Here is a 57,671-nt window from a genome sequence, read left to right as displayed (position 1 = left end):
TTCAATATCGTTTGTAGGTTTAAAATTTGTAACTTCAATAATGTCAGCCTGCTTTTTAGGGAAATTTGTCCAGTAAATTAAGCCAGCAAGAAAAAAAACAGATGCCGCAACAGCCACCCGAAACCAAGCACGTTTATATATTGGAGTAACCCGTAAATATGAAATTTTGTGCAATACTTTCGCATAAATTCTTTCTTCAAAATCTTGTAATCTGTTGGGATGATTCTCAGCAATCCACTGGCTTACCTGTTCATCATTTTGCAGTACTTCAAAGAACCGCTGATTAGCTTCAGATTGCATCCTCCAAGTTTCAAGAACAAAGGTTTCTGTTTCTGTAAGCGATCCTTGCAGATATTTATATAAAAGTGAAGCGATTTGCTGCTGTTCTGTCACGATAAAATCATTACTAAGGATAAAATTTCCGGACGAAAACCTATCGCCCAACATATACTACAACATGAAAAGTAAATCCAACTAAAAAATGTAACAGAAAATTAAGAAAAGGTTAAATGGTGGTCGCTAAAAAAATTCGTGTAAGGCTAATTCTAACCAAAACAAAGTTGCTGAAAAAAGGAGTTTATCAGCTAAAGCACTTTTCAAAAAGCGTATAGCATTGGCTTTTTGGTTTTGGATAGTTTGAGTATTGAGATTTAGCCGAACGGCTATTTCAGAAGGCTTTAGCCCTTCTACATACGACAACATAAAGATTTCTTTCATTTTAGGAGGCATCTGTTCCACCTCACCATATATCAGTTTCAGTAACTCTTCCTGAACTTCTTCTAAAATAAAATAGGGTTCAGCATCTTTATATAACAAATCATCTAATTCTTTCTGCCGAACATTTTTAACTTTAAGCTGCTTTAGAAAGTTAATACAGGAATTTTTTGCTGCTACATGTAAAAAAGCCCTGATATAGTCCAATGTTTCAAATCTATCCCGATTATTCCACAATTTAAAAAAAATATCAGCAGTTAATTCTTCCGCATCTTCGGTACTTCCAATCCATTTTTGAACAAACCGGAAAATAGGGAGGTGAAGTTGTTTGTATATAATGAAAAACGCATCAGAATCTCCCTTCGCAAAACGCTGGATTAATTCAAGCTGGTTATGATATGTAGATTTTGGTTTCAAAGCACTAATGCTTTAAAAATAAAAAAAAATCAAATTTTGTTCTTAAAATATTTTACTGTTGAGGAACAACTTCTGATCATCAATATTTAGCTACTATTTTTGTTTTAAAAGACTCGCAGTATAACCCACTAATAAACCTATATAGGAAACAAATAATGAAAACTTATACTACAAGATTTTCTGTATCTTACATTTCTTGATAGAAAGTTAATACTGGAGTTTACACTAAATGAAATTGCGTCTACTTTAAGTATCACCACACATACGGTCCGAAATCACCTGGGATCGTACACTTAAAGTGTAAAAGCTAATATTTAATCTAATCTGACATCCAAGAAGAGTTATAGTTAATATTACAAATTCTCACTAAAATATTTTTTCCTGCAATCCACTCCCACACGCTACAGAGTGGGTTGCAGGAAAAATATAAACTGTCTGACAACAAGTAGCTAAACTCAACGGAGTTGTGGATTCAAATACTGGTCAATACACTTAAAGTTATCATCAATAATATGAAAACTAATTCATTTTTGTTTTGGATTATTATGGGATTGGTTATTCCAATTTAAAGAAGATGTTCATAAAAATGAAGATGCCCATCAAATATCAAGTTTTATCAAATTTAAATTTCGTTATTGTTTTTCTCTTTAAACTAATAAAATCATTTAATAATACTAAAATTTTTTACCTTCGAAGAGCTCTTCAAATAATCGGTGCGTAATTCGGTGAGAGTGATTTTATAGAGACTTCAAGAGATTGAAAATGAATTAATTATAGAAGACTTTCGAATCCTGTCCTCCCGACTTGACGGGACAAAGTAGAAAAATCTACTTTTGTCCCGTTTTTTATTGCTCCTAACTCCTTATTTATCACATTTATATATTTGTATAAATTCATTACGACGGGCTTTACTATTAAAGCCTTAAAATAAAAAGAGACAGATATATCATCCATCTCTTTTAATGCCTGTCCCTACAGACTTTTATTGATTTTCAATTCTTTAACGGTTCAAAATATTCCATCACTAACTCTGGAACATTACCCATGCCTAACGCTACCAAACCAGCGCCAGCTTACACTACCTTGTTTCCACATAATATAGAAAATCATCTTCATAACCAGGTAATTTGCCTATAACGTGATTTCTTATAAACATATTAAACTGCTTTTCTATAAAATCATTATCTGATTGGTTAATTTTGAATCTTGTATTAGTTTCTAAAAATTTTTTTATTCTGTATAGATCAAATCCGTCAAATCTACCTTTAGGACCAAAATCAATATCTATCTCGCCTCCATCATACTTAAAAAAACAACCACGCCCATGAAATCGAAAATATATATTCTCAACAAATCCTTCTTTAGGAATAGTTTCAAGAACACGTGCCCGCATCAAAGTTTCATTTACTTGGTAGTAATCAATTAATAATCCACAAACATATTTTGCGCAGGATAAATAATCTTTTATTACATCCATTAAATCAAAATCATTATTATTCTCCATTTGCCACCTTATTAATTAATCTATTATCCAACCTACTGCCCATAAATGATTCAGAATATTTATTTAATATCTCTACTTCATTCTTGTATCCATATGTATCCATTGCTTGTTGTAATGTCAGCTCTTTATATTTAACGGGCATATTTAATCTTGATGCAGCCTCGACGCGGTGATGACCATTTAAAATATACTTGTTTCCATTATTAACATACACTTCGATCGGATCAATATCAACACCCTCTTTCATTAACTTCATAATTTTCCCAACATCCCTTGAATCTGCTTTTCCACGTAATGATTCAAGAGCTCGGAACTCTGATGCGTTCGCGCTTTTAAAGACTGCTGACGATTTTATAGTTACATTCTCTAATTCAGCAAAATCCCTTACTCCTTCATTAAACAACCTGGCAGCTTCATCTCCATTATTACTCACTGTTTTAAGCACACCATTTACATATGCCCGTTCCGAGAAAGTCAACGCTTTCAACCATGTACCTCCAGCTCCACCAACTATGTTTACCGTACCACTAACGTAATCACCCTCATATATTTGATACATTCCATTCAAAACCGCAGCTTCAGGAAAAACTACAGACGCTGCTTCATTGGTGATTTTATATGGCCGCGTAAAATAATCAACAGTATTCGTTAAATCGTTTACTTTTTGATTTGCAACAATGGTACTTCTTGCATGGCCTTGTATTTGTTGAGGAACGCTTGCTTCTCCAGATTGACCGGATGCCAATCTTCCTACAGACGCTACTTCATTTTGCAATTTTGAAGTAGCCATCCATTTTATAACAGGAACCATAAACCACAGGTCTTCTTTTCCATCCAAGTCTATATTAGTAATCGGACTATTTCCCGCATATTGGTATGGACTATACCAGGGGAATGATTTTGTCAGCGGGTCCACACTCAAAAACCTCCCCAGCCTGTCATCATATATCCTCATACCATAATCATACTGGTGGTATTTACCGTTTATCTCGTATATCCGCTCCTTGCCGTTAAACTTATATTTGTATGACTCTCCCGTGCCCGTATATATCCTGCCAGGCATCTGCATTCCAAACGGCGTGTAATCCGCTGCAGTACCCATTACAGACTGGTAGTACCACACATTGCCGCCTGAGTTTACAGGCAAATGCCTGTCTGCCAGCGTTGCATTTACGCTGCCAAGATGATTCGCTAATTCAAAGAACTTGTTTCCTCTTGTAAATGTAATCAAATATCCTGTTCCAAGATTGGTATAGCTGTCTGCCTGGTAATTCGGTCTCGGCTGATCCATATCCTGCTCACGGCTTACCTGCCCCAAACGGCTGCTGCCCTGCCTACCGGCAGGCAGGCGTACATATAATGCTCCGCAAGTATCAGCGGCGTGCTGTTAATATTACTGCCCGTGGTTTTGTAGGTAGCCATCAGATTGCCCTGCGCGTCTCTTACATACCAGTAGTAAAAGTCATACGCCGATGTTGTAGTGGGGTTATACAATATTATTTTTGCTACCTTTTCCCCTGAAGGATCGTAGTAAAAATGCATCCGCCGCATGTTGGAGCCTACTCCAAGCCTCCCCCAACCCCTCCAAAGGAGGGGAGTTGTAACACGCTGCGGTATTTGCAGCTTACTTTAGTGAGTAATTATTTTTATGTACTTGGCTGTAGTGCTGCTATTGAGCTACAGTGGCCACGCTCGCTTGTGCTGTAGTAATACTATTCAGCTTTTTATTACTGAACTGCTGGTTGGCAATTAAAATGTTGCTAACGCTAAACCGGAAAAACCTTACTTTTGAACTGTTATAAAACACGGCAAGCATGCAAAATAAAATACACGAAGGAAGGAACGTAAAACGCTTTAGGGAGATGCTCGGCATTAAGCAGGAGGCTCTCGCCAACGACCTCGGCGATGACTGGAACCAACGTAAAATTTCTTTACTCGAACAAAAAGAGATTATTGAAGAACCACTCCTGCAGCAGATTGCTGCCGCCCTTAAAATACCCGTTGACGCTATTAAAAACTTCGATGAAGAACAGGCAATTAATATAATTTCTAATACAGTTAACAATAATGATAATGCTTCTGGCAACGCCCTGTTTAACTATTATCCCACTTTTAACCCCATTGATAAAATAGTTGAACTCTACGAAAAACTCCTTGCCAGCGAAAAAGAAAAAACTGAACTGCTCAAAAAAATGATGGATAAGTAATACAAAATATCTTGCATTGTAATGTAAAAGCCGCTGATCTCTCAGCGGCTTTTGCGTTTTATTACACGGTACAAGCGGACGCTTGCACCTGGCGTTGCCAGCTTACACTACCTTGTTTCCACATAATATAAAAAATCATCTTCATAACCAGGCAATTTGTCTATAACGTGATTTCTTATAAACATGTTAAACTGCTTTTCTATAAAATCATCATCTGATTGGTTAATTTTGAATCTTGTATTAGTTTCTAAAAATTTTTTTATTCTGTATAGATCAAATCCGTCAAATCTACCTTTAGGACCAAAATCAATATCTATCTCGCCTCCATCATACTTAAAAAAACAACCACGCCCATGAAATCGAAAATATATATTCTCAACAAATCCTTCTTTAGGAATAGTTTCAAGAACACGTGCCCGCATCAAAGTTTCATTTACTTGGTAGTAATCAATTAATAATCCACAAACATATTTTGCGCAGGATAAATAATCTTTTATTACATCCATTAAATCAAAATCATTATTATTCTCCATTTGCCACCTTATTAATTAATCTATTATCCAACCTACTGCCCATAAATGATTCAGAATATTTATTTAATATCTCTACTTCATTCTTGTATCCATATGTATCCATTGCTTGTTGTAATGTCAGCTCTTTATATTTAACGGGCATATTTAATCTTGATGCAGCCTCGACGCGGTGATGACCATTTAAAATATACTTGTTTCCATTATTAACATACACTTCGATCGGATCAATATCAACACCCTCTTTCATTAACTTCATAATTTTCCCAACATCCCTTGAATCTGCTTTTCCACGTAATGATTCAAGAGCTCGGAACTCTGATGCGTTCGCGCTTTTAAAGACTGCTGACGATTTTATAGTTACATTCTCTAATTCAGCAAAATCCCTTACTCCTTCATTAAACAACCTGGCAGCTTCATCTCCATTATTACTCACTGTTTTAAGCACACCATTTACATATGCCCGTTCCGAGAAAGTCAACGCTTTCAACCATGTACCTCCAGCTCCACCAACTATGTTTACCGTACCACTAACGTAATCACCCTCATATATTTGATACATTCCATTCAAAACCGCAGCTTCAGGAAAAACTACAGACGCTGCTTCATTGGTGATTTTATATGGCCGCGTAAAATAATCAACAGTATTCGTTAAATCGTTTACTTTTTGATTTGCAACAATGGTACTTCTTGCATGGCCTTGTATTTGTTGAGGAACGCTTGCTTCTCCAGATTGACCGGATGCCAATCTTCCTACAGACGCTACTTCATTTTGCAATTTTGAAGTAGCCATCCATTTTATAACAGGAACCATAAACCACAGGTCTTCTTTTCCATCCAAGTCTATATTAGTAATCGGACTATTTCCCGCATATTGGTATGGACTATACCAGGGGAATGATTTTGTCAGCGGGTCAACACTCAAAAACCTCCCCAGCCTGTCATCATAGATCCTCATACCATAATCATACTGGTGGTATTTACCGTTTATCTCGTATATCCGCTCCTTGCCGTTAAACTTAAACTTGTATGACTCACCGGTGCCCGTATATATCCTGCCCTGCATCTGCATACCAAACGGCGTGTAATCCGCTGCCGTACCCATTACAGACTGGTAGTACCACACATTGCCGCCTGAGTTTACCGGCAAATGCCTGTCTGCCAGCGTTGCATTTACGCTGCCAAGATGATTCGCTAATTCAAAGAACTTGTTTCCCCTGGTAAATGTAATCAAATATCCTGTTCCAAGGTTAGTATAGCTGTCTTCCTGGTAATTCGGTCTTGGCTGATCCATATCCTGCTCGCGGCTTACCTGACCCAAACGGCTGCTGCCCTGCCTACCGGCAGGCAGGCGTACATATAATGCTCCGCAAGCAGCAGCGGCGTGCTGCTTATATTGCTGCCCGTGGTTTTGTAGGTGGCCATCAGATTGCCCTGTGCGTCTCTTACATACCAGTAGTAAAAGTCATACGCTGATGTTGTGGTGGGGTTATACAATATTACTTTTGCTACCTTTTCCCCTGAAGGATCGTAGTAAAAATGCATCCGCCGCATGTTGGAGCCAACACCTGCCTGCTTGTATATGGTCTGCATCTTGCCATACACGTTCCAGTGTATGCTGTCTATACCGCTGAAACGGTCGTATACCATATTACCGATGGCATCATAATTGTAATTGCCTGCGCTCTGGTCTTTAATGTCTACATCTGAGCCGTAGTTGTTGCTGTGAGAGGTTACACCTGCGCCCGTGGTATCTCTTACATGGTCTAACTGGTTGGTGCCGGGCTTATATGCATAGCTAAGGTTATCCATCAGCGGGTTTGCCGTAAGATTACTGTTGCGCATCAGCTTCTGCATATTGCCGTTGGCATCGTAGCTATAGCGCTCCTTAAAGGTTTGAAGCGCAAACAGCGCTGTCCAGTTATTATTGCTTTCATTAAAGCCCTGGTACGCATCCATGGATACCAAACGGTTGAGTTGGTCGTATTTATAGTTATACAGCAGGGTATAAAACCTTGAAGGCATGCCCATGATATAGCTGCTGATATTGCCGTTATACAATGCTTTGTACTCACCTGCCGGCATATAGCTGTAGTGAGAAGGGAAAATATTATTGGTGGTGTAATTGACCTGGCTGTAGTCGCCCTGGTAGTAATTTAAGGTTATGCTGTACATATCCTGGGCAATATACTGGTTGGCGCCGCCGATCAGCCTGTCCCTGCCGGGATCGTAGGTGGGGCTGGGGCTGGTGCTGTTGATGCCCTTTAACCAGCCCTGCAGCGTATAGGTATAATCAAGCCCTGTTATTTTTAGCTGCCCAAGCAGTGTGCGGGCAAGCGGCCCATGCTGGTAATAGTTATATACTGCTTCTCTTTCTTCCAGGTCTTCCAAACCAACAAAGGCTTTGTGCTCCGTAGTATATACTTCCGTAAGCCGGTTTTCAGCATCATATACATAGCGGTGGTAAAACTCATCTTTCTGCCCGGGGTTATAATGCACCTGGTTTACCTTGCCGCTGATGAGGTCATAAAGCCTCCCCCAACCCCTCCAAAGGAGGGAAGTTGTAACACGCTGCGGTATATGCAGCTTACCGTAGTTCGTCATTATTGTTATGTACTTAGCTGTAGTGCTACTATTGAACTGCAGTGGCCACGCTCGCTTGTGCTGTAGTAATACTATTGGGCAACGACGATGCCGGAACACCAACAGCTTAAAAAAATGCCTCCTCACAACCGTTGACCATTTTATTAAAGCAAGTAAAATCTCCCTGATATAAAAAAAACCGCTGCGGATGCAGCGGCTCTTACTTTTTATTACCGGTTACTTTTCTTTGCTTTTATTACCCGGCTTTTTCTTTACCGGCTCTTTGTTCGTATATGCATTGGGGTTAGGTGCTGCGTTTTGCTTTGGTTCTGGTGGTATGTAGCGGCCTATTCGCGGGTCATATATACGCATGCCATAGTCCTGCATCATCTTCGATTTACCCGTTGTGTCCATCATCTGTTTGTAAGTTATCCTGCCGCCGTATGCATCCAATAACGCTTTATATGAACTGTCTGCCGGTTTACCTGCCGTAAGGCATGGCTGCCTCGTTGTATCGGTTTTAGTTTGCTGTGCTGCGGCTGTTATACTTATCAGCAATACACTCATTAGGATAAGCTTTTGCATATAGGTTGATGGTTGGTTTTATTGTTATTACCTTTTAACTTTTATCGGTACAAGCGGGACGCTTGCACCTGGTTCTTGACTATTTTTAACTTTGCTTATATCTGTAGTTCATATGCTTGGACTATCAGGAGCTTGCACCTGGCGTTTGACTATTTCTAACTTTGCTTATATCATTAGTTCTTATGCTTGCGCTATATGGAGGCATTAAGTCTTCAACGATCTATTTCTTATTTGGTAAGTTGTTGTTCGTTGAAAGGAAATATATTGAGGCGTTAGAGACTTTTCAAAGGCTTTAGTTTTAGCTTACAATAAGGATTCAAACTGCATCACACTTGTAATTTTTGATGTTCTACTATAAATTATCTCCAATATATTTCCGTGATATGCTTTCTGTAGTTTATGCTTATAACTTTTTTACAGGAATAACAGATTTAAGCCGGGATTATATTCTGATTCTTATTTTACCTGGATGTGAGCATGTGCCGAAAATATTTGTCTTTAACGCTTGTGTGAAACGGCTTCAACCCTAAACTGTTCATCATGATCTGCGCAGGATATTTTTTGAAGATTAAACCCTTTGGAAAAATCAATAGAGGAAACGTTATTAAAAACAATCTTTCCGTTTTGTTCCTGTATATCACCATATCCCTCAACTGCTGAGCCGTCTTTAATAAGAAAAGCCACCTGCCTTACAGACTGCCTTCCTTCCGAATAAAAGCTGTAGTCAGCAATAAGGGTGTCTCCATAAAGTTTACCGTAAAATGTTCCCGTGTTTTTGTCTTTGCCTGAAATATTATACTTCAACACACCGGTAACCACGTTGGGGAATACTTCCACTTTTAGCCAAATGCTGTCACCACCGGTAAGTGAAGCATAGCAACCACTTTCAGGGATCATCACTTTTGCTATCTCATCGCTGCCCCGTGTCTGATGTTGTGACTTCTTTGCGCCACAGCTTAATAAAAACAGTATAAATGCACCCAATGCAACACACCAAAAAATATGCTTCATAAATTCATGGTTTATTTAAATATATTTAATAAAGTATTATTGCTTTCTGCTAAAAAACTACTTTCTAATCCATCAATTAAAATATTAAAAGCATTAATGTCAACCTGTTCCTGGTTTGTGGATATATACCTGCCTGTGTATACCTCTACTGTATCAAAAGCAATTACAAATGTGTTGCTATCCAAAAAATTCAGGGTAATGCATTGATGCAATAATTTTTGCCGGTCATATTTTGCATCAGTATTTTCAGTTGTAATATTAATGGACTCAGTGGAATGTGTTGATCCAGATGCCAATGTATATGGCACCTCTACGTGACCGACTGTTGATAATATTATACAACAAAGAAACATAATTATTAAAAAGCGGGAAGATTTTCCTCTCATTAATGTTAATTATTTTGACTTTACCATTCTATCAGCGCAACACTCACTCCTATAGTAGTTTGCTTGTGATTATAATCTACAAGTGTTTCTCCATAACCATCTGCCAGTTGAAGGTTGATTTTTAAATTGCTTACTACGGGGAATGTCCAGTCAAATTGAATACGCCCTCTTCCCCTGTTGTTAAACTTCAGCGGGTGGTTACCGCTTAGTGCTAACTGGTGTCCTTTGATATTATATATAACAACGGCTTCGGCTCTGCCCACATAATCAGCAATGGCAGGATTTTCATCTTCTTTGTCAGGCAGGCGGTACCACGGACGAAGAAAAATATTCCAACGCCTGTTCTCAAATCCGGCCTGCAGCATAACCCTGTTCCAGCTTCTTGAAAGCGGTAAACTACGTCCATTGCTCTGGTGATTAAAAATCAGCCCGAACATTCTTGTCCTAAAGCCTAACAGGTTAAAGTTTGTGGCAAAATTTAAAATAACTTCAGGTTCGTAATTTGTTTCTCTGAAAGGGCGTGAAAAATTTTTGTTGTATATCTGCCAGTGTGATTTCTGCGTATAAGCTACCCACAGGTCTCCATGATTGAAAAAAACACCCCTGATGACTTTGGTTTTAAAACTCAGTTGAAACTTTGCTTCATAATTTCCATAATCAACTTTAAAAGGAAGGCTGTAGTTGGGGTTTTCACTTACAGGCTGTTCATTGGGATTATTTGACCACCTGCCTGCTGTAATGTAAACTGGTTTATATGGAGTGATCAAAAAAGTTTTCTTTCTTGTATTGGTATCAAGTTCCCATCGCTCTGCCATGCTTGTACTTCTCACCTCGCCGGAGAACAATTGTGTTTGTGCCGCGCACTGGTATGTTATCAAAAAAAGTCCGGTATTTAAAATACAGGTAAAAAAATTTCTTCTCATAATTGTAATGAAAAAGTATGACAACACAGTAGCGTTATATGCTGCCACTGAATTTCTCTGAGGTTTGGTTCAAGCCGCTAATAAATCTGAATAGATATTAATAAAAATATACAGCTTCAAATCTTGCAAGCGGAGCCATCCTTGCTTTATTGAGCGTTAATTGCGTTCCATTCAAATTATAGTTGTCAGCCATTTTTAATACTTCTTTTAATCTATTTTCTGTTTCCAGTTGATCGCAGGCTATCATCGTGCCAATTAAATCAGATATCCGGATCCTGTCTCCTTTTTCCAAGACGTAAGTGCCGCCCAAACCGTTACACCCTCCAAAGGCTTCGATCTTATTGCCTTCCTTTCTGAATTTTATATGTATTTCCTTTTTGTCTGCCGGGGTTGGGCCAACAGCTTTACCCATTATTTCAGTAAGTTTCCAATATGTTTCTTCCAAAGTATACGTATTGCCGGGTTGTTCTGGGGGCAGTGGGGTTTTGGCGGTTTTGCAACCACAAGAAAAAACAAGCAGGAGGAGTATACCAATATTGTAAATCTGTTTCATGTGTATATTTTTTATTGTTTTTTGGCAACATGGAATTTTGCATAAAAATTTTCATCGCTTTGGGTATGAATTTGCTCGAAAATTTTTATGGTCATTTTGTGGTCTGACGTTTATGCATTTGTTTTATGATTTATTAAAGCGGATATTTTTCGCAGGTGTACATTAATATAATAAAATAGGGTACGACAATGCTTTCAAAGGATAAAATTAACCACCCGTATTAGTCCAATATTTTGTGGTTGCCTCTATAATGTTAGCAACGGCTGACAATAGTTAGTGAAAAGGTTGAGGCATTATTATTTACTGCCCGGATATTAGTGTAACATTAGCTGTAAAAGTATAAGTAACCGGACTTTTTTATTAAGTACCGGATATTTTATATGTTTCATTTTTAAATTAGAAACATTGGAATTCATATTTTTTATTTATACAGGCAATTGCTATATTGTTTATGTGTTTAGATACAAATTTCTACTTAGTTCAAGGCATTTCACCTCATGCCGGTGTAACATCGTATCTCCCGCACGTGCAGGACTGACTTTTACTTTGAGGGAGACCCGTGAGCTGTATATCGCTATTGAAAATTTCCTTTAATCAGCCACATTGCATATCCCGCGTAAAAGTAGGCGCCTAATGTGGATACTGGTATAAAGTAAATTGCAGACTATGAACAGGAGTTTCTAAAAACTTATTCATGAATGTGTAAGTTTTATATAATCAGCATCTCAAAATATTAATTAGCCCGTTTTCAACTTTGAATCAGTATTACATGAGTTTTCTGTAAAATAGCACTATAGTTTAACGCCTATTAAAAGTTGCAGGTACTGTCCCTGTGTATTTATCGCGGGTCCTCCCTGTAGTGCATGACTATTGGTATACCATTTTGTTTCGCGCTTAAAAGGCTCGGCATATCCTGCACGAACACCCACCAACAAATTTTTAGCGAGCGGTTTGTTACGAAAAGGCTGGGTAGCTATATGAATGCCAAAGTTCCATGTCCATCCTTTTGTAGATATATGATGTTGGTTCTGCGGGGAGGCGAGATATTCGCTGAATGGTCTTCCGCTTACATTATCGGAAGATAACCTTACGCCCCACCAGGAATATATACCGCCTGCATAAGGTATAAGTTGAATGCGCTCATTATTTATTGCAACAAATCCAATGGAAGAACCTATGGTTGTTCCCCGGAGTTCATTATTAAGCATGCCGGATGTTTTTTTACCGCTGTAAGTACTATAACTGAAGAGGGTAGCGATCTTTATTTGAGGGAAAACAGTATATAATCCGCCACCCCGCAAAAAATATATTTTATCAAGGGGGAGAAAGCCATTGGCAGAAAGTTCAGTATTGAGCGCTTTAAGATCCGGAGCCTGCAAGCCAATATGGGAATGAACAAATACACCTGTTTTAGGCTCTTTTTTTAAATAATTTTTAGCCCGCTGCAGTTCCGCTTCTGACGAAATATACCGGAGATTTCCTGTTTCGTAGTTAATAAGCTGTTCGGGTAACCTGCTGATGAGCGCCAGGTAGGGCGCATGAAAATGATGCGGGAAAATTTTAGACTTGTCATCAGGGTAATCTTTAAAGTATGCCTCATCAGGTAAAAGAACAATGGTAACGCCAACCCTTACATAGTTGGTGCTGCTATAATATTCGGGAGGCTCATAGCCCGGCAAGTTTTTTTTGATGATTTGAGAGGTCAGCTCCCCCAGGTATTTTTCATATTTTCTCTGAGCCTTTTTTGTTGAACCATCCAGTTGCTTATATATGTGTTTTAAAACCAGGTTGCCCGGAAATTTTTGTTTCTTAATAATGGCTTCCGCATTTAAAAAAGGATTTACATTATTGAAATCATCCAGTGTTTGAATGGAAACGGGCAGTTCTGGCACCCAATCTGCGGCATTTACCACGTTGAAAGACCATCCGCCTTGTGTCATGGCTTCGTATTCGTAGGCAAAATATAAATTTCCGGGTTTGGGAGAAGCGCTGCAATATGTTTTTAATCTCAGCGCTGCGGGCAGTATGTTGTTCTTCTGAAGACTATTAAGGTGAGCTGTCAGTAAACAGGCGATGGCCCCTCCCTGGCTATGTCCAAGAATGATGTAGTTCCTAACGCCTGCCTGGTGTAGTTCCCTGATTTTAGGAATGATCTCCTTTTCAAGATAAGCCATGCTTAAAAGCCAGCCAACATGAACCGCAGCTTTGGGATTAACAGCCAGCTCATATTTAAAAACATCTTGTTTGTTCAACGTAATTTCTCCCTTTGCGGGAACCATTGCTGCATAGAAATTTGCCAGCCAGCTCTCTGATTTTTCCGTTGTACCCCGTATACTGATCACGGCCGTAGTTGTATCACCGGCAAGCCATAATTCCCATAAATTGTCAAGGCCGGAAGGTTGCGATTGGTATGCAAGCTGGTATCCTACGGGGGCGGGAAACTGGTTGTAATAAGCGGAATCTGCAGTGGTATGTGCTGAAATGTACATCAATTGCTGGTATTCCAACTTATCAAACCCTGGTTTAAGTGTTTGGGCGAACAGAGCGACAGGAGAAAATACCGTTATTATGAAAATAATACGTTTCATCTCAACTCAATTTTAATGTGATACAACAAATCCTGGAATTTTTGGAAGTTTCTTCATGAGGGGGGGGTGAACAATATAAAAACACGCAACCCGTATCAAATTTAAAACAGGCACATTCAAATATTATGCAGGGGCAGGCAGAATATGTTTCATTTTTAAATAAGAAACAGCTAACAGGCTTACTGTTAAGCTAATTTCTTCTCAATAATGCAGATGGAGAAAGCCCGGTTACCTTCTTTACTGCCTTAAAAAAAGTAATCCTGGAACTGAATCCTGCCTGCCAGGCAATGCCTTCGAGTGAAAGATTGCTCCAGGCAGGATCATTTATATTGCCAATGATATAATTAACCCTGCATTTATTCAGGTAGTCATTAAACCTCATTCCCCAGTATTTATTGAAAAGTATTGTAAGATGGTGTTGGGGTATATTCGTTAGAGCTGAAAGATCTTTGAGTGCGAAGCCACGTTTCAAAAAAATTTTTTCCTCTGAAAAACAGCGTTCTACTATTTCGGCATACTCAAGGAAATGTTCAGACTTTGAAATATCGTTAACCTGCCTATCTCCGGAAAAATCTTCTTCAGGATATTCTTCTTCGTCTGCTGCTTCTGCTACTGTTATTCCGCTTGATTCTTTTCCGGATGCTATAAAAAGTACAGGCGGTTCAACTTTTGAGTTGGGGGAGTAGCTGCCCGGGTTAGTGTTTTCCGGACCGATATTAAGCGATAGTCCATATAATATCTGTGGTCGTATAAAAAGAAAAACAAGCAGGCTGCTTAATAAAAAAGACTGAACAAACAGTATGGGGATGTATCGCACCTGCATGGGAGGACTTATGACAAGCATAAGGAAATAAAGAAAGGGCATGATCAGGTGCGTAAATGTTAATGCGGTTATCCAGGAAAGGATAATGGGTCTTTCCCTGCTTTCTTCAAGCAGGTAAAAATTGTTTTGCCGTGCTTCTTTGAATATGCGTATCGCGAATACCATATAAATTAATCCTATAGCATACACTATTATACTGATTGTGCCCGAAGGTAACCATCCTTCATTCAGCAAAGTCAGTTTTCCAGGGTGGGTAAATAGCATCTGCAGGTATTGCCTTTTTTCTTCTGTACCCATAGCATAAAAAGGTAAGAACTGCAGTGCTATCACAATTGCAGGTACAAGGTGAAGAGAATCTTTGAGCGTTAAATATTTTTTTTCGGTAAAAATTGCACGGATATACAGGTAGTAAAGCGGGTAGATCAATAAATTAAAGGGATAGAATGCCCTGTAGAAATGCGGATGATGAAGAAAAAAATCAGACTGTGATAATGCTCCCGCACACATATATAATGTGGTGCATGCAATATTACCTGCAAGCAGCCTGTTTGCAAATTTGTTTTCTTTATTGGTTAATACCAGGAGCCCGATTGAAAGTAATCCGAGGATTATTGTTATCAGCTCAAAAACCAGGAGAATTTCATTTTTCATACAACTGCATAAAACTACTATTTAATATCTATTTCGGAAACTCATGAGTTGGTATAATAGCAGTTTAAGATACCCCCAAGAGTGTGTACGTATCAATGCTCAACTTTATAATCCGGCTGAACCTGCTGTCCATTCCATATTTTTTGGGAAGTCCACGGAGAAGGAGCTTCTGCCCAAAATGCATTGTGCGCAGGTAATCCAAGAGGTAAAAATATAAGAGAAGATAGATATAAACTCCCTGTTGATATATATGATTCGGCTATAGCAGGTTGGTGACCGTTAAATCCTAAAACCAACCAACCATTCCGGTCAAAATTTTGATCCCCCTTAAAAAAATTAGCTATCATTACAGATAAAGCGCAACGCACTTGTCCTGGTTTTATATTGTAGGGTAATTTTTCCATTAGTACCGTTTGTGCTAATGCATGGAAAGCACCTGTACGATAAGATGCAGATCTTCCAATAACAGGAAAGGTACCATCAGGCGCTATTAATCTTTCCTGATATTGTGCGTAACGCGCCATGCGTTTTACACAAATTTCATATTCTGCCTGGGATGTAAGATTATTTGTTTTTAGTACCTTCATCAATTCAACCATAAAAGGATGAATTACAAAAGCATTGTAGTAATCCATGCTAAAGGTAGATCCATCGCTGTACCAGCCATCTCCTATATACCACTCATTTATTTTTTTTACGGCAAACATAATTCTCGCGGGATCATATTTTTCTCCGATTTTAAGTAAAAAAGCTTCATTAATTGCTGCAAATAATAACCAATTATTATAACCAGGAGATCTGTCTCTTAGTGATTTAAAGGCTGCGATAAACCTCTTTTTTGTTTGCATGTTCAGCGGATGCCAAAGTACATCCGGCGCTCTTAAAAATGCAAGTGCAAGAAATGCACCATCAACAATAGGTTGACGATCTGCAATGTCAAAATGGATAAAATCAGGACAAGACGAATCCATCATGTTTTGCAATCCCTTTAATACTTCTATCCTGCATTTCTGCCTTAATAATCCTTCTGAAGTATTATCGTCTTTTAATGAAAGCCAGGGTGCCAATCCTGCCAATGTTCTACCAATAGCTTCAAGATGTGATATGTCTTCCGCTTTGCTGTAATAGCCCGCTCCTTTTTCAAGCGGCATATTTGCCTTAAGTGTACCATTGGCAAGGTTATGTATTACCGGTTGCGAAATACGATATAACGCATTCACCCAAATATTTCGGTGGTTTTCACTTTTACGGGCCTCTTGCTCTAATACCTTTTGCCCATTTAAGGTTAATGGGGTAAAAAACAATACTTGAAACAATAACAATAGAATACTCTTAGTTTCCCCAAACTTATAAGTCATTTGTAAATTTTAATTATTTAAAAGCATCTGTTACTGCTTTTCCACGCCATGGTTGAGGCGTTTTTAACCCCAAAATATATGCAATAGTAGCCGCGGTATCGTAGGTTATTATTATATCATTGATCTTATGACCTCTTTTTATTCCGACTCCGCTGATGATCCATGGAATCTGTATTTCATCCAGAGATTTTCCTCCATGTCCTTTTCCTTTTCCCCCATGATCGGATGTTACAATTATTATTGTCTCATTCTCTATTCCCGCTTCTTTTATTGCGTTAACAACTCTGCCTATCCTCCGATCCACTCTTTTAAGTTCTTCATAATAAGCTTCAGTTCCATGACCTATATTATGTCCTACACCATCCGGCTCACTCAGGTGTAAAAATGTTAAAGTTGGCTTTTGTGTTTTAATAATAATGGCTGCGGTATCAGCAAAAAAATCTCCCCCCGATTGATTATTATGAACGATAATATCTACTGCTGCCCTTTCAAACAAGTATCCAATACCTCCCCAATTATAAATAACGGCAGAACGTTCACCGGCTTTTTGTTGCTTTAATATCCCAAATATTCCTGGAAAAATATTATAAGGTCCTTTAACTGCAGACGGAATTTCCGGTGTTTTGCTATCCCATTCCGTATAGCCTGTTACTGTCGGTCCTGCACCCATTAGCATAGACGCCCAATTAACTGCACTTGATGATGGCAGAACACTTCGTGCCTGGAGACTCCATGCTCCATTTAACATCAGCTTTTTTAATTCCGGCATATCTGCATCAGGCAACGCATAAGCTCCTAAGCCATCACACCCAATCAGGACAACATGTTTGACCTTTTGGTGCTGCGCATTTAGTTGAAGGTTCAACACAATAAAAAATAGTAATAATGATAGCAGTTTTTTCATTTCAATAATATTTAAATGCAGAAACAAAAACGATAAAACAGGTCAATAAGAATAAAGACCTGGATAAAACCAACTGTTTATGAGACTTTGGAATTTGACTTGAAAGGCTGGTTGTTCCCCAATATAGTTTCTCAATTTCAACTGTATTATTTGTGTAATCATACTTTTATTTTAGTATAGACTCAATAGCATTTGCAACAGGATGATTGGCTGTAAAATGTAGTCCCATGATGTTGGCTATTGTTTGTGCTACCTGATCCATGTAAAGTTGCTGTGCTGCGGTTATTTCTCCTTTCGGACTTGTATCTGGTCCTAAAATCATAATGTAAGATTCTCCGGAGTGTGGAGTATTTGTACCGTGACTGGTCCACTGCTCAGCTTCACCACGACCGTGGTCAGGATAAATGATTATAGTGGTCTGGTTTCTGTAAAAGGGCTCCTGTTGTACATAGTGCCATATATCGGCAATCATTGCATCCGCATAATGCGCCGCATCAAGATAGTAGTCATATTTTCCTCCATGACCAAATACATCAGTATCGGCCAAATCAATATACATGACGCGCGGATGACCGGCTTCGATATAGGCTCTTGCAAGCATATAAGTTAAGCCATCCAGCCGCTCTCCTTTGCCAAAAAAATCGGGTAAAAAATATTGCATTTTGTTCGCCAGTTCTTGCGTAGAGGTTAGTTTCTGGTCTTTAACATCTTCACCATATATATTAACCATCATTCTATTTCTGTTACGGTTAACGATTTTGGCCACAACATCCCATGATGCGAATACTACGGATTTTCCTCTATATCCCTTTTGTTTTTCAATAAATTCTAAAATATTTTCATTAGGATTATCAGAATAGTTGTTAGAATTAATCGCCGGATCAAAATATCCGGTCAGCACCTCACTTCTCCCAGGATAAGAGAACCAATAAGTATTTCTGAAATCTACATTATTCCCTAACGAACGATTACCGTATATCTGCCCATTGGCGGCAATTTCCTTCCAAACAAAAGGCATTAGCTTTGCCCTTCGCTCTTTTTCTGTGAAAGCCCAATATTTTGCAAACCGTTGGCTTGAATCCTGTGAATTATATTTTTTTGCATTAAGCAATATTGAGTCTGCCCCGCCAAATAATTCTTGCCACCTGTAACCATCCATAGATATCAGAATTACATTCTTAGTTTTATTTTGAGCATAACTCTCGCCGGAAATCATGAGCAGCAAATACATCATTAAAACAATTCTCATAATGTAATATTTAAATTTAAGTTTCACTCTTACATTCTTTCTATTTCCATAATGAACGAGAACATACATGCGATGACTTAAATGATAAACGGGCTGGAATTACCCGCTTAATTTCTTCGATCTGGACATCGCGCATCTTTCAAGCCAGCTTGTGCTAAAAGGGTCTATCTTACCAAATCTTGACACATCAAAATCAGAAAGATCAAAAGTAGAAGGATTGCCCGACGCCAACTCTGCGAGTGCCAGTCCAACGCCACCGCTTACTGCTATACCAGCTCCGCAACATCCGGAAGCCAATAGAAAGTTTTCAACTCCAGGTACTTTGCCCATTACCAGTTGCCCATCCGGTGTGTATCCGGAAAATCCGGCCATGTAATATTTTATTCCGGTGTCATAAAAGTGCGGAAAAAATCTTGCCAGCCGATCTCCATTTTCTGCCAGGTCACTCATACCCTTGTCATCACTAAACATAAAATTACTGATGTCATCTGGCAATTTATCAGGCGAAGCATAGAGCGATTGATGCTCCCGTACGCCAAATAACAGCGCCCCACCTTCTGGCCTGGCATAGGCTTGAGCATCTGGTAACAACACCATTGGACCATCTACAGGAAAAATATCTGCCTTTTCTGTTATCCAGTACTGACTTCTTACAGGTGCCATAGGTATGGCTGTACCTGTTTGCATGGATAATACATTTGCCCATGCGCCGGCGGCATCTATAACAATATCTGCTTCTATTGTTCCCTGTGATGTTTTTACTCCGTACACAGCGCCCGCTCTATATATTAATTCCTTCACTGCACAACTTTGAAGAATCTCTGCACCCTGTTGCCGGGCACAGCGGGAAAAAAAAGTTCCAAGCAGATAGGGATCACAGTAAGCTTCGCCGGGAAAAAATACAATACGCATTGCTTCATCTGCTTTTAGCCAGGGAGACATGCTATGTGCTCGTTCGCTGCTAAGGTATTCATAAGGTTGACGGAACTGGTCAGCAATTTCCAGCAATACATTTAAATCTTCCACTCTTGCATCGCTTGCCGCAAGATGCATCATTCCGGACATTCTCATGTCAAGGGATTCACCAAGTTGTTTTTCCATTTGCACTACTGCCTGGTAAGTTTCCAGTGATAATGGTATGTATGACTTTTTTGAGCGAACTATAGTCATAAGAGCAGCCGCCCTGCTGGTGGCTGCATTGCATATTTCGTTGCGTTCCAGTACAAGAACTTTTTTGCCCGGATAATTACGTGTGTAATAATAGGCAATGGCACATCCAAATATGCCTCCTCCTACTATAACTATATTTGCTTTTTGAGATATAACAAACACGGCTTTAAATTTTTATTTGAGCAACCACATTATATCATTACGTGTATCAGATCCAGAAAACTGACGTTGAAGCGAAGCTTTTAAATTTATCTCGTTAGTTGTATATTCAGATGTTGGATAGGCCCATCTCATGGGTATTATATTATTATTCTCATTACCAGGTCCCACATCAAATACGGGGATGCCTGTTCTTCTATAATTGTAATACGCCTCTCTACCTGAATTTTGAAAAAAGGCAACATACTTTTGTTTAAGTATTTGTTCTAAACCCTGAGTATTATTTCCTTGATAATTATTTAAAGGATTATCAGTAAAATATTTTTCGATATCATTATTAGAAATACCGTATGTTTTCATTGAAAGAGAAACTCCTCTGCGAAAATAGTCGTTCGCATCACCTGATATCCATTCTCGGTTTATGGCTTCAGCGATGGAAAAAGCGGTTTCTGCAGCACCGAACATAATGTATGGAACACCGGAAGGGGAGCTAACCCAGTAATCAAAGTTAATTGTCGAAAGTTTACCTGCAACTGCCTGATCTTTGAGTGTTGTCTGGAGTTCTCCAGACTTTCCGCCGCGGTATGAGGTGAATTTAGTTGCATAATCCGGGTCTCCGGAAAGTTTTGCCGAATCTGTAGGACTGGCAACCACAAAGAGCCTCGGATCTTTATTTGCAGCTAGAATGCTTAGGTAGGTATCACCCAAATTATTCCGTAGATCTTGTTTGATGACAATACCGTCTGCTGGCCATAATGGATAATTATTATCGCGGGTGCTGCTGTTATATTCAAGTTTAAAATTATCGGTATTGTCAAGTATTATAGGGTACTTTGCCGGATTGCCCATAATATCTGCAAATTGCTGTTGTATGTTCAATCCCGGTGAATCATTGCTTCTTTTACTAAGTCCGATTAAGATGCGAAGACGATATGAATTGATTAATTTCTGCCACTGGGTCAAATTACCATCATAGTAAAAATCACCCCCCACGGTTGCCCCGCTTTGAACCAGGGGAGTGATATCGTTATTAGCTGTTTCCAGCAGTTCTAGTATTTGTTTATAAATGTCCTCTTGGGTATCGTATTCAGGTTGAAATATATTTTCAGTTGTTCCTTTCAAGGCCTGTTGAAAGGGGATTTCGCCCAGCATTACAGTCATCTCGGAAAAAAAATATGCCTTCAGGAATTTCGCGAGAGCCAGATAAGGTTTTCCTTCCTCACCTTTTTTTTCCGCTTCAATTTCAAGCCTTAAAATATTTCTCAGTTGATCAAATCCAGACGTACTCCCCGTTCCCCATGCATAAGCCTGGTTGCCATAGTATGTTTCATTAATAACCATGAATTGATTGTTGCGCTGATCGGACCCCCAGGGGCTGGTACGCATATCCAGTAGCAAACCCGTTAGTATAAGCTGAGGGTGAGGATTTGTTATGGCGTTCGGATTCTCCTGAAGTTTATCTGTTTTCTCACAAGATGTAATTACAGATACAATTATCACCAATGTATATATGATGAGCTTTGTCATTTTCATGATAAACGTTTTGTATGTTAGAATGTGAGGTTTAGATTTAGTCCAAAACTTTTTACGGAAGGTGTCTGAAAATCAGATACATTTCCGGTATACTGATCCAGATCCATATTTTGAGTACCCTTTTTGGTGAAGTACAATAAATTTCTGCCGACCAAAGCAATACTAACCTGTTGTATTCCGCCCAGTCTGTTTAATACACCCTGGGGAAAATTGTAAGACAAAATTATTTCGCGCAGCTTCGCATAAGTACGATTACGTGCTAGCTGATATCCAGACTGATAATAATTGCGAGCCCAGGTTTGCCATAAAACCGGCACATCGTTCTTCCCAAACGTTCTTGTATCGGTAATTATATTTCCATCCTGATCTGTACTTAACAATCCACTTACGATTTTCTGGCCATCTGTCATAACAGATCCTTTCCAGTCTGGATTGTCTCTATTAATCCAGTCCAGATAGCGATATTCACTTGCTGACTCTACATGAGTACCTGCACTCCATTGATATCCATCCAGATAATTCCTGATTAGTCCGCCAAAACGTCCGTCAAACTGGAAGGATAAAGAGAATGATTTAAAACGAAGGCTGTTATTTACACCCGCTATGAACCTGTTATCTGAATGCCCAATTTTAGTGACATAAGGATTATATGCAGGTCTTCCGTTGCTGGCAACGATCATCTGACCATTCTCATCCCTTTGAAAATCATTGATAAAATAGCCATCGGCACGCTCACCCAGGCGCACATTGCCATCTCGTTCAAGTATTCCATCAATTTCTTTGAGCCATCTGTGATTATACGACCAGTTGGCAAGTATGCTCCAACTGAAATTTTTTGAGGAAACAGGAGTGGCATTTACAACAATCTCAAGCCCGCGACGTACATAAGTAAATGCGTTTTTTTGAGTGGAGGTCACACCTGATGAATTGGATACAGAAACGTTAACAATACCAGGACCTTCGATGTTTCTAAACCAGGCTACATCTATCCCCAGCCTGTTTTTAAAGAAGCGGGCTTCTATGCCGGTTTCAATAGTTTTTACACGTGACGGCAGGATATCAGGATTATATAATACTCCCGAATAACCAACACCAACATTATTATCCCACCTTGTACTATACACTGAATATGTAGGGTAAAGATTGTAAATATCGTATGGTTCTGTTCCGAGATCCCCTGCTACATTGGCATACGATACCCGCAGTTTTAAATAAGATAATGGCTTAGGAAGGGAAACAATATCAGACAGGATCGTGCTAATCGAAGCGGAAGGGTAAAAATAAGTATTATTCTTTTGGGGAAGTGTGGAAGAACGGTCGAATCTACCTGTCATATTAAGAAATATATATCCTTTATAATCAAGGTCAATAAAGCTGTATATGCTTCCAACCTGCTTCTTAGCACTGCTGTTTACCGGAGAATTTGGTTCTTTGGTATTACTTAATGTATAAACTCCCGGAACAATTAAACCTCCTTTTGTAGCACTGCTGATTTGGCGGGCAGAAATAGTACGAAGATTGGCATAAACTGCTCCCGAAAAATTAAGATCATCCCAAAAAGTATTAGCATATGAAAAAGAGGTTTCTGTATTATTTTCCCATAATTTGCTCCAATCTTCTGTATAGCCGCCAATCTTGTTATAGGGACTATAAAACGTGCCGCCATAAGGATAGCGTGTTGTGCGGGTGAGATCATAGGTGCTTACATTGGTACGAATATTATATTTTAAATGATCTGTGATCTTGTAATCCATCTTGACATATCCATAGATATCATTTTTGTAATATCCCCGAAGATTTTCGTAGGCTACAAGCCAGGGGTTGTTGTATAAAGTATACTCCCTATTATAAGGCTCTATCCCTTCTTTGCCTGGCTTCCAGTAGTTGCGCAAATCTTTTATATCATAATCTGTACCTCCCCATACGGTAATCAAATAAATAAGACTCTGGGGCCCATAACCTAAGGTGGGATAATTGTCGGTATATTGCTTATTGTAGTTTATATTAGTTTCAAAACGTAATTTTTTACCTACGTTCAATCCTCCGTTAACATTGAAATTGGTTGAAGCAACCTGAGAATTCGGCACTGTACCTTTTTGATATGTTTGAGATACAGACATGCGAATATCACCTTTATCATTATTAGCTGAAATAGAAATATTGTTTGTACTTAGCAAACCATTGCGGAGGAAATTCTTAAGATTATCTTTACCTCTTGCCAACCATGGTAAAGGTTCAAGTTCACCTGTAACGGGATCTACCGGGCTATTATATTGCGTGATGGGTTGTCCTTCAAACCGGGGACCCCAAATAAAATAATCATAGTCATTAATTCCACTACCCATCCCGTCCTTAAAAGCATATTCAAATCCGTCACCCGCTCCATATTCCGTCTGATATTTGGGAATGGCATTATATCCGGTTTGGAGTTGTGTGCTGGAATTGAAATCTACAGAAAATCCACGTTTGTTTTTGGAACCGCGTTTGGTGGTTATTATGATAGCGCCATTAACCCCAAGCGCACCATATAAGGCAGCGGCATTAGCGCCTTTCAGTATTGAAAATGATTCAATGTCATCTGGTGCGAGGTTCCATGAATCGGATTTTACGATCACGTTGTCCACAACAATCAATACACCCGTTCTGCCTCTTAGCATTATGCCCGGATCTCCAAACAGATTTGAGCTGGGCGAAATGGTCAATCCTGCAACTTTGCCTGTTAGCGAGTTCAGTGCATTTGGTTCCCGTGCCTTAACCAAATCTGATCCCTTAACGTCCTGCACCCCGTAACCAACTGCCTTTTTCTCCTTTTTTATTCCAAGAGCTGTTACTACAATCTGGCTCATTTCGTTTTCTGATCGTTCGAGAATAATTGATATTGGGTTTTTATCAATTTTAGTTTCCTGAGTTACAAAGCCAACAAGAGACACAACCAGAATATCTCCTGTATTTGCTTCAATATGGAAGTCTCCGTTATCATCACTTATTACTCCCTTTACTCCATTTTTTACTGTTATACTTGCACCTGGCAAAGGTTCTCCTGTAGGTGACAGAACACGTCCTTTAATGACGGCGTACATTCTCTTTTCCTTCTGAACTTCAGGGATTTTAACAGAACGCTCGCTTACTATAATTGTTTTATCTACAATTTTGTAATAAAGTGGTTGATTATTGAAGCATATTTCCAGCACATTATTCAAGGAAGCTTTTGTAACACTCAGGCTAACTTTATTAGCTTTACGTATCATTTGAACATTGTACAGAAATTCATAATCTGTCTGTTTCCTAACTTCCTTAAAAACAGTTGTAAGGGGAACATCTTTAAGATATAAACTTACAGTTTGTGCATTAGCTCCTGCATTAACTTTTAAACATGTAAGAAGCAGAAGAAAAGCAGTTAATTTCATGATCAAAAGCGTTTTGAACGAAAAAATTGCCCGTAACTCCCGGGTTAAAATTCTCTTGAGCAAATTTTCAGTACGGATAACAGGAATAAATTGCCCATAGTACGTTTGCAAAATCATACTTTTGTGCTTGTTTGGGATTTAAAATAAATGTGTCTTAGCTGATGGTTTATTACCCAAAAACTATTGAGCCTTCAATCTCCAGTTGAGGGTTCATTTTTTTCAGGTAGTCAGAAGGTTTATACGTAAAACATATTTTATAGTTTTGTGATAAAGGTTTATTTCGATACAAATACTTTTTTATTTTCAATCCTGAATTTCAATGTCCCTGTTAATTCCAGCATTTTCAATACGTCAGATACATTGGTGTACATTGTAATACCGCCAGAAAAATCATAGTTCATTACATTCTCTGCATATTCAACCTCAATATCATACCAACGACATAATTGTCGCATTACCTGTTGAATGTTGGTTTCTTCAAACATGAATTTTCCTTTTTTCCATGCCATAACTTTTTCAATATCAGGAGATGAATTAATCTTTATTCCCTCACTATTGCTGGCAGCCTGTTGTCCGGGCTTTAAAACATTTTCCTTTTTACCATTGACGACCTTTACCTTGCCTTCTAATAAAGTAGTTTCGATAACGCCTTCGTTTTTGTAAGCCATAATATTAAAATGTGTACCGAGAACTTCTATTTTCGTTCTATTAATATTTACAATAAAAGGCACTTTCTTTCTTTGATCATATACAGGCGCTATTTCAAAATATCCTTCTCCTATAAATTCAATTTCCCTGACACTTTTGTTAAATTCCACAGGAAATTTTACACTGCTTTCTGCATTCATCCATATGGCAGATCCATCGGGAAGTACAAGATTGAACTGCCTTGATCTTGGTGTAACAACAGTATTGAAAAGCCTGCTGTCAGACATTCCTGCTCCTTTCTTATAAGTAAGCCCCTCCCGCGTTCTTAGCACTTTAGTATTTCCCTGATTTGCTATATTCTCGCTCTTACTGCTATCTAATAATACCCGGCTTCCATCTGCTAATATCAGTACAGCGCCGTGTATACCTGGGGCAGCATCATTAGTCATTTGCTCCTGAACAACAGCTGTTACCTGGTCAGATGTTTTACGGCTGAATAAATGCAATCCTGTGATTGTTGCAATAGCAAGTATAGAAGCTGCGACAGATAATTTCAATGTCTTCTTTTTCCATATCTGATTTCCTATACCCCCTTTAATTTTGATACGATTGAATATTCTTCTTTTTAGTTCGTCGGCGTCTGATGCAAAAACAGGCGAAATATCCAGTGGGATGGTTTCATTAATATCATTGTACCAATCGGCATATTCTTTTTTTTCGGCATCGGATATTATACCTTTCAGCCACTTTTCTTCAAGTTCAGCCAGCCGTTTATCTCTTTCTGTATTAAACATCTCAAATTTCTTTCAGAAAAGTAAAAGTGATCGAAATAGCAATTTTCGTTTTCAGCTAATTTTACCAGCCTGATATAACCTTATCAATCACGTACTGATTATCCCCACATTAAAAACGAAAAAAAATAAAAAATCAAAAAAATGATGTAGTTGTAAGGAACTGGCGGAGGCTCGTACGTAAAGTTTTGAGTGCCCTTGAGATATTATGCTCTACCGCTTTTTCTGATATATTCATGAGTTGTGCTATCTCTTTTTGTTTTAATCCTTCTTCCCTGCTAAGCCTAAAACTAAGTTGACACCGTTCTGGAAGTTTGGCAACTGTTTCGCTTAACTGGTTTTGCAGTGCTTCAAAACTCATTGTTCCCTCTACTGTATTATCGGCTAAGGACGACTGAACTTTCACAAAATGTAAATATTTTAGTTCACGCTGTCGCTTAATTCTGATGTTGATAACCTTGTATTTTAGTGCCGCTGCAAGGTAAATTGAAAATCCTGAGGGTATTATAATGTGTTCTCTGCGAAACCAGATATCAGAGAATATATCCTGAACAACTTCTTCTGCAATAGCGAAATCATTCAATTTTTTCCCGGCTACAAAAAAAAGTCTATCCCAGTACCTGTTATATATTTCAGTAAAAGCAAGACTATCTCCCCGCCTTAGCAGTATTAAAAGGTCAACTTCATCATATGTAGAATAGGGGGTCATGATGACAAAAGTAAGTTTATCTAATATAACCTTTGTTTATAAATACTAAATTAATGAAAAGATAATATATTAGTAGAAAATGTGGATAAGAGAGTCCATGGGTTCGGCAATCCGTAGTTCAACTGGTAAATTAAGGTCGATTAAATATTTCCTTGTGTAAGGCGATGGAAACTCAAATACTATGGGTTAGAAACCCATAGGTTGGTTTGTGACTGAAAGTCATTTGAATTTGCTGTAAACAGCATTCAAAATCTTAAACTGAAAGTTCATTGAAACTATTCCAGAATAAAATTCTGATTATTATTTGGACCCTCATTATGATGATTCAAATATTCCTGTATCATCTCATCTGTTATATTTCCTGTGCTCCATGCTCCATAACCTATACCCCACAAATGACCGCCCCAATATCGTTTCTTTTATTCTCCATACTCTTCCAATAACATTTTTGCACTTCGTCCTTTTAATCGCTTTACTAATTCACTTATACTCAGTTTTGGGGTATAGCTTAAATGAAGATGAATATGATCCTTACTAACTACGCCTTTGAGTATTTGAACATCCAATGTATCGCAAGTCTGACGTAATAAATCCCTACATCTTACCTGGATATCTCCACGCAATACTTCGTAACGATATTTCGTACTCCATACAATATGTACATGTAACTGATGTACACTATGACTGCCCTTACGTAAATTCTGCATCTCCAAATTTAGTTAGATTTGTAGAAGCTAAAGCCTTGCCCTAAAGGGCATAGCTTGAACTAACGGTTTGAGACCAGTCAATTTACTAAAGGTATCAACTTGCTGGCAGCAGCTTTTATTTGTATCCAGTCTTTTTCAATTTCCGCATCAGAAAGAAGGTCAAAAGAAATAAAATTATTTCTTGTAATCCTGTCGAGTCCTCTGAATGGTTGTCCTGCCTTCCACGTGGCATTGGCAAACCGTTCAAATATTCTTTTATCTTCTGCGCTTATCTTATCATCTGTAATATTTTTTAGCAACGTTGATGGAATGGTATTTTTTGCAGTAGCAAAATAACTCAACCCACACTCAAGTGCATAAAAGCCTGCGATGTTTATGGCTATCTTTTCATAAAGAGCGCTTTTTCTTTGGGTTGCAGTGTCTTCCGAAGAATTTAGGAATGGAGGAGGAACTGTATGACGTTGTGATCTGTAGAAAGATGCTTCTGAATTTGATGCCATTTCCAGTGCAAACTGCCTATCCTGCAGGAGTTCGGTTATGCGTTTCAGTTGTTCTTTTACAGATCCGCCTTTAACATCAATCATTCTTTCTGTCAGTTTGGTTGCTGCAGCCATAATATGATCATAATCTTTCTTAATTTCTTCAGCGGGTAAAAAATATGCAGAGATAAAAACATGTCTCGTAATACGATCAAGCGACCTGAATGGCTGCCCTACTTTCCAGGTAGCATTAGCAAACCTGTTCAGGATTAGTTCTTGTGCGCTATCCAGTTTGGAGGAAGTTATTTTTTGTAACCATTCAAAAGGCGTACCCTCATACTTATCCATTATTACACCAATGCCGCACTCTAAAGCATAAAAAGGGGCAATACTTGTTGCAATCTTTTCTTCCCTGATACTTTTATTTATGAGTAAAGTGTCTAACTCCGGACTTGAGAAAGCAGGGACTGGTTTATTCTCAGCGATATAATACGAGGATTCCATCGCTTCTGCCATTTGTCGGGCAAAACTGGTATCGCGTAGTAATGTATTGATGACAGAGAGCTGCTCAGTTAGTAAATCGTTGTCAGACTTTTTTTTCTCTTTATTTCCCGAGCAGGAAGAAAGACATACAACAACGATAAACCAAAAACAATTCAAATACTTCATGTAATGGAATTAGTAATTATAAAAGGCGAATATTAAACTATTGTTATATTAAGGATATTACGCCTTATATGTAGAGATATGAAACGTAAGACGTTTCATGTTTATGGTTTGACATTTCATGAATAACTTAACACTATATTATTCAAGGTGTGAAATATTTGAGTCTTATTTCAGCCCGGCTTTTTACCGGTTGCTGCCAGAAAACCCTCTCGATATTTTCTTCTCCCCTTTTAATATTCCCTTTTTGTCAAAATCGGCCCGAATAATAAACACCCCTTTGTGCCATTTGTACCGGTATGTTTCCATGTCTAATGGTCGACTTTTGTATCCTTCACCTAATACTTTAATGAATTCGTCCCTTCTCTTCATATTTAATTTTTTTTTCATTTTTTTTAACTGAAAGTAATAATAGATTACTACACAACTTAAAACACAAGTAATGCCTGTTACAATAACGGCGATAGAAAAGATCATTTATGTATAATTTTATGGGTAACTCAAATAGAAAGTATGCTTGTATACGAGTAAAAATATCTAATGCTATTATAAAATATTCCTTTTGTCGGGCGTCAACATGTTTCATTTTCTCAAATGAAACATGTTACGTTTATTACGAGGTATTGCATTAAGTGTTTTTATTTAAGCAAGCCGGTTTAACTGCTTAGTTATTCTCCAACAATTTATTGTACCGCAGTTAAGAAATACCGATGGAAACATGGCTTTAGTATGTTTCCTTTTTTTAAATGAAACAGGAGAGATGTACCGGCAATAATATTCAGAAATGATTTTATATATTTTCGTTAGCGTGAATTTTGAGCAACCCTTCTTGCTCAGAGCCCTGAAGTAGTGAAATATGTCACGCGCATTCATATAAATAGCTCCAAATAGTTCAAATGAAAAAACTTCTGTTCCTGTTAGCCCTGGTCGCAGTGATCAGCCCGGTTTTTGCTCAGAATAACAGGGTAATGCTGGCTGAAGATTGCATGTATCTAGGCAGAAAAAGTTATTTGGCCACCGGAAATTATAATACTCAGCAGTTAGGTATTGGTGATAACAGGCTGGCTTCATTTCATATTCCTGACGATATGGTTATGCAGGTTTATGCATTACCGGGATTTAAGGGGCGTTCTGAAAGTTTTTATTCTTCGGTTCCCTGTCTTCCCTCCTCATGGAGATCAAAAGTTTCTTCTGTAAAAATTTTCAGGAGAGGAGAAGGCCCTATTGCAGAACTTCCTGCACAAGGTGATAAAGTTATATTCTACCGGGATATAAAATATTCCGGCGTAGCTAAAGAAATTCCGGCAGGAAGTTTTGGTGCAGCTAACCTGGGATATCTCTCCGGGCAGATTTCATCTGTTTATATACCGGAGGGAATGACAATAGTAGTACGGGATAATGCAAACAAAACGTTTACATTTTCTTCCAGCCGGTCTTCACTAAGTCAGTATGGATGGGATAATCGTATTGTAGCGGGCATTGTTTATTCCGGCAATCCGGGCGGTGGAGGCACACTCCCCCAGGGCGATAGAGTAATCTTTTACAGGGATGCGAAATATTCTGGCATAGAGCGTGATTTTGGTAACGGGACTTTCAATATTGCTGATCTTGGCCTTTTAGCGGCGCAGGTATCTTCCATATATATACCCCGGGGAAAATCCGTAAAAGTATATGATGGCCGTAACAATTCACGAACATTCACAGCCAGTATTCCTGATCTTGCTCGCTATGGCTGGAATGATAAAATTTCTACGGGCATCATCAGCGGGGGTAATAATGGTACAATTCCTCCACAGGGCAATAAAGTGATCCTTTATCGCGACATGAAATACTCCGGCATTGCGAAGCAAATGAATACAGGAAATTTTAATGCTGCTAACCTCGGATCGCTTCAAAACAATATTTCATCCATTTATATACCACATGGATGGGTGGTTCAGATATACGACCGTAATGGCCGAACGCAGCGCTTAACCAGCAGTATTTCAAACCTGGCACAATATGGCTGGGACAACAGAATTTCTGCGGGTAATATCTATGCGTCTGACGGTGGACATCATGGAGATAATGGGGGCGGCGGCAATAATCAGCAGGTGATCCTCTATACCGATCTCAACTACCAGGGGCGTGCTATTGCCTGTGCAGAAGGTACGACAAACAGCCTGGGATTTGGCGCAGGTATTTCATCCATTCGTATACCTCCGGGCTTTGCCGTTGTGGTATATAAAGGACCCAATCTTACGGGTGAAAGCAAAACTTTTACCAGTTCAGTAAGCAATCTTTCTGCTTTGCCAGGCAGATGGAATGATGCTATTAACGCTGTATATATTTATAGGTATTAATCTGAAGCCGGGTATAAATGTTAAATCAAATTATCAATAACATCAAAAACTTTCTGCGCGAAAAAGTGGCTTGTTATTTATCAGGTGCAATACTTTTGACAGGTTGCATGCAACCTGTTAGCGGGGATGCAGAAAAAGAAACGGGTATTCCCTCAAATATCGGGGATACATCACATTTAAACACGGACACTTCACGTGTTAATGACCGTTTCAAAAAACAACAACCCCGGCAGGAAATTGATTTTGTAGGAACAGGTAATGAACCTTTCTGGGCTATTGAAACAGATTTCGATAGATACCTGCATTTTAAAACGCCTGTGGGCATTGATATACACTGCTCAGCTATTTAAAAGGCCAGAAATACTGATGCCCACGTAAACAGCTATCATGCCCACTCCGGAAATGAAACACTGATCGTAGAAATAAGAAAACAGGAATGTATCAATGATATGTCAGGTGAAAAATTAGAATACAGCGTAACAGTAAAAATAAAAAAAGCCGATCCTAAAGATAATATCACTTATACTGGTTGCGGCAGGTATACCTCTGAACATCATTAATACCATGGCCCCTGGTAAGAATGATTAAGAAAGAAGTTGGTTAAAATATTATTAAAAGAACACCATGTATAAATATATAATTATAGTCATTGCTTTTATAGTTTCCTGTGGAGAAAGCAAGCGGTCAGGGCCTGAGCCTGTCAGGCAGTTAATAGATTCTGTAACCTCAGAAACCGATTCCTTAATACCCCAAAAAACAGGAGAGGATACAGATGATCAAGGATGTAAATCATCTGCCGGATATCAATGGTCTGTCATAAAAAATAATTGTATCAGGATTTTTGAGGAGGGCGTTAAATTAAATCCGCTTGGGGCAGCGGAGAATAAGACCGCCGCAGTTTACATAATATTCAGTAAAGACAATAGCAAAGTTGAATTGTTTCTTCCTTCGGAAAAAGCATCCGTCATTTTAGAGCGGAAAGCAGAAGGTCAGTCATGGCATAAAGATATATGGGAATTGATACCATGGAAGGGGTATGTTTTAAAGAAAAATGATATACCGGTTTATGGAGGAATGTAGTTAATGCAAGAAGGGATAAAAAGAGATAAGCATCTATCCGCGACCTTCAGTTGCGGCGGAAAAGACTGAGCCAATAGTGCATTTACAAGTTTTCGTAATTAAAACCAATAAATATGCAACAGTTAATTATCAATCTAATTTCGGGTTTGGCAGGCGGTAATGCGGCCGGAGGTTTATTGAAAAAATTAAGCATGGGGCCTGTGCTAAATTCCATTGTGGGTTTAGTAGGCGGCTGGCTCGGAGGAAGCGGGCTTAGCGCTTTAACAAATGCAGCAGCTTCTACCGATTCAGGTAATCTGCTCAGCAGTATTTTGGGAGGAGCTGGCGGAGGAGCTGTTTTAACAGCTATTGTTGGATTTATTAAAAACAAAATGGCATAACAGCAAACATCTTCTATGGCCACATGAAAATTACACAGGGTAATATAATCCTGTGTAATTTTATCAAATAAAGAACAGGTCTTAAAAATTCCGGTTAACTATTCCCTGCCTGCTTAAACTATCCAACAATACGTTAGTATTAATACAATCTGTACTGCACAAAATTTCCGGCATAAAACTGCTCAAAAACTCAAGCGAAAACACGCAACTGCCTACTCTACAACAAGACCAGAATAATATCAAAAAAAGTATTGACCTGTTTTTAGTAGTTCCACTCAATACATTCATTGCATAATCTATGAGTATTCAACATAGCTGATTTAAACTTGTATAGCTTTTTGCTTTTGATTAATTTACATGCAGGTTCTTTCATTAAAATTTATGTTTGAGTTATTCCGTGAGTAGAATGAAATTAGATTAGCAAACAGATTGATTTTCATTAAGATAATAGGTCGGTTCGAATCCTGTCCTCCCGACTTGACGGGACAAAGTAGAAAAATCTACTTTTGTCCCGTTTTTTATTGCCCCTAACTCCTTATTTATCACATTTATATACTGTATAAATTCATTACGACGGGCGGTTCGAACCTGATTGTCTTCAAACGATTTTTTCTGGGTAGTATAGCTGCCTACCTGTGGGGGTGTACCTGATTTTGGAGCAGGTATCCTGGCATCGGTTACCGTTACCGGCACATTGCCCAAATGGTTCGTTAATTCAAAGAGCTTGTTGCCCCGCGTAAAAATAGCTAAATATGCCGTCCCCAAATGTGCATTGCTGTTGTCTGCCGTCAGCCTCGGCTGATCACATCCATATCACGGTTTATGATGCCCAGCCTGCTGCTGCCCTGCCTACCGGCAGGCAGGCGTACATGTGATGCTCTGTCAGCTTCAGGGTAGTGGTGCTGATATCGCTGCCCGTGGTTTTATATACCGCCAGCACATTGCCCTGTGCATCTCTTACATACCAGGTATAGCTGTTGTACTTCGTATTCCTAAACCTTCTTTGGTCAAATCAACAATCAGGCAGTCGATAGCAGGAAGGTAGGCTCTGTAGGTATAATAATCTATGCTTCTTTTACCGCAGGACTTACAGTAGTATTATTGCTTGCCGGTTTTCGTTCTGCCATTTTTTACAATGGGGGTTGCTTTACAATGAGGACATTTTCCCGTATCACTAACTTTGGAACACGATACTGTGGCGTTCAGCATATTTTTACTATTAAAGCCTTAAAATAAAAAGAGACAGATATATCATCCATCTCTTTTAATGCCTGTCCCAAAAGACTTTTATTGATTTTCAATTCTTTAACGGTTCAAAATATTCCATCACTAACTCTGGAACATTACCGAAGCAGCGCAGGTACTGCAGGAATAAAACGGAGAACAGGTGCCTGTTTCTTTATGTGAATGGTTATCCGGCCGCGTAATTTCCCGGGCGCAATCATCATCTGTACAGCATGGAGTAATGGTTGCCGTTACAGATATCAATAATAATATAAAAGTCAGCCACAGTTTCACGGTAGCAAAATTATGAATATTGAATTTAAAATGCGGAGCATTCCTATACTAATCTTTTACCTGCCGGATACTGAACTTATTGAAGCTGTTATTGAAACCACAGGATTTTTTGCAGCCATTGTATAATCTGATCTTTAACCCGGAAGAAGTAAAACGTATAATGCTGTTTTTTGTATTGCTGATATATACATAGGTGCATCCGGCAATGGTGTTAGCTACAGCAATATTCAGGCGCAGGCGTCTCTCTTATGTCACTCATGCTACTCCAAAACTGATAAAATAAAACTCATCATTATCATCAAACTTATATTTATGCCTCATGATTAAATGTAAAAACTATTAACCGGCTTCTGAAATTAAATACAGGTATTAACAGCTAACGGCACAAAGGCTGGTTTGGGTATAGTAATTACCGAGGAAAAACTTAAATCGATAATGCCACATAAAAAAGCCCGGTAAATTTACCGGGCGATTCTTTAACAGGTATTCATAAGAAAATACTTTTTACCAGCCTGCAGCATCAGGGTTAAATTAATTATAACCCGGATTTTGTTTAAGAGATTCGTTGCTGTTATCAATTTCCTGCTGCGGGTAAGGCAACAGGTTATGCGTAGCGGGAACAAAAGTTCTTTTAGGCTTGTATGTACCTTCGGCAGGCAGGGCATTATATACTTCAGCAGCCAGACCCCATCTTACCAGGTCAAAATGCCTGTCGCCACCTTCAAATGCCAGTTCCATTTTCCTTTCGTACATCAGGTCGTTAAATGTTGGTGCGGCAATAGGATCAAGTCCTGCCCTTTCTCTTACCAGGTTGAAAGATGTAGCTGCAGCAGCAACACCGGTTGTTCTGTTTTCAGGTCCACCGCCGTTAAGGTTCATAATGGCTTCTGCATGCAGCAGCAATATATCAGCATATCTCAATGCGGGCACATTTAAACCTGCAGCCCAGCCTGTATAACTCTGTGCATAAGGCTGCATGAATTTTGTACAAACTACTTCCGATTGATTATTGGGAGCTATCAGCGTAGCAGTGATGCCATTATAGGTAACCTGGTCTACATTACGTTTGGCAACCGTAGCTTTTTTTCTTTTGTCTCCCGGTTGATAGGTATTATAAAAAGCATTGGTAGCGCTTACCAGGCGCCAACCCTCTCCCACCGGCTCATCATTGTCTGGTTGTGTACCACCCCATACATTGTTAGGCAAATACAGGATCGGGGTAATAGGATAAGAATTAAGCCTGGCTCCAAGCACCCAAAGCATTTCGCTTTCGTTATCGTGCTCTAAAGTAAACAGATCACTATATACAGGATACAGGTTGTGCTTACCAGAGCTGATCACTTTTTCAGCAGCGTCTTTACAATCCTGCCATCGTCCAAGGTATGCATATACTTTTGCCAGCAATCCCCAGGCAGCTCCCTGACCAGGTCGGCCTTCTTCATGGTTAAACGCCAGCTGGGTAGTAGCGCTTTTTAAACTTGTTTCAATAACGGTCCAAACCTGGTCTGCAGTTGCACGTACTAAAGCAGATTCCGTATTAGCCGGATCATAGATGGGCACACCGCCATACCTTATCACTTCCTGGAAATAGGCAAAAGCCAGCAGGAAATTTGCTTCGCCTAAAATGCGCGTTTTCTGCGATTCATCCATTTCAATATCCGGCACATTATATAATACGTCATTAGCTCTTTTAATTACCTGGTAATACGATTTGTAACTATTAAGACTAAGATCATTTTCGGTATTCTGTACAGCCCTGAATTCTGTCATTGCAATAAAGTCCGAATAATTGTCATTCATATAGCCGATATCGCTGAATGCTTCCATACCGCACCATTCTTCACCTCCCAATGCTTCCTCACCCTGCAGCGGAGTATAAACGCCACCCAGTGCGGATTCTGCCTGTTCTGCTGTTTTCCAGAATACCGCATCTGTAAATTCGTGCGGTTCTTTATTGAGAAAATCTTTTGAGCAAGCCGTTAAAAGACTTACCATCAATATATATACTGTATACTTTTTCATAGCAAAAAATTAAAAATTAAAGTTTATTCCCAGGATATATGCTTTTGCCTGCGGATATGCGCCCCTGTCTACGCCATACATATTGGCATTCACGCCTACGTCAGAGCCAATTTCAGGATCAAAGCCTGAATATTTGGTGATAGTGATGAGGTTCTGGAAAGTAAGAAACACTCTCAGCTTTGAAATGTTGGGGCCCAGCAGGCTGTTATTAAACGTATATCCAAAGGATAAATATTTCATACGTAAAAAACTTCCGTCTTCTATATAAAAAGTACTGTACGTATGATTATTATTGAGATCTTTAATAGAAACACGTGGAATATCCGTATTGGTATGATCCGGCGTCCATCTGTCTAATATATCCACACTGTTATTATAACCGGTTCCCTGCATTAGTTTACCGCCAAGTGTTAACCCGTTGAATATTTTATTACCCTGGCTTCCGCTCCACATCATATTCATATCAAACCCGCCATAATTCAAAGAGGCATTTAATGAATACGTAAACTGAGGAAAACTGTTGCCGGCATTAACACGGTCATCAGCGCTTATCACACCATCCTTATTTGTATCCTGGAATTTTAAATCTCCGGGAACAGCGGCAGGCTGAATTTTATTACCATCCTTATCTACGTAACTATCAATTTCACTTTGTGTTTGAAATATCCCCATTGATTGCAGCACATAGAAATGTCCTAACGCTTCACCTTCTGCCATTCTGCCTACCTGTGTATTCTTGTAATCAGAAGTAAATATTTGGTTAGCGCCGGTTACACCAAGTGTCTCCAGCTTGTTTTTAACAGTAGCTACATTGGCTGTAATTTCATAGCCCAGTTTGCCCTTGCCTGCATCCCTGAAAGTAGCGCTGAACTCAAATCCTTTATTAGACACCACACCTGCATTTTGAAAAGGTGCTGTATTCACACCATATGATGACAGCAGGGGCACCCGCACAAGGATATCGGTGGTTTTTTTGTTGTAATAATCTACACTTGCGATTAACCTGTTGTGCATAAAACCCAGATCAATACCTATATCGGTTTGTGTAGTTACTTCCCATTTGATAGTCGTATTGGCCATACGGCTCTGGGCTAAAGCAGTAAAGGCTTCACCATTTAAAGTAGGAGATTCGACACTGCCCACGGTGCTATAGAATTGATAGTTGGGTATTTTATCGTTACCTAACTGCCCCCAGCTTCCCCTGATTTTAAGATCAGATATAATATTGTCGAGTGACTTGAAAAAATTTTCTTTCGAAACTCTCCAACCAGCGGAAACAGAAGGGAAAGTACCCCAACGATATTCAGGAGCGAATTTTGAAGAGCCGTCGCGGCGGATATTACCAGCAAGCAAATACTTATCTTCAAATGCATAACTGACTCTTCCAAAATATCCTACTAATGAATAATCATCTGCACTGCCGGTTACATGATTAGGAAATGATCCGGCGTTATTAAAGTACCTGAGCGCTGCATCCTGGTTGCTGAAATCATTAGCTGTTCCACTCGATGTCCAGTCATTATACCCGGCTTCAGACGACATTCCTATAAGAGCTGACACATGGTGCTGCTCAAAGTTCCTGTCAAAAGTTAGCGTATTGTTCCATATCCATGTATTATTGGTAGCAAAGTATTCTGACAACGAATTCTTTTGGTTAAGGCCTCTGCCTCCGCCTTGTGCAATAGCAACAAAGTTTTTGTTTTTGCCATAACCAAGGCTATAGGCAAAATCTGTTTTAGCGGTAAACATACCAAGGAACTTATATTCGAGGTATGCATTTCCGCTTATACCTATGCCTTTGTTCCTGTTATCCCTGCTATTAAGCGATGCCACAGGATTAGGAAAATCACCGGAAGGTGTGCCATAAATATCGTTTGCTTTATCTGTGTATACCGGTATATTTCTAAAGTTGAACAGCGCTGAACTTAACACCCCATCATACGCACCGCGAAACTCTCCAGCTTTTTGATTGGTTATTACAGCATAGATATTTTCACCGAATGTTAAATTTTTAAACAACTCGTGCTGGCTGTTAATCCGCACATTATACCGTTTAAAATTGGTGCCCATCACAATACCATTATTATCCAGGTATCCTAAACTAAATGAATAATTGGAACGGCTGGAGCCTCCTCTTATCGCCAGGTCATGGCTGGAAATATAAGCAGGCTTTAATATTTCTTTAAACCAGTCTGTTCTGGTAACAGCATTATCAGGATCATTATAATAATTCCATACAGCATCTCCGGGGTCTGTGCCATCATTGGTCAACGCTTCTTTATGAATAAGATTTCTTTCCTCTGCATTCAAGGCTTTTGGCATTCTCCATGCCTGTTGTATACCATGACTGGTATTATAAGAAATGGATGTTTTCTGATCCCTTCTACCCTTTTTTGTTGTTACTATCACTACGCCATTAGCCCCACGAGATCCATATATAGCAGCAGAAGCAGCATCTTTTAATACAGAAATACTTTCTATATCTGCAGGATTTAGACCATTGATATCGCCCGAGATGATACCATCTACTACATACAGCGGGCTATTATCGTTAATAGAATTGGACCCCCTTACACGTATTTCAACCCCTTCTCCCGGTGCACCGGAATTTTGCATAACAGTTACACCGGCTGCACGCCCCTGTAATGCATGTGATGCGGATTGATTAATGCCCTGGTTTACATCAGCAGCTTTAATGGTAGAAATTGCGCCGGTAACATCTACTTTCTTTTGTGTACCATAACCGATCACCACTATTTCTTCTGCCGTGGTTTCTTTGGGAGAGAGCACAATATTTACAGGACTGTCACCTGTAACTGTTACCTCTTTTGTTTCGTATCCCACAGATGATATAACAAGCGTAACCCTGTTCTGCGAAGTCTGCAACCTGAAATTACCGGATGCATCAGAGCTTGCGCCTGTATTGGTTCCTTTAATTACAATAGAAGCGCCGGATACCGGCTCGCCTTTATCATTCACGATCCGCCCGGTAATATCTATAGCTTTCGGTTCTTCGGGAACTTTCTGCTGAACAACTGTTTTTCTTCTCAGGATGATTGTTTTGTCATCAATAACAAAATCAAGTCCTTCAGGAGTAATACATTTTTCAAGTGCCTCGCGAATGGTTGCATCCTTCAATGAAACATCAATACGTTTATCTCCACGCAATATTTCATCTGAATACAAAAACTGGTAGCCTGATTGTTTCTGAATTTCTTTTAGTACTCTTGCTATAGGAACATTTTTTAAAGAAAGGTTTATTTCCTGCGAATAAGCCTTCCCATCAACACGGAGACAAACCGCCATAATAAAAAAAGCGGTAAACTTCATTATCCGTATTGCGCGCAGTAGCCTGCCTTTTGACGAGCAGATTGGAATAGAAGATCGATCCATAACCTTGTTAGTTTTGTTTAAATTAATTTTAGGGATAACACAATCTTTATAATGATCAGGGCAAAACAGTTATTCGCCCTTTTTCGATCCGGAAATGAACTTCATTGGTCAGCTCCAGTTTTCTCAGCAGTTGCGATACATTCACAAACCTGCTGAGCTCCCCGGTAAAATGCAGATCACCTTCACGTTCAAAAATCACGTCAACATCATACCATCTTTCCACCTGCCTCATTATTGCTTTTATATCCGCGCTGTTAAAAGAAAACTTACCGTTTTTCCATGCTACCGCTTCTTCAACATCTGCATCAGGAATCAATTGAAAATTGCCTTTGCCATTTAATTTAGCTTGTTGCCCGGGCTTTATAAGTTTTGAATTTTCTCCACTGCTTACTTTTAATGAACCTTTCAGCAAAGTTGTATTGATGGAGGCTTCATCATCATAAGCCATTACATTAAAACTGGTGCCCAGTACATTCACATACATATCTCTTACTTTTACCCCGAAAGGCTTTAACGCATTATGTGCTACTTCAAAATAAGCTTCGCCGGTTATTTCTACTTCCCGCAAACTATCCCTGAATTCAGTAGGAAACTTTAAAGTTGAAGAAGCATTCAGCCAAACCACAGAACCATCAGCTAATACTACCTGGTACTGGCCTCCTCTTGGTGTAGTAATGATATTGTATACAACTGCAGTATTATTCTCACCATTTTTTCCCTTTTGATATTTCAACTGTCCATTATCGAGCTTTATCACCTTTGTATTACCCTGCAGACCGATCTGCCCGTTTGAGCTGCTGTCTAATACAACAATGGAGCCATCACCTAATGTAAGCGTAGCTTTGGTACCGCCCGGCGAAACATCCTTAACAGCTTTTATTGCTGCTACTTCCGGTATAGTTTTTTTTTCACGGCTGCGGTTTGCAATAAAATAATACAGCAGGCATGATACGCTTACCAGTGAAATCACTACGGCCGCCCTTAATAAAACAGATTGCCTTTTATGCCTGGCAGCCATGCGTTCATAAATGATATAATCGTCAAGCCTGCTTTTTATTCTTTTACCAATGCTGTTTTCTGTTTCTTCGGAAAACATGGCCATTTCTTCAGGAGAAATAGTATAATACCAATCATCCAGTATAACCTTTTCATCTGTAGTAATAGATCCCTCAAGGCTTTTTTGAATGAGGGCTTGTATATGCTCAGGCACATGCTTCATGTAATGGTATAGTGCCACGAATATGCTGCAGCACCCATGAAGCGGGAAAATATTTTTACCGGTTGCTGGTATGTAGGGCTTGCTGTTTAACTCCCGGTATTATTTTTTTTGGTTTTTACCAGTAACCGGGTTAGCCGCCTCTTTTTGTATGGTTTCGCCGGAAGGCGAAATTGAAAAAATGCGAAGCATATTTTTTCAAAAGACAAAAAGCAGCGGCGTTCCGGTTACGCAGCCCGCCGGCTGTGGAGGCAAAAAAAACTTATTTAAGATTTTCTGATGATATACTTTATAAATCAAAGCCGGAAAATGTCGGAAAAGTAAAATTTAATAGTTCATGAAATTTAATTATGCTGAAACATCTGCATGGTTTTTGAAAAGTTTGATTCAAAACCTTTGTAGCATTTGATTACTAAAACATGAATATATACTGATTTTTATCAGAATATCATCGAAACTGAGTTAAACAGCTAGCCCTATGTAAGCACAAAGCTGTTAATGAAATTATTGCAGGTTGCTGGCAAGTAGGTGTGCCTGCCTGAAACCTGTAACTTGTAACTGAAACCTGTAACTTACAATCTGAAACTTGCGACCTGCAACCCATTTTACAACATCATCAATATTTTCTTCATAGAGAAACGCAGGTGATGCAGGGCTTTGTTAATCTGGTTCTCTACCGTTTTTGAAGTAATATTCATTTCCAATGCTATTTCCTTATTGGTTAAACCCTTTTCTCGACTGTATTTAAAAACCATTCTGCACTTCTCCGGCAATGTATCCACTTCTCTTGCTATAAATTCAAGGAGATACTTATTGTGCAATGAATTTTCCGGTTCAAATATTATATCAGGATCTGAGGGAGCATATTGATGCGCATGAGCATTTTTGCGAATTACTTTAAATACAAGGTAGCGTGTAGAGGATGCAAGGTAGTGCTGAAGAGAACGTATGTCGGCATTTTTTCGATTTTTCCAGAGACTGGCAAAAACATCATGTATTATATCTTCAGCGGTATGTGTGTTTCTGAGACGGGATGATGCAAGACTGAAAAGCATTTTCCAATACCTGTTATATACTTCATTAAAAGCCTGTCCGTCATCTATTTTTAATAACGTGAGCAAGGCATCATCGGTATATAACTGATAATTCTGCATCAGTTCTGGTTATATGCGGCTTTTATAGGTTATATAATGTGCCGCTAAATACTTTAAAATCTGAAATGAATTTTTTTGGTGTAATTTCATTTAGCCAGGCGCAGCTATACTAAAGAGCAGGGTTATATATGTAATGATATAATAACCATAACAAAGCTAAGCATTGCTATTTCAACAATTTTCTGTTTAATATTTCCTTATTATGAATTTTTTACTTCACCGAAAAATACCCCTAATAAAATACAAAGTAATAAACATTCTTTTCTTTCTTGCCGGTAGAAAATTTCAAACGTTTGCAATTTTTACGCTCAGCATTTTTCATCTGCAAGCACAAACGGGCAAACCAAATCCGAATCAAAACTATCGGTTGATCGCACATCGCGGGGGCATAGTGGACAGTACGAATGCCGAAAACAGCTTACCTGCTATGCAGGCAGCCGCAAAAAAAGGTTATTCAATGGTGGAAATTGACTTACGGCTAACCAAAGACAGTGTACTGATCATTCAACATGACGCCAGCTTTAAAAGATATTATGAGAATGACAGTTTGGTTACTGCAATGACATGGAGGGAAATCAGCAGGTTGAGCAGTGATAAGAATAACAGTAAGGTTTTAAGTTTTGAAGAAGCCTTACAGTTTTGCAGCGGCAAATTAGGAGTGATGATTGATAATAAAATAGCCGGGAATGATACCGCTTTGTTCTCTAAAGTAATTGCTCTTTTAAAAAAATACAATCTCGATAAAAATGCTTTAATGATAGGTACTGAAGCATCTACACCATTTTTTACAGGCAAAATAAAGTTGAGCTGTACGCGCAAACAGTTAGAGGAAAATATGCAAAAGCCCGGCTATAGCCCGGCACATTACTATCTTTTTGACGCTAATCTTACAAAAGAAGACGTTATATGGGCAAAGCAAAATAATATAATGGCAGTGGGCGTAGTGAATGAATGGCGCTATAAAAGAAGTGATGCGGGTAAAGATGAAATACAAAAAGATATACAAAGACTAAAAGATACGGGTTTGCGGTATTTCCAGATCGACTCGCAGTATCAGCCTTTTTTCTAGAACCTGCGCCAGTTAATTAATCTTTTTCTTCTTTCTGGCAGGAGCTAACATTCGTATTACAACAGGTATTACAAAAAGGAACATTCTTCCCAATCAGGCCATACCCAGGTGAGCAGTAATGAAATCAGGAATACTACCGGTATTGCCATGATTCTCTGCTTTGCCGCAACCTGGCGCTTTTATCAGGAACAAACTCAGAATTCCATTTTTCTCATTGCAGATATAATTCAGCAAAACATAACTCATGACGCCCGTAAAGCAGATATTCATTATATATACCGCGTATGGCGCAATAAGATGAATATGCTCTTCGGTTGAATATTCGCTATACACCGCTGTTGAAAATGGCATCAGCACAATTGAGAACAGGAAAATAAGATTCAGCCTCTATCAGGGTGATGGTGGTTTTCCATACTTTCTTTCATGCAAAATGAATTATCCGGTAAAATAAAGAAAAAATTCCATGCAGTTGTGTCAGTGGTAATTGATTATGCAAACTACGGCTTTACTATTAATACCGAAGGCAACTTTCGTTCTCAGCAGCATTTCAACTCCAGGTCTTTTGTATATAAGCTGAACTCCGCGATGTATATTCATCGCTCCTCCCACATCTTCCTTATATGGTAAGCGTTTTAATTACAATCTTTGATTCCCATCTGCCGCAGAGCTCTGCCCACGCATATTACCCGAAGGAGAAGCTTCGTGGGAACTTTCGCGCTCCGGTTAGCAACCTTTATTGCACATCGCTCAAAACCTTTTTAATATCTGTTCTCACATCTTTTCTTTTCATTTTTTCTACCTCGATCTCAGGCTCATCATCTTTAAATATATTCTTATCAATCTTTACCGCTGTGCAGGCAATTAAACGAAAGGAAGGTCTTTTATTACCTGCCGTCATAAAATCAGATCTTTCAATTGTGTTATTACTAAAAACCAGCTCTTTTGTGCTATATGCCCGCAGCACCGGGTAGTCGTATACTTTAAAATAATTATTCTCAATTTTTATATTACGATGCACATAATACCCCTTCTCCAGTACCTGGGCCTCAGGACTGATATTGATGATATAGTTATTGCTGCCGGAGTTATACCCGCATTCAATAAATTGATTATTGCGGATCGTAACATCTGTTACAGGACCTGATTCGTACCAGTCCGAAGCATCATTTCCTATAAGTACAGCGTTCATACCAGTGCGGTAATACACATTGTTTTCAATTAAAACCTTACGGCGCGTGGTTACTAAAGTGCCGCGTGTATTAGTGCCTTCAAACCTTGAATTTTGGATGGTAAGCGAAGGTGTCCATGTAATATTTTCCAGGGCATCGCCTTCTTTAAGCTTATCCGTAAAAGGTTGCTGCATCTCCACTATCATTTCCCTTTCACTAATAAGGCTGGCAGATCTTACTACACCTGTACCAAATATCTGCAAGGCTGCTGCATGTAAAAAGGCTACGCTATCGCCGGCAGCAAACGCGGGGAAACCATATGTTTGGTGGTGCATGAAGCGGAGCTTCAATTTAACCGGGGAAATAATTTCCGTTACCTTCAAATGCGTGCCATGCACATTAACAGGGTCATCGTGCATACCCCGGAACCTGCAATGGTTAATAGTGATCTGTCCTTTACAGCCGGAAAAATGCATACCATCGGCCGAAGAAGCGATCATCCTGCCTGCCGCCGGCTCAACAAAAACACTGTCGTAAGAAAGATTTTCGCAAAACTGCGAAACAATGCCAAGTCCGTGCATGGAATGCATTTTCACATTAAAAAGGCTGATATTTTTTGAACGGTTATGGAACACGCCAACATAATCCCGGTAGCGGTCGCGTACGGTAAGCACATCTCCGGGCCTTGCTTTAATGGTTGAAAAATCGCCGGTGAATTGCACGGTAAGTGGCGCAATTACTTCCGCCTTGCTATTTAAGAATGGAGCCCAGTTGCTGTAAAACAATGTTCCTTCTTCCGGGCGCACCAGCACCGCATGGAAATTGCGGGTTATCCATTTCTCTCCGTACCATTCCAGTTTTCCGTTGATGATGGCAAATTTTGAATCAGGATGAATAGCCGCCGTAACAGAGGTTGGTGTTATTGCTTTGATGGTCATTTCCGACATGCCCGGGCGTTCATAGTTTACTGAAACATTCCTGATGCTTATATTTTCACAGCTGTCGATCACCCAGGTGATCATCTTACCATGAAATACAAAAACAGCATTGTTTGCTTCAATGGTTATATTTTTAAGATTCTTAAAAAAAAGACCTGCCCGTTGTTTCTTTTCCGGCACTTCTATCTCCGAAGAAGTATTGCTGATATAATACCTGGTTTCAACGGCATTATCCGTCCAAAAATCATACCTGCCTTCCGGGAAAACGATAGTGGATTGACCATGCTTACGGCAATCTTCAATTGCTTTTTGCACTCCTCCTGTAGCATCGGCAAAACTATTGGGCTGCACGCCGTAATCGGTAACATGAATCGTTTGTGCATTGGCGATAGCAGCAAAAAGAAAAAGCAGTGTAAAAAAAATTTTCATCCGGTATAAGTTATAGGGGATTTTGAATCGATACCATACGGCTACATCAAATGCTTTACAATAAGCGTCAATAAATATCCTGTAATTTTCTTAATTCCGGGTCTTTATATAAAAGAGATTGAAGGAAAATTCAGCAAGATACCAGATACACCTGATATATAGCTTTCTACATGGTTTGTCTTTCAAAAAAGGCTACTAGTCTGCAATATCACCTACTTTACTTCCAAACTGAAAGTAGACGCCGGAAGATTTTCGGCATTCATCAGATTGGCATCAGTGTACGGCGACCATCCATAATATACATAATGAGGTCTCTGATTTGTTTTTATAATAATCTTACGGCGATGGATAGTGGCAGCAGCATGCAGATCGGTATTAGTAGTAAATCCTTTTAACGGAGCCTGATTAAAAGTGGTTAATTCCTTGCCGGTATATTTAAAATATACTGCTACATTACCACCGCGAAAGACTGCCTTTACAGGGATAGGACCGGAAGGAAGCATCTTTTTTTTATACATATCATGAAGCGCCCATTTTGCCAGCCGCTCTCCTACATCTTTTTTATTTAAGGGATGTACACTGCCTGAATCGCCGATATCACTTGATACCGCCATGCCTGTATTTTTTACTAAGCTCATAAACCGGCGCTGCTCGTTTCTGAACTGCGGCCATAATTGACTTTTATACCGGGCGCTGTCTATTGAAGATAACTGTACATAATAAAATGGCAACTCCGGGATTTTCCATTTCGCCCTGTAATCTTCAACAAGTAAAGCCTGTAATGCGTTATACTCCATCACCCTTTCTATTTCCTGCGCATTGCTTTCGCCCTGGTAGCAAAGAATCCCCTTCACAGGCATTTGCAGTATAGGTTCTATACCGGCGGCAAATGCAAATCCGGGTTTATAGCCATGATTTTTTCCCAATGCATCAGATGGCGCATCTTCAAGATCGTCTACATTTTCTTTTCCCCGTTGTTTAACCCATGTTGGCATAGCAGCATTGGTTAGCCAGTCGCCTTTTACTTTTGCAGAAAACAAAGGATGTTGCTTCATGGCTTCTACACTGATGAATGTTTCCAACGGTGCTCCGCCAATTGACAGATTGATCAAACCCTGTGGCACATCCGTTTCCGACAAAACGGTTTTACCGAAATACCAGGCTACAGCGCTCATGTTCTTAAAAGTATTGCTGTCGGAACTTTGCCATTCACCGCTGTAAAAATCTTTTGCCGTTAAACGTTTCGCTATTGAATCAGGAAAAACTGCCGCGTAAATATTTTTACCGGCATAGGTGGGATTGAAAAAACGTAAGTTTGGTAATTGAGCTTTACCGGTTTGTTCTTTATAATGCAACTCACTCTGCATCGGCCACTCCATATTCGATTGACCGATACAAACCCATACATCTCCAATAAGAATATTTTTAAGCATTATTGTCTCCCCTGCAGAGCATACAGTTAGCTGTTGTGACTGATGATCTGCGGTATATTTTTGCAATGTTATACTCCAGGAGGAATCGCCTCCTGCTATCGCCTGGAATTGTTGATTATAGAATGAAACCACAATGCGCTCTCCGGGCTTTGCAACGCCCCATATATGTACAGGCTGGTCGCGCTGCAAAACCATATTGCTTGAAAATACTGGCGCAAGCTGTAATTGTGCCAGCAATTGCAATGGCAGCAAAACGATAAACAGCATAAAGTATTTCATGATCTATCCTACATCTGTTTCAAGCATTTTGTAACAATACCATTCCTGCCGCGGTAAATGAAATGGGCCTTTAAATAGATTCCCCTTAGCTGTCTGGGCAATACTACCGTCCCGGTGAAGATACCCGAACCACTCACCATATTCCTTATCTGCAAAATGACTATAGGCATAATCATGCACCAGCTTATGCCATTGCGCATATTTCTCATTGCCGGTAAGCTGATAGGCCAGCAATGTGGCGATAATGGTTTCATTATGCGGCCACCAGAATTTCATATCCTGCCAGTATTCCTGCACAGGCTTATTGTATACATCACGAAAGTATAATATGCCGCCATGCTCCTTATCCCATCCCCTCTCCCACATATAATCCAATATGCGGCAGCCAAGATCAATAAGGCGCTGATCATTGTTCCTGTATTTTGCTTCGTGCAGGATAAACCATGCGCCTTCTATAGCATGACCCGGATTCAGGGTTCTGCCATCAATATGATCAATAATTTTTCCTTCAGGTGACACCTGCTCCATTACACAACGGATATCATCCTTAACAAAATCGCGTTCAATTTCATCAATCCATTTCATGATCCATTCATCGCAACGCTCATCACCAATTGTCTCTCTTAATTGCTGCGCAGTGTTCATCATGATCATCGGTACACCAATGCCTTTTGAAGGGCGTGTACTCGCAAACTTTGACGGCAGTGTTTTTTTCCCGGTGGCATAAGCAATACAATCACCGAAAATACGTCTTGCATTTTGTGCTGCTGTTTCGTCACCACCGGCTTTTGCATAAGCTGCGGCGGCAATAACATAAAAAGTTTCAGAAAAAAAATACCTGCGTTTGCGGATAGGTTGCCCATCGCGGGTTACATGAAAAAACATTTGACCATCTGTATCAAAGCAATATTTATTGAGGAACTCATATCCTGACTGTGCGGCAGCCAGCCATTCTTCCTTTTTTTCTATGGTATTATATAATGTTGACAACAGCCAGGTAGCCCTGCCCTGTATCCACACGGCCTTGTCATCATCTATTAATGAACCGTCTGCATCACGCATCAATAAAAAACCCCCATATACTTCATCCACAGAACGCGGAAACCAGAAAGGAACCGTATTATTTAAAAGTTTGTCTTTATAAAAATCTTTTAATGTACGGAGATACTTTGCAGTATATGCCATTGCTACATTTATTTAATAATTTCGGTTATGGGTATACGTACGAAATACAGATCACCCCGTCCTTCATACAGCATGCCGATAGTATTGTCATCAATTTTTACCAGAGAAGAATAGCCGTAACATTCATTTTCATCTATTAATGTTTCATTTACCGGCAACCAGCTTTCACCCAAATCAAGACTTGCCTTAATCGTCATATTATATCTTTCCAGGGCGGTATTGGGATTGCTGAAGAACAATACATCTTTCATTTTTCCTTTCACAGGTATGTTTGTCTTAATAAAGCTGCCCATGCAAACAGGGTCTGCCAATGCGCTGCGGGAAGTAGCATGTTCTTTCCATGTTTTTCCCATATCAGTGGTAGTAGCTACGCTTCTGAATTTGCCGAGATTATCACGCATATTCAGCATCAAGGTGCCGGGAGTTGTTTCTACAACCTGGCTTTCGGTTGTATTTGATTTGGCGCCGATGCCACTCTTCCATGTGTTTCCACGATCTTCACTATATATAATTGCCGAATGCGGAATGCCGGGCTTTTGTTGCTCATCCCAGTATTGTGAAGGAAAAACCAGCGTTCCGTTTTGCATGGCTATACCGCTTCCCGGCCCCTGGAAATACAAATGCCATACAGGGTTCTTTACCTGCGCCGTAATATTTATAGGGGCTGACCAGGTAAGCCCGTCATCATCGCTGCTTGCCAATACAAACTGCCCGGTTGTATCAGGCGACAAGCCCGGCTCAGAGCCTGCAATAGAACGATTTCCCTTACTCCATAATGCAGCTACCCAGGTTTTCTTTGTTACAGGATCAAATAAAATTGCAGGATCGCCAATACCATTGTTCTCATGTGGCTCTCCCATATCCATAATGATTTTCATAGGCTCCCAGGTTCTGCCGCCATCTGTGCTGCGGCTTAAACCAACATCAATATTTTCAGGTAGATCTTTTGAATTGTTATATCGTATATCATATACAGCCAGCAGAGTTCCTTTGTCTGTACTCACTATGCCGGGTATCCGATACGTGTTCACTTTATCATCTCCTTTTTTGCGTATGGCTATGCCTGTATGCTTTTTAAAAGAAGAAATTTCTTTTGCGATAGTGTATATCTTTTTATCGGTTACCACCTGTGTTACCCTTGCTTCTATTATAGCATCCATATTTGCCCCTGGTTTTGCTGTAGCGCTCACCCACAGGCGATGCTTACCTGCAGGCAAGGTGATGTTAAATGGAATTTCGCCTGAAATGGAAGAAGGTACCACAGACGCAAAGCGCCGGCTGGTATTAAAATCCTGTAAAGGCCCTGTGGCGTATACTTCAATTTTTTCAAATGCAACCAGCGCTTCTTTATTCAGTGTATACAATATTTTTTGAATAGAGACTCCTTTACTTCCGGTTGGTACCGTAATATCTAATTGGGTTAAGGGACTTGCTTTAACCCCGATCATCACCGGCGTTTTTACTATGGAGGCTGTAATACTGAATACCCCGTCATTTTGTGCGCATACAATGAAAGATGCCGCGCAGGTACAAATAACAGTAATGAATAACCGAAATAAAGCAATTCTTTTCATGTCATATTTTTTACAAGCTATAATTTCTGCGTCTCCGTTTTGGGACGCAGCATACTGAGTTGTATAACCAGCGCTACAAGCACCACAACGGAAAGCATGGCAAAATCTTTTCCCAGGTTTCCCTCGTCGGTAGATTTACCCAACAGGTCAGTTATAAATGCACCGGCAAATACCCCGGTCATATTCATCAGTCCATAGGCCGTGGCACGGTATTGCGGCTGCACAAACTGGCATACCAGCGGCATATTGTTGGCATCAAACATACCAAAGCCAAAGCCAAAACAAAGCGCAGCGCTCACTACACTGAATGTGGAATTGCCAAAGCCGATAAATAATAATGCCGGAATAGTTAAGGCAATACCAATAGCGCTTGTAAATACCCTGCCGCGCATATTTTTTTGTACCCACCTGTCGGATAATATGCCGCCAAAGATGACGCCAAGAAATGATGACGCAGCAATAGTGATCGTAGACATGGGTCCGGCTGTTGCCATATCTATATGAAGATTTTCTGAGAACAGTGTAGGCAACCAGTTTTTTACACCCCAGCCGGGTAAACTGGGGATTGCAAAATACATCAGTATTACCCAGAATGAAATATTAGATAACAACACTGCCAGTCCTTTGAATAAAGAAGGTTTTTTATTTGGAACATTATCATCTGCAATCAACGCCGGGCGTTTATATTCTTTCAGGAAGAAAACAAGTATAACCGCATATACAACGCCGATCAGCCCAAATGAATGAAAAGTTTCCTGCCACGAATATTTATCAGCAATGGTTGCTCCAAATCCGCCTAAGGCCTGCCCCATATACAACCCTGTCATGTGTATGCCAATAGCGAGCGATCTTGTTTTATCACTGTGATAATCTGCTATTAAAGAAAGTCCTGCAGGAATATATAATGCCTCACTAATGCCCATTACTGCACGAAGCCAGTATAACTGCTGAAAGCTCGTAGCATAGCCCATCATAAATGTTACGGCAGACCATACGAACAGGCTCACCACGATCAGCCATTTCCGGTTCATTCTGTCTGCAATGATACCCGATACAGGACTCATCAGCCCATATATCCATAAGAACACTGCCATCAGGTACCCGAAATTGGTAGCTGACTGCAGCTCGGCAATATCCACCTGCATAGAGGGCTTCATGGTAGAAAGCATTTGCCGGTCCATATAGTTCAGCAATGCTACTACCCATAGCAAACCAACCACCATCCACGGGTATCTTTTTGAATTCATCATTAATTTTTATTGTTGATGGATGCAGACCATATATCCGGCGTGCGTACACCTGCTCTTATTTCTCCTCCTGGTATTAAAATTTTCTTATTCCATACAAAGGCAGTTGTTGTTACCGGTGTTTGAAAAGGTAGTGAATCTTCTTCCATACAAATACCCGTGCGGCTGTTATATATCAATATCCTTCTGCTAAAGCCCGGGTGAGTGTTTAAAAGAGCGATACGTTCCTTATTCAATTGTGCAAGTCGGCTGGTATCCTTTTCAGCTTTAATGGCAGCGCTTAATAATTCTGACTGATGAAAGGTTTCCCCGGTATCACCACCTAATAAAGCAATGCATTCATCATTCAGCCTGATACCGGTTCCTGCTGTAAGGGCATAAGGTAAGCCTGGTTTCTTTTCCCATTTGTTTTTCTTTATGTCCAGCGCATACACATCATCATACAAATCACTGATGCCGGTTTCCTTTTTACAGCGTCCTCCTAAAAGATATATATAATCATTACCATCCACTGACTGCAATGCCATCACCATGTGAGAAACAGGTTTTGGTATCTGTGCCAGCTCTTTCCATCCGCTTGCGATATCTTTAAGATTCAGTGAAAAACATTTGGCTGATGTTTCAGTTGCGGTTTCTCCGCCGCCAATAATCAACTGATCGTTGCAGGCAACCATGCCTGCATTAGTAAGCGCAAGTGGTAAATCGGGCAAACCTGTTATCTTCAATTCACCGGCATCATTATTCCAGCTTAATTCAAAAACTTTATTGCTGATGCCGTTTTCATTTTCTCCTCCTGCATATATTAAGGCATTACCGGTGGAGCAATTTGCTGCATAGGCAACAGCATTGCTCAGCGTAAACGACTTGCTTTTTTGTATAAGCGTATCTGCCTTCATCTCATAAATGAATACTTCATCGTAGTATTTTTTCTTACCGCCCAGCCAGGGCAAAGCTTCCGGAAAATCAGCACCACCACCTGCAATCAGCACATTGTTTGATATACCTGCTACAGGAGCGGCAACACCGCTTTTGCCTAAAGCCGTGAGTGAAGCCAATTTTTTCCAGTCAGATATAGATACAGCTTTTTCTTCTGTTACAGAACAATTCATAAAAAAAATTATGATGACAGATAGCAATATGGACAATCGTTTCATTATATCTATTGGCTCACTGATTTAGTGTTTTTTGAACTATATGAAGAAAAGTGAATAGCTTCTGTGTCTTTTCTGAATTTTGCAAAATCCTCATTACTCATATTCTTTACCGGCAGGCGAAATTCGCCGCAATCCAAACCAATCAACTTCATGTATGCTTTACCGGCAGCAATGCCGCCGTATTTGCCAAGCAGCCTTATCATTTCAACAGACTGCTCCTGCAATTGGGCTGCTTCCTCCAGTTTACCAAGCTCAAAAGCCTGTATAAGCTGGTGATATAACGGTGCAGCGTAGTTGTAGGTACTGCCTACTGCTCCTTTTGCACCAATAGATAAAGCAGGCAGCATATTTTCATCTCTGCCCCAAAGCATATCATATTTTTTGTTATTGAAAAGAAGGCAGGATAGAAAATCCATAAAATCTTCATGTGTGTATTTGATACCCGCAAAATTGGGGATCTTACCGTCTACCGCTTTCAGCAGATCATACATGGCAAAGTTTACGCCTGTTAATACAGGGATGTGGTAATAATAAAACGGCATAGCAGGCACTGCAGCCGCTATTTCTGCGCAGCACTGTGCTAACATTTGCACATTAGCCGGTTTAAAATAGTTGGGTGCTGTAAACGAAACACCATATAAGCCAGCTTTATGTGCATATACTGCCAGTTCTTTACAATCTGCAATGCAGGTGCCTCCGAGTAAAGTCATCACTTTAAAATCCGGATCAGCCTTTGTGCAATCCGCCCATGCGGTTATTATTTCTTTTTTTTCGGCAAGCGTAAGCGAAACACCTTCGCCTGTGGAACCACAGATAAAAGCGCCTGTAACGTTATTGTGCTTAAGCGATGAATAATATTGAGGTATAATGGCATTGTTCAGTGTTCCGTCTGCATGCATTGGCGTGAATGGTGCTGCAATCAGTCCGGTTAAATGCTTAGTTGTCACTTGTTATGGTTTTTTGTTTGATTTTTAAATGTATCATTTTCAGCTAAAGCCCTTATCCGTAAGATAAAATCTTACCGCCGTGGTTCGTGTCTCACGAACCACTTTTTCCTTTTCCCTACCGCTGTGGTTCGTGAGACACGAACCATGGCAGTAATGGTTTATTATTTGATTTTAATATTTTATTGCCCCGCCCTTAAGGGCGGGGCAATAAAATTAAATACAATTATGGTTTAGCTGTTGCATATCCCGGAGTTTGATCAACCAGCGGATCATTAGTCCAGATAGCAGCTTCAATCGGCCATAGAATTTTATAACCATCTGTTGCTTTATCCAGCACACCATACGGATGGTTAGCACTTTTAAATACCAATGGCTCACCTGCATATTTCATCCTCCTGATATCATACCAGCGTTTCCCCTCGTATACAAACTCTTTAGTGCGTTCTTCAAAAATAGCCAATTCATTTTCATCCTGCGATCCATTTACAAAAGGTGTTGGATCAGCATCCGGCGCAAAAGCACGATCTCTGATCTGCTGTATATATTGCTGAGGATCGCTGCCTTCTGCATTGGCGATCTCCGCTAACATCAGCAGGCGATCAGATTCCCGGTATACTGTCCAGTCGTCAGCAAAATATCTTTTATTCGCGTCTATTGTTCCCAGGAATTTTACCAGCGCGGTATTTCTTACCGTAGGCACATGCGGCGTAACAGTAGTATTTACTTTGTAATAATCATAAAAAGTAGCATTACGTCTCTTATCAAGCACATCATAGCTCTGGAATAACTCAAATGTATAACCGTATCGCTGAATGATCTGTTGTGAATTGGTTGCGGCAATCACCAGGGGGTCAACAAGCAATGAACCTGTAGCCAGGGAATCTTTATAATGCTGCCCGTCGAAGTTGAAAGTAGAATACAGGAAGCTGGCATAATTTGTCATTTCCGCTTCGCCTACCCGGAACCGTATGGCGAGGATGACTTCATTATTATTCTTTTTAGAATAAGAAAATGCATCCGCAAAATTAGCCTGCAGAGATGTGCCTGTTACCGCATTCAACGCATTTTTTGCTTCTGTTAAGTCCGCTGCAGTACCATATACTTTAGCAGACCAGAGATATATTTCTCCCTTCAGCATTAATGCAGCATTGGGGCTCCACTGGCTTTTATCTGCGGGTGAAGCAGATGATCCAAACAAAGAAACAGATTTACCTATATCACTTTTTACTACTGCCAGCACTTCTGCCTCTGTTGAACGGGCTTTGCGTAATTCAACGGCATCTGTTTTGCCATTCAATACTTCAGGCTCAAGCCAGATGGGCACTCCGCCGTAGGTACGTAACAAATGAAAATAATAGTATGACCTCATGGCATAGGCCTGTGCAAGTAAATAATTCTTGGAAGATTCGGAAAGAAAAGTAACCGCTTCCACTTTTTGTATAAAGAGGTTTAACTGCAGTATAGGTCCATAAAACCCGCCCCAACTGCCTACGCCTGCAGAGTTTTCATCAATCCGCTGCTCAATAATGGGTAACTCATTCAGAGAAGTATTCTGCCTGTCTACATTACTGAACCCGCCGCCACGCATTTCGCCGAGACGCACAAACTGGAACTGGTTATCGCGGAACTGCTTGTGCAGCCCTACCATAAAATTGGTAACCTGCGATTCATTTTGCCAGAAGTTGCCATCACCGAAATAATCTTCGGGAGCCAATTCCAACGCTTTTTTGCATGAGCCGGAGAGTATCGCAAAAAGCGCTATTAAAAAGATATATTTAAACTTGTTCATAGTTTTATTTTTATCAATTAACAGTTATGATTTTAGAAGGTAAGGCTTGCACCAAATACCAATTGTGTAGGAATTGTATATGCACTGTTCTGGTCTCCGGTACGTTCCGGCAGGTTGAGCTGCTTGTTGGTAATATACCCAAGGTTTTGACCAGTTACCGATAAAACCAATCCTGAAGCTTTTGCTCTTTTCAATAATGATACCGGCAATGCATAGCTCAGTGTTACCTCCCTGAAAGCAAGGTAACTTGAGTTTACCCAGAACATGCTGCTCGGCCGGTCGAAGTTTTTGGTATTGAGCTGATCTGCCCATGTATAACGCGGATATTTGGCATTTGGATTTTCAGGAGTCCATGTATCTTTCACCGCATCTGTCATATTAAATTCACCTTGTGCAGATGCCAGCGACCATCCCTGCATAAAGTCGCGCTGTATATATCCCAATGCAAAATCAACACGTGCAAACAATGTAAACCCTTTCCAGGTAGCTGTAGTGGAAAGTCCACCTGTCCAGCGTGGAAGCTGCCTTCCCAATGAAGTCATATCCCGGTAATCGATGGTATCGTTCTTATCAATATCTCTCCATTTCATATCACCTAATTGGGTAGGGATATAATTTAAGCCGGAGCTGTTCAGATTATGCTCGTCTATCAGTTGCTGGCTTGCTACGCGTTTACCTGCTGAAGCATAAGCCCATACCTGTCCTGCCGCAAGGTCAATCTTATTATATTCTTCAAGATCTTTTTGTGTTCTGATGATGCCATCGCTGATAAAGCCGAATACTTCACCATATTCCTGCCCTTCCTGCAAACCGCCAACCCATATTACTTTTCCTGTAGCAGGATCATAGATCTGCTGGCCGCCCTGGCGATTATTTTCATTACCATTATATGGAAGTTTGAGAATGATATTCTTATTCCATGATGCATTGGCGCTTACATCCCATGTTACTTCTTTATTACGGATAATTTTGTAAGACGCACTTAATTCCACACCACGGTTACGCATACTTCCATTGTTGGTACGGATAGAGGTGATACCTGAAGAGGTTGGTAATACAACGCTGGCAATTTTATCATCGGTTATACGATTATAAAATGCAACAGAGGCGTTAACACGGTTATCAAGAAAACCCATATCTGCACCCACTTCAGTGGTATTTGTTTTTTCCCATTTTAAATTAGGGTTGGCAATACCTGTTTGCAAAAACCCTATTGTGCCATTATAAGCGGTTTGAGCGCCATAAGAACCCTGCAATTCATATATACCTATACCGTTGTTGGTGCCAATACCAATATTACCGTTCTTACCCCAGCTTGCACGAAGCTTCAGGTAAGACAACCAATTGGCTGTTGAAGACATAAAGCTTTCTTTATGTACCATCCAGCCCATAGATACGGCAGGGAATGTACCAAACTGGTTATCACCTATCAGCCTTGAATAACCATCACGGCGAACAGTAAACGAAGCCAGATATTTATCCTTCCAGTCATAATTCAACCTTCCAAAGCCTGAAATAATACGCTCTGTTGCGTGATACGAATCTGTACCCCTTGTTTGTGTTGTTGCATTGTTTAGTGTAAGTGCAAGATCTTCAAAATCATCAGTCGGAGCCAGGCTGCCACTTGCAGCCACGCCTTTATTGGCAGCCTCATAATATTCAAAGCCTGCCATTGCCGCTATGGTATGATCTTTAGAAAAAGTAGTATTATAATTTAAGATAGCGTTATAGGTTTGACGTATAGTACGATCAAATGCTGCAGCGCTTGCCCTGTCCCTGTTCCATCCTGTATTAGGATTGGTAAGGCTCATGATCCCTGTGCGGAAGTCTTTATTAAAGCTTTCTGCAAAAGATTCATCATACATTAATATACCATTCACCCGCAGGTAAAGATCGTTGGTAAAATCTACCTGGAATGCCTGGTTCAGTGTAAATTTATCAGACTGGTTGCGGCGTATATACTTATCGATATTCAGCAATGGATTTCCATCGCTGGCATCACGCCCAAGTAATAATTCACCTTTGGCATTTGTGCCGCGCATGGTGGGTGGTGCGGATAGCATTCTTCCCCAGTAATTCGCTTCGCCATTCTGTAAAG

The 57,671-nt window shown here is 39.8% G+C and carries 48 protein-coding genes and 1 pseudogene (2 of these 49 only partly in view); 7 read left to right on the top strand and 42 right to left on the bottom strand.

The annotated features are described in order from the left end of the window. From DC498_RS08195 to DC498_RS08175, 5 genes are all read right to left on the bottom strand, one after another. A protein-coding gene (locus DC498_RS08195) for a FecR domain-containing protein (protein WP_165813793.1) crosses the window boundary here: on the bottom strand, positions 1-393 show its 5' portion. It extends 780 nt beyond the left edge of the window; 393 of the gene's 1,173 nt are visible here — the first part of the coding sequence; its start codon is at positions 391-393; its stop codon lies off the left edge, out of view. Between the two features lie 126 nt (positions 394-519). Continuing rightward, positions 520-1,131 (bottom strand): RNA polymerase sigma factor, encoded by a 612-nt coding sequence (locus tag DC498_RS08190; RefSeq protein ID WP_165813792.1) that lies wholly within the window; start codon positions 1,129-1,131, stop codon positions 520-522. Positions 1,132-2,209: 1,078 nt separating this feature from the next. Continuing rightward, the gene (locus DC498_RS08185) at positions 2,210-2,635 is read right to left on the bottom strand and encodes a DUF6896 domain-containing protein (protein WP_116873663.1); all 426 of its coding nucleotides are present in this window, start codon (positions 2,633-2,635) and stop codon (positions 2,210-2,212) included. After that, the gene (locus DC498_RS08180) at positions 2,625-3,926 is read right to left on the bottom strand and encodes an RHS repeat-associated core domain-containing protein (RefSeq protein WP_133176793.1); all 1,302 of its coding nucleotides are present in this window, start codon (positions 3,924-3,926) and stop codon (positions 2,625-2,627) included. Before DC498_RS08180 ends, DC498_RS08185 begins: the two co-directional genes overlap by 11 nt. Positions 3,927-3,940: 14 nt before the next feature. Then, positions 3,941-4,177 carry a hypothetical protein gene (locus DC498_RS08175; RefSeq protein WP_116873661.1) on the bottom strand — a complete coding sequence of 79 codons (237 nt, stop codon included), beginning with the start codon at positions 4,175-4,177 and terminating at the stop codon, positions 3,941-3,943. Positions 4,178-4,449: 272 nt separating this feature from the next. On the opposite strand from DC498_RS08175, the gene DC498_RS08170 reads away from it, so the two are divergent. Next, entirely contained in the window at positions 4,450-4,842 is a 393-nt protein-coding gene (locus DC498_RS08170) for a helix-turn-helix domain-containing protein (protein WP_116873660.1), read from the top strand. Positions 4,843-4,949: 107 nt separating this feature from the next. Here the strand turns inward: DC498_RS08170 and DC498_RS08165 are convergent, their stop codons facing one another. From DC498_RS08165 to DC498_RS25980, 21 genes and pseudogenes are all read right to left on the bottom strand, one after another. Next, on the bottom strand, positions 4,950-5,375 hold the full coding sequence (locus DC498_RS08165; RefSeq protein ID WP_116873659.1) for a DUF6896 domain-containing protein: 426 nt from the start codon (positions 5,373-5,375) through the stop codon (positions 4,950-4,952). Further along, the gene (locus DC498_RS08160) at positions 5,365-6,666 is read right to left on the bottom strand and encodes an RHS repeat-associated core domain-containing protein (protein ID WP_133176792.1); all 1,302 of its coding nucleotides are present in this window, start codon (positions 6,664-6,666) and stop codon (positions 5,365-5,367) included. The genes DC498_RS08165 and DC498_RS08160 overlap by 11 nt, the downstream gene beginning before the upstream one ends. A gap of 14 nt (positions 6,667-6,680) precedes the next feature. Further along, entirely contained in the window at positions 6,681-7,976 is a 1,296-nt protein-coding gene (locus tag DC498_RS08155; RefSeq protein ID WP_116873657.1) for a hypothetical protein, read from the bottom strand. Between the two features lie 216 nt (positions 7,977-8,192). Then, positions 8,193-8,540: a hypothetical protein gene (locus tag DC498_RS08150; RefSeq protein ID WP_133176791.1), complete on the bottom strand. Its 348-nt coding sequence runs from the start codon at positions 8,538-8,540 to the stop codon at positions 8,193-8,195. A 498-nt stretch (positions 8,541-9,038) separates the two neighbouring features. After that, entirely contained in the window at positions 9,039-9,551 is a 513-nt protein-coding gene (locus DC498_RS08145) for a hypothetical protein (RefSeq protein WP_116873655.1), read from the bottom strand. Positions 9,552-9,562: 11 nt separating this feature from the next. Beyond that, positions 9,563-9,937 (bottom strand): hypothetical protein, encoded by a 375-nt coding sequence (locus DC498_RS08140; RefSeq protein ID WP_133176790.1) that lies wholly within the window; start codon positions 9,935-9,937, stop codon positions 9,563-9,565. 20 nt (positions 9,938-9,957) lie between these two features. Continuing rightward, positions 9,958-10,860, bottom strand: a complete 903-nt coding sequence (locus tag DC498_RS08135; protein WP_206197555.1) for a phospholipase A — start codon at positions 10,858-10,860, stop codon at positions 9,958-9,960. A 97-nt stretch (positions 10,861-10,957) separates the two neighbouring features. Continuing rightward, positions 10,958-11,413 (bottom strand): META domain-containing protein, encoded by a 456-nt coding sequence (locus DC498_RS08130; RefSeq protein WP_116873653.1) that lies wholly within the window; start codon positions 11,411-11,413, stop codon positions 10,958-10,960. 791 nt (positions 11,414-12,204) lie between these two features. Beyond that, positions 12,205-14,001, bottom strand: a complete 1,797-nt coding sequence (locus DC498_RS08125) for a lipase family protein (protein ID WP_116873652.1) — start codon at positions 13,999-14,001, stop codon at positions 12,205-12,207. Between the two features lie 190 nt (positions 14,002-14,191). Further along, entirely contained in the window at positions 14,192-15,475 is a 1,284-nt protein-coding gene (locus tag DC498_RS08120) for a helix-turn-helix domain-containing protein (protein ID WP_116873651.1), read from the bottom strand. Positions 15,476-15,567: 92 nt separating this feature from the next. After that, positions 15,568-16,695, bottom strand: coding sequence for a DUF2264 domain-containing protein (locus tag DC498_RS08115; protein WP_206197554.1), 1,128 nt, complete (start codon positions 16,693-16,695; stop codon positions 15,568-15,570). Between the two features lie 151 nt (positions 16,696-16,846). Continuing rightward, positions 16,847-17,737 (bottom strand): alkaline phosphatase, encoded by an 891-nt coding sequence (locus DC498_RS08110; RefSeq protein WP_116873649.1) that lies wholly within the window; start codon positions 17,735-17,737, stop codon positions 16,847-16,849. A gap of 166 nt (positions 17,738-17,903) precedes the next feature. Next, positions 17,904-18,986, bottom strand: coding sequence for an alkaline phosphatase family protein (locus tag DC498_RS08105; RefSeq protein ID WP_165813791.1), 1,083 nt, complete (start codon positions 18,984-18,986; stop codon positions 17,904-17,906). Between the two features lie 99 nt (positions 18,987-19,085). Next, on the bottom strand, positions 19,086-20,318 hold the full coding sequence (locus DC498_RS08100; RefSeq protein WP_116873647.1) for an NAD(P)/FAD-dependent oxidoreductase: 1,233 nt from the start codon (positions 20,316-20,318) through the stop codon (positions 19,086-19,088). Positions 20,319-20,330: 12 nt separating this feature from the next. Next, positions 20,331-21,848 (bottom strand): SusD/RagB family nutrient-binding outer membrane lipoprotein, encoded by a 1,518-nt coding sequence (locus DC498_RS08095; RefSeq protein WP_206197553.1) that lies wholly within the window; start codon positions 21,846-21,848, stop codon positions 20,331-20,333. A gap of 17 nt (positions 21,849-21,865) precedes the next feature. Beyond that, on the bottom strand, positions 21,866-25,255 hold the full coding sequence (locus tag DC498_RS08090; protein ID WP_370443897.1) for a SusC/RagA family TonB-linked outer membrane protein: 3,390 nt from the start codon (positions 25,253-25,255) through the stop codon (positions 21,866-21,868). A gap of 275 nt (positions 25,256-25,530) precedes the next feature. Then, on the bottom strand, positions 25,531-26,697 hold the full coding sequence (locus DC498_RS08085; protein WP_116873645.1) for a FecR family protein: 1,167 nt from the start codon (positions 26,695-26,697) through the stop codon (positions 25,531-25,533). 133 nt (positions 26,698-26,830) lie between these two features. After that, positions 26,831-27,403 (bottom strand): sigma-70 family RNA polymerase sigma factor, encoded by a 573-nt coding sequence (locus DC498_RS08080; RefSeq protein WP_116873644.1) that lies wholly within the window; start codon positions 27,401-27,403, stop codon positions 26,831-26,833. Positions 27,404-27,678: 275 nt separating this feature from the next. Beyond that, positions 27,679-28,110 (bottom strand): annotated as a pseudogene (tnpA, locus tag DC498_RS08075) (IS200/IS605 family transposase). A 77-nt stretch (positions 28,111-28,187) separates the two neighbouring features. Next, on the bottom strand, positions 28,188-29,258 hold the full coding sequence (locus DC498_RS08070; protein WP_133176789.1) for a hypothetical protein: 1,071 nt from the start codon (positions 29,256-29,258) through the stop codon (positions 28,188-28,190). Between the two features lie 183 nt (positions 29,259-29,441). After that, positions 29,442-29,627, bottom strand: coding sequence for a hypothetical protein (locus DC498_RS25980; RefSeq protein WP_133176788.1), 186 nt, complete (start codon positions 29,625-29,627; stop codon positions 29,442-29,444). Between the two features lie 524 nt (positions 29,628-30,151). Between DC498_RS25980 and DC498_RS08060 the strand changes: the two genes are divergently transcribed. The 4 genes from DC498_RS08060 to DC498_RS08045 all read left to right on the top strand — a co-directional run bounded on the left by DC498_RS08060 (position 30,152) and on the right by DC498_RS08045 (position 33,057). Then, positions 30,152-31,597 carry a hypothetical protein gene (locus DC498_RS08060; protein WP_116873641.1) on the top strand — a complete coding sequence of 482 codons (1,446 nt, stop codon included), beginning with the start codon at positions 30,152-30,154 and terminating at the stop codon, positions 31,595-31,597. 17 nt (positions 31,598-31,614) lie between these two features. Then, positions 31,615-31,947, top strand: coding sequence for a hypothetical protein (locus DC498_RS08055; RefSeq protein ID WP_116873640.1), 333 nt, complete (start codon positions 31,615-31,617; stop codon positions 31,945-31,947). A gap of 274 nt (positions 31,948-32,221) precedes the next feature. Further along, on the top strand, positions 32,222-32,677 hold the full coding sequence (locus DC498_RS08050; protein WP_116873639.1) for a hypothetical protein: 456 nt from the start codon (positions 32,222-32,224) through the stop codon (positions 32,675-32,677). Between the two features lie 113 nt (positions 32,678-32,790). Beyond that, positions 32,791-33,057: a hypothetical protein gene (locus DC498_RS08045; protein WP_116873638.1), complete on the top strand. Its 267-nt coding sequence runs from the start codon at positions 32,791-32,793 to the stop codon at positions 33,055-33,057. A gap of 417 nt (positions 33,058-33,474) precedes the next feature. Here the strand turns inward: DC498_RS08045 and DC498_RS08040 are convergent, their stop codons facing one another. From DC498_RS08040 to DC498_RS08020, 6 genes are all read right to left on the bottom strand, one after another. After that, positions 33,475-33,822 carry a hypothetical protein gene (locus DC498_RS08040; protein ID WP_116873637.1) on the bottom strand — a complete coding sequence of 116 codons (348 nt, stop codon included), beginning with the start codon at positions 33,820-33,822 and terminating at the stop codon, positions 33,475-33,477. 333 nt (positions 33,823-34,155) lie between these two features. Then, positions 34,156-34,266 carry an IS1/IS1595 family N-terminal zinc-binding domain-containing protein gene (locus tag DC498_RS26860; RefSeq protein WP_441351062.1) on the bottom strand — a complete coding sequence of 37 codons (111 nt, stop codon included), beginning with the start codon at positions 34,264-34,266 and terminating at the stop codon, positions 34,156-34,158. An 840-nt stretch (positions 34,267-35,106) separates the two neighbouring features. Continuing rightward, on the bottom strand, positions 35,107-36,597 hold the full coding sequence (locus DC498_RS08035) for a RagB/SusD family nutrient uptake outer membrane protein (RefSeq protein WP_116873636.1): 1,491 nt from the start codon (positions 36,595-36,597) through the stop codon (positions 35,107-35,109). 9 nt (positions 36,598-36,606) lie between these two features. Further along, on the bottom strand, positions 36,607-39,990 hold the full coding sequence (locus DC498_RS08030) for a TonB-dependent receptor (protein ID WP_116873635.1): 3,384 nt from the start codon (positions 39,988-39,990) through the stop codon (positions 36,607-36,609). Between the two features lie 55 nt (positions 39,991-40,045). Further along, complete coding sequence (locus tag DC498_RS08025) at positions 40,046-41,209, bottom strand: FecR family protein (RefSeq protein ID WP_116873634.1); 1,164 nt, start codon at positions 41,207-41,209, stop codon at positions 40,046-40,048. 602 nt (positions 41,210-41,811) lie between these two features. Continuing rightward, positions 41,812-42,360, bottom strand: a complete 549-nt coding sequence (locus DC498_RS08020) for an RNA polymerase sigma factor (protein ID WP_116873633.1) — start codon at positions 42,358-42,360, stop codon at positions 41,812-41,814. 367 nt (positions 42,361-42,727) lie between these two features. Between DC498_RS08020 and DC498_RS08015 the strand changes: the two genes are divergently transcribed. Beyond that, positions 42,728-43,429 (top strand): glycerophosphodiester phosphodiesterase, encoded by a 702-nt coding sequence (locus tag DC498_RS08015; protein ID WP_165813790.1) that lies wholly within the window; start codon positions 42,728-42,730, stop codon positions 43,427-43,429. Between the two features lie 93 nt (positions 43,430-43,522). Here the strand turns inward: DC498_RS08015 and DC498_RS08010 are convergent, their stop codons facing one another. Then, complete coding sequence (locus DC498_RS08010; RefSeq protein ID WP_116873631.1) at positions 43,523-43,780, bottom strand: hypothetical protein; 258 nt, start codon at positions 43,778-43,780, stop codon at positions 43,523-43,525. Positions 43,781-43,852: 72 nt separating this feature from the next. On the opposite strand from DC498_RS08010, the gene DC498_RS08005 reads away from it, so the two are divergent. Continuing rightward, a complete protein-coding gene (locus tag DC498_RS08005) occupies positions 43,853-44,056 on the top strand; it encodes a hypothetical protein (protein WP_116873630.1) in 204 nt (67 codons plus the stop codon). A gap of 106 nt (positions 44,057-44,162) precedes the next feature. On the opposite strand, the gene DC498_RS08000 is transcribed toward DC498_RS08005, so the two are convergent. The 9 genes from DC498_RS08000 to DC498_RS07960 form a co-directional block, all read right to left on the bottom strand. Further along, positions 44,163-45,965 (bottom strand): right-handed parallel beta-helix repeat-containing protein, encoded by a 1,803-nt coding sequence (locus DC498_RS08000; protein WP_116873629.1) that lies wholly within the window; start codon positions 45,963-45,965, stop codon positions 44,163-44,165. A 212-nt stretch (positions 45,966-46,177) separates the two neighbouring features. Further along, positions 46,178-47,677, bottom strand: a complete 1,500-nt coding sequence (locus tag DC498_RS07995) for a sialate O-acetylesterase (protein ID WP_116873628.1) — start codon at positions 47,675-47,677, stop codon at positions 46,178-46,180. 3 nt (positions 47,678-47,680) lie between these two features. Continuing rightward, positions 47,681-48,862 (bottom strand): AGE family epimerase/isomerase, encoded by a 1,182-nt coding sequence (locus tag DC498_RS07990; protein WP_116873627.1) that lies wholly within the window; start codon positions 48,860-48,862, stop codon positions 47,681-47,683. A gap of 8 nt (positions 48,863-48,870) precedes the next feature. After that, a complete protein-coding gene (locus tag DC498_RS07985; RefSeq protein WP_116873626.1) occupies positions 48,871-50,436 on the bottom strand; it encodes a sialidase family protein in 1,566 nt (521 codons plus the stop codon). A gap of 17 nt (positions 50,437-50,453) precedes the next feature. Then, the gene (locus DC498_RS07980) at positions 50,454-51,686 is read right to left on the bottom strand and encodes an MFS transporter (RefSeq protein WP_116873625.1); all 1,233 of its coding nucleotides are present in this window, start codon (positions 51,684-51,686) and stop codon (positions 50,454-50,456) included. Further along, the gene (locus DC498_RS07975) at positions 51,686-52,792 is read right to left on the bottom strand and encodes a kelch repeat-containing protein (RefSeq protein ID WP_165813789.1); all 1,107 of its coding nucleotides are present in this window, start codon (positions 52,790-52,792) and stop codon (positions 51,686-51,688) included. Before DC498_RS07975 ends, DC498_RS07980 begins: the two co-directional genes overlap by 1 nt. Before the next feature lie 50 nt (positions 52,793-52,842). Beyond that, on the bottom strand, positions 52,843-53,784 hold the full coding sequence (locus DC498_RS07970) for a dihydrodipicolinate synthase family protein (protein WP_116873623.1): 942 nt from the start codon (positions 53,782-53,784) through the stop codon (positions 52,843-52,845). Positions 53,785-54,007: 223 nt separating this feature from the next. Beyond that, a complete protein-coding gene (locus tag DC498_RS07965; RefSeq protein ID WP_116873622.1) occupies positions 54,008-55,573 on the bottom strand; it encodes a RagB/SusD family nutrient uptake outer membrane protein in 1,566 nt (521 codons plus the stop codon). 32 nt (positions 55,574-55,605) lie between these two features. Beyond that, a protein-coding gene (locus tag DC498_RS07960) for a SusC/RagA family TonB-linked outer membrane protein (RefSeq protein ID WP_116873621.1) crosses the window boundary here: on the bottom strand, positions 55,606-57,671 show its 3' portion. Its footprint extends 1,333 nt past the window's final position; the window shows 2,066 of its 3,399 coding nt (coding positions 1,334-3,399); its start codon lies beyond the right edge, outside the window — the gene reads right to left on this strand; its stop codon occupies positions 55,606-55,608.

Origin of the sequence: Terrimonas sp. (assembly GCF_003075435.1) — a bacterium.
Taxonomy (GTDB): domain Bacteria; phylum Bacteroidota; class Bacteroidia; order Chitinophagales; family Chitinophagaceae; genus Agriterribacter.
This window is presented reverse-complemented; position numbering and strand designations above follow the sequence as displayed.

Excerpts from the sequence above, each read along its gene's own strand:
- DC498_RS08110 (WP_116873649.1), bottom strand. The coding sequence starts at position 17,737 with ATGAAAAAACTGCTATCATTATTACTATTTTTTATTGTGTTGAACCTT.
- DC498_RS08055 (WP_116873640.1), top strand. The coding sequence starts at position 31,615 with ATGTTAAATCAAATTATCAATAACATCAAAAACTTTCTGCGCGAAAAA.
- DC498_RS08000 (WP_116873629.1), bottom strand. The coding sequence starts at position 45,965 with ATGAAAATTTTTTTTACACTGCTTTTTCTTTTTGCTGCTATCGCCAAT.
- DC498_RS07995 (WP_116873628.1), bottom strand. The coding sequence starts at position 47,677 with ATGAAATACTTTATGCTGTTTATCGTTTTGCTGCCATTGCAATTGCTG.
- DC498_RS08035 (WP_116873636.1), bottom strand. The coding sequence starts at position 36,597 with ATGAAAAAGTATACAGTATATATATTGATGGTAAGTCTTTTAACGGCT.
- DC498_RS08170 (WP_116873660.1), top strand. The coding sequence starts at position 4,450 with ATGCAAAATAAAATACACGAAGGAAGGAACGTAAAACGCTTTAGGGAG.
- DC498_RS08140 (WP_133176790.1), bottom strand. The coding sequence starts at position 9,937 with ATGAGAGGAAAATCTTCCCGCTTTTTAATAATTATGTTTCTTTGTTGT.
- DC498_RS08135 (WP_206197555.1), bottom strand. The coding sequence starts at position 10,860 with ATGAGAAGAAATTTTTTTACCTGTATTTTAAATACCGGACTTTTTTTG.
- DC498_RS08120 (WP_116873651.1), bottom strand. The coding sequence starts at position 15,475 with ATGAAAAATGAAATTCTCCTGGTTTTTGAGCTGATAACAATAATCCTC.
- DC498_RS08095 (WP_206197553.1), bottom strand. The coding sequence starts at position 21,848 with ATGAAAATGACAAAGCTCATCATATATACATTGGTGATAATTGTATCT.
- DC498_RS08090 (WP_370443897.1), bottom strand. The coding sequence starts at position 25,255 with ATGAAATTAACTGCTTTTCTTCTGCTTCTTACATGTTTAAAAGTTAAT.
- DC498_RS26860 (WP_441351062.1), bottom strand. The coding sequence starts at position 34,266 with ATGCTGAACGCCACAGTATCGTGTTCCAAAGTTAGTGATACGGGAAAA.
- DC498_RS08145 (WP_116873655.1), bottom strand. The coding sequence starts at position 9,551 with ATGAAGCATATTTTTTGGTGTGTTGCATTGGGTGCATTTATACTGTTT.
- DC498_RS08185 (WP_116873663.1), bottom strand. The coding sequence starts at position 2,635 with ATGGAGAATAATAATGATTTTGATTTAATGGATGTAATAAAAGATTAT.
- DC498_RS08155 (WP_116873657.1), bottom strand. The coding sequence starts at position 7,976 with ATGACGAACTACGGTAAGCTGCATATACCGCAGCGTGTTACAACTTCC.
- DC498_RS07965 (WP_116873622.1), bottom strand. The coding sequence starts at position 55,573 with ATGAACAAGTTTAAATATATCTTTTTAATAGCGCTTTTTGCGATACTC.
- DC498_RS08025 (WP_116873634.1), bottom strand. The coding sequence starts at position 41,209 with ATGAAGCATGTGCCTGAGCATATACAAGCCCTCATTCAAAAAAGCCTT.
- DC498_RS08085 (WP_116873645.1), bottom strand. The coding sequence starts at position 26,697 with ATGTTTAATACAGAAAGAGATAAACGGCTGGCTGAACTTGAAGAAAAG.
- DC498_RS08105 (WP_165813791.1), bottom strand. The coding sequence starts at position 18,986 with ATGAGAATTGTTTTAATGATGTATTTGCTGCTCATGATTTCCGGCGAG.
- DC498_RS07980 (WP_116873625.1), bottom strand. The coding sequence starts at position 51,686 with ATGATGAATTCAAAAAGATACCCGTGGATGGTGGTTGGTTTGCTATGG.
- DC498_RS08070 (WP_133176789.1), bottom strand. The coding sequence starts at position 29,258 with ATGAAGTATTTGAATTGTTTTTGGTTTATCGTTGTTGTATGTCTTTCT.
- DC498_RS08045 (WP_116873638.1), top strand. The coding sequence starts at position 32,791 with ATGCAACAGTTAATTATCAATCTAATTTCGGGTTTGGCAGGCGGTAAT.
- DC498_RS08160 (WP_133176792.1), bottom strand. The coding sequence starts at position 6,666 with ATGGATCAGCCAAGACCGAATTACCAGGAAGACAGCTATACTAACCTT.
- DC498_RS08030 (WP_116873635.1), bottom strand. The coding sequence starts at position 39,990 with ATGGATCGATCTTCTATTCCAATCTGCTCGTCAAAAGGCAGGCTACTG.
- DC498_RS08150 (WP_133176791.1), bottom strand. The coding sequence starts at position 8,540 with ATGCAAAAGCTTATCCTAATGAGTGTATTGCTGATAAGTATAACAGCC.
- DC498_RS07990 (WP_116873627.1), bottom strand. The coding sequence starts at position 48,862 with ATGGCATATACTGCAAAGTATCTCCGTACATTAAAAGATTTTTATAAA.
- DC498_RS08180 (WP_133176793.1), bottom strand. The coding sequence starts at position 3,926 with ATGGATCAGCCGAGACCGAATTACCAGGCAGACAGCTATACCAATCTT.
- DC498_RS07975 (WP_165813789.1), bottom strand. The coding sequence starts at position 52,792 with ATGAATTGTTCTGTAACAGAAGAAAAAGCTGTATCTATATCTGACTGG.
- DC498_RS08020 (WP_116873633.1), bottom strand. The coding sequence starts at position 42,360 with ATGCAGAATTATCAGTTATATACCGATGATGCCTTGCTCACGTTATTA.
- DC498_RS08050 (WP_116873639.1), top strand. The coding sequence starts at position 32,222 with ATGTATAAATATATAATTATAGTCATTGCTTTTATAGTTTCCTGTGGA.
- DC498_RS08060 (WP_116873641.1), top strand. The coding sequence starts at position 30,152 with ATGAAAAAACTTCTGTTCCTGTTAGCCCTGGTCGCAGTGATCAGCCCG.
- DC498_RS25980 (WP_133176788.1), bottom strand. The coding sequence starts at position 29,627 with ATGAAGAGAAGGGACGAATTCATTAAAGTATTAGGTGAAGGATACAAA.
- DC498_RS08005 (WP_116873630.1), top strand. The coding sequence starts at position 43,853 with ATGCAAAATGAATTATCCGGTAAAATAAAGAAAAAATTCCATGCAGTT.
- DC498_RS08010 (WP_116873631.1), bottom strand. The coding sequence starts at position 43,780 with ATGCCATTTTCAACAGCGGTGTATAGCGAATATTCAACCGAAGAGCAT.
- DC498_RS08175 (WP_116873661.1), bottom strand. The coding sequence starts at position 4,177 with ATGCATTTTTACTACGATCCTTCAGGGGAAAAGGTAGCAAAAATAATA.
- DC498_RS08130 (WP_116873653.1), bottom strand. The coding sequence starts at position 11,413 with ATGAAACAGATTTACAATATTGGTATACTCCTCCTGCTTGTTTTTTCT.
- DC498_RS08080 (WP_116873644.1), bottom strand. The coding sequence starts at position 27,403 with ATGACCCCCTATTCTACATATGATGAAGTTGACCTTTTAATACTGCTA.
- DC498_RS08165 (WP_116873659.1), bottom strand. The coding sequence starts at position 5,375 with ATGGAGAATAATAATGATTTTGATTTAATGGATGTAATAAAAGATTAT.
- DC498_RS07985 (WP_116873626.1), bottom strand. The coding sequence starts at position 50,436 with ATGAAAAGAATTGCTTTATTTCGGTTATTCATTACTGTTATTTGTACC.
- DC498_RS08125 (WP_116873652.1), bottom strand. The coding sequence starts at position 14,001 with ATGAAACGTATTATTTTCATAATAACGGTATTTTCTCCTGTCGCTCTG.